This window comes from Mesorhizobium sp. B283B1A (assembly GCF_020165735.1).
Classification (GTDB): domain Bacteria; phylum Pseudomonadota; class Alphaproteobacteria; order Rhizobiales; family Rhizobiaceae; genus Mesorhizobium; species Mesorhizobium opportunistum.
In genome coordinates, this window is sequence record NZ_JAIUIQ010000016.1 from 1 (window position 1) to 53228 (window position 53228).

Here is a 53228-nt window from a genome sequence, read left to right on the forward strand (position 1 = left end):
CCCCCCCCCCCCCCCCCCCCCCCCCCCCCACGGGGAGGAACCGTCAGGCGGTTGAAAGCGGACGGTTGCCGAAGAACCAGAGGCTTCCGGCAGCCAAGGCCGCCACGATAATACCCACGATCACATGCGCCCACATGGCCGTCGCCAACCCCGAAAAGCCGAGGGCCCAAGGCGAGACCAGTGTCCACAGCCCAACCGCCAGATTTGCCCATTCCTCATAGGCATGGAAGGCGACCAGCGCACCCACGGCTATCAGGGCAATCACCGCACCGGCGATCCAGGCGTTCCAAGCTGCATAGGTTTCAGCCGCAAAGCCGAGATACCAGGGCGACAGTACTAGTGCTATGCCGGCGATCAGATTGACCACATCGATCACCGGACGATTTTCAGTTTTCAGCCATTTCTCCATTGTTCATCCTCCTTTCCTTACTGCTCAGTGCACCGCCCCTTGAGCGAGGGCTGGTTCGGCGGCCAGGGATTGTCCTTCGCCGCCGCTTAGCTTTCTTCGTCGGCCGGGCCGAACACGGTCATCGCGCGGAACCCGGCCAGAACGAACGGCTTGACCTCGTCAGGCTGGAAGTGGTTGCCGGCGATCTCGCGCAGGGCGAGTTCGACGGGCACCGTCACGTCGCCGGTCAGGCGAGGCTCAGCACCCCGGCTGAGCGCACGGGCCCGCCCAGCCGCCGCAACGGCCAGCGCGAAACGGTTCGGCACGGTATTTTCACAATCGAGCACGATCATCGGATCCATGATGCCACCTCACGCTGCCTTCTGCTTCTGTTCAGGAACGGAAACGGCCAGTTTCGTTGTCGTAAGCTGCTCCAGTGCGAGCAGTGCCGATTCCACTTCGTCGAGCCGTGTCGGACGCGCATTTTCAGGCATCCCCTCGGCCGTCGCGAGATCCACGAGATACTCGTTCCACGCCCAGTTGCGCAGGATGGCGCGTTTCTCGTCGACTGTCAGAAGAGGATCGACAACGAGGTCCATCGGCGATGCATAAAGCGCCTCGGGATCGGCCAATGCCGGTCCATAATGCGAGGCCTGTGAAACGGCACCGTAGCTGCTCGTGAGCAACGCCAGTTGCAGGCGGTTCCAGACAACGTCCCTGCCGGCCTGCAGCCGCTTTTCGGCACTGGAAGATTCCGCGGATTTTTCCGCCGCGGGATTTACCTGAACCGAATAAGCGAGGCCCTGACGTTCGGCATAGTCGATGGCCGCCTGAACCGTCGGAAAATCGAGTTCTACCTGAGTCAGCGTGTCACCACTTCCGGTGTAGCCCATCAGCGGTTCGATGACCGGCGCCATACGCCGCTCGAACACCAGACGCCAGCCTTTCGGCCGCGCACGGCCCGAGGTCGTGACTGAACGGGAAGGCTTGTAGATCCGCGCGACCGCATCACGCGGGAACTCGGATCTGCCGAATGACAGCGCGCGCTTGCGATTGTCGTTTGCCGGTGCGAGATTTTCTGCGGCTTGTGTGACTTCTCTTTCTTCTTGCTTCTGCATCATTCCATCCTCCCATTTTGCGAAGGATGCGTCGGAGGCGGCTGCCTGCCGCCCCCGACTTGCTCCATGCGTCAGTGGGTAATCGGGATGCGCTTCACCTTCGATTGCGCGTTCGGGTTCTTCGGCAGCGTCAAGGTCAGGACGCCATTGGCAAAGGACGCCTTGACCTTGTCGTCCTCGACCTCGTAGCCGAGAGGTATGCGCCGCTCGAAGCGACCGTAGAAGCGCTCGGAGTAGCCCTTCTCTTCGGTTTCCGACCGCTTTTCGCCACGCAGGGTCAGCACGTCCTCGTCGAGCAGGACTTCGATGTCCTTCTCTTCCATACCGGGGACCTCGGCGGTGACGCGAAGCTCATTGTCCGACTCCGAAATCTCCACCTTCGGCCAGCCATTGTCGAAAGACAAGAGCTGCCCCATAGAAGGCAGACGCGTCTCGAAGCTCCTCAACACATCGTCAAAGAGCCTGTTTACCTCACGGTGAAGCGAAACAAAGGGATCGCCACCGCCATAGATGTTGGGGGCCTGGTTGTTGTTGCGGCCCCACGGGATAAGGTCACGCATGTTCATCTTCATTCACCTCCATGTTCAAGAGCGCGGCACCGGACGAGCGCCGGTGCCTGTCGCTTCTGGTTCACTCTGACTTCAGGCGGCGTTCTTCTCGGCTTCGATCTGCCGTGGCTTCGCCTGGGCCGTGCTGCCGGCGATGGCGATTCGGCGCGGTCTCATCTCTTCGGGAAGCTCGCGCTTGAGATCGATGTTCAGCAGCCCGTTATCCAGGCTGGCGCCGACGACCTTCACGTGGTCTGCCAGTTCGAACTGCCGCTCGAACGCGCGCCCGGGAAGACCGCGATAAAGATACTGGCCGTTGTCCTCACCCGATTGCGAGCCGCTCACAAACAGCAAGTTCGGTTGATGAGTGATGGTCAGTTGATCCTGCGAAAAACCGGCGACCGCCATTGTGATGCGGTAGTCGTCCTCACCAGTCTTGACGATGTCGTAGGGCGGCCAATTGTCTATCGCGGTGACACGGCTCGCATTTTCAAGCAGGTTGAAAATGCGGTCGAAGCCGACGCTGGATCGGAACAGCGGGGTAAAATCGAGGTTTGTCTTCATAGCCACATCCTCCTTTGAGCAACATGGATACAAGAAGACGCCAAGAGAGCCTTGACGCCTCCTGACTTGGCGCCGGCCCCATCAGGCGACCGGCGATTGTCGATTTAGAACAGCGAGTTCCGCGTTCAAGAGGGCGATAGGAAAATTTTCAGGCAAGATCCGACGTAGGGGGGATGGGCAGGAGGAACGCACTCGGTTTTCCGCTGGCGAATTCCTCGTCAGCGGAAGACCCCTGGGATTCCTGAAAGGCGGCATTCGCTCAAAGTCGATCTACCAATGCTGTGAATCCGGCGGCAGCGATGTCGAGGTCATGACTGCGACTGGCGGGAAGCGTCTCGCATTGATCCAATTGGCGCAACGCATCCATGATGGCATCGAAGCCAACGGGTTCGGTGACCCCGGGCGGCATGCGCAGCGCCGGCATCGATTCCACTGCACAGGCATCCGATGCCCATGATGACAGGATTGCACGCTTCTCCTGGACGTCCAGCGTCTCGTCGATCAGCACGTCCTGAGGTCGCTCGAAATGCCGTGCCGGATGCAGCAACCGGTCAAGAAAAACATCAGGGCCCTCGGGCCCCACTTGGGGAAAACTCGTCGAAATGGCTCTTTCCATCGATGGTCCTCCGCTTCCAAAAGGCTCCTCTGTTGACGTCATCTTGGTGGCTCTCGCGATTTCCACCGGCTGAAATTTTGGAGAGTTTCGACCAAATTTCAATATTCCCGCAAGGGCACCACCTTCGTGGTTCAACACCATAAAGGTTCGAGACGGGGCGAAGCAGAAAGAAACAGGATTTTATTAACATTTTCGGGCGCGGCTCAGAATGGCGGCAGGCCAAAGGCGGAAGGCTACCAAACACCGATGTCGGGTGACTAGGCCCGCGACCCGCCCCACGTCTCGCGGCATCCGAGGGCAATCCCAGGAAAAGTGTGACATGGTTTTCCCGGAAAGCGCGTAGCGCTTTCCCTTGGGAATTGCGTGAAAGCAACGGGATAGAGCGGTCCGTCGTTTCCGTGAAACGGTGAAACGGCTTTAGAATCGATCGTTCACCGCTGTGAACCGGGCATGTGCGAATAGGAGCGATGGGTTGCGCTCCAGCCGCACGACAGTGGGAGGCTTTGCGTGAATCCTCTGGCCTTCGGCGAAGGCCAGGGCGAAAGATTTCAACGTGAAAGAGTAGGTGCGCTCCTCGTCGTGTTCAACAATTCGCACTAACCACTCACCGTCGGCCTCAATCACTTCAATACGCGTTGCCAGAGGGCCTCCATAGCTGGCCAGATAACCATCAACGTTGCGCTGGGGAACAGGCACTGTTTTCCTCCCGATGTGGCGAAACATGCAACTATGCCAATCAAGATATCGGGTGGCCTGAAATAAACTATGACATAGCTCACACGGAGTCGGCGGGCACAAGCATGGCATGCCAACGAGCCCCGAAAGTGAAAGCGCCGGTCGGCGCGGCATTGCCTGAAAGCCCGCGCCGACCTTGGCGGTGGGTTGGGCACCGCCGCAATCCAAAATTAGGAGATTCTAATTGACCGCAATATTACGTGGACGCGGAAGGCTTAAGTGGCGACACGTCACCTAACGGAAACTGCTCCGACACAGTGCTGCAACGCGCATTGGCCATGATCGGTACGTCAACTTTCAAAGAGCAGCTGACGAGGGTCGATCAAATGCGGAATGATACAGAACTGCTTGCGAGGGCGTGCGCATTGGGCATCAAGATCTATCGACGTTCAAAAACAGTGTGGGTGGCCAGGGGAAGCTACCGGGTGGTAATTTCGAGGTGAAGGGACGCACCCCGGGGCCGACGATCGCTTTATGAAAGGAAGCCACCCGCTACAGAGGCTCGGCACTGTAGTCTTTTCTGCGACCCACCATGGCGGATCAGCCGATACAGGCTGCCAACGCCCTGACAGTTTAGCCCTTGCTGGACAGAAATGTGGAAACTGGCGGAGAGAGCGGGATTCGAACCCGCGTTACGGTCTCCCGTAAACACACTTTCCAGGCGTGCGCCTTCAACCACTCGGCCACCTCTCCGTCCTTGCATGTCGCGCCGGCCGGTTTCGCCGCGCGGGTTGGGGAGATGCATCTCCCTTGGGGCTGCGATGCGGAACTTCCGCGCCATGGACGCCGCCCAACCAGCGGACGTCCTTCCCCTGCACCTGAGCCATCGAAGCAACAGGCGCGGGGCTCATCTAGTCGATCCCGCGCCGAATGCCAAGCCATAACGGCAGTCTATTCGCTTTGCCGGCGACATGGGGTTTCGCCGGGCCGCCGGCACATCCGCTTTTGAAGCGCCGCCCCCCGAATGATGTGCACAGCCAGGGCCGCGGGGCCGGCCGTGCTTGACTTCGCCTCGAACGAACTGTCGAGTGACCGGAGGCTTTGCGGGGGCACCGGCCGGACATGACGTCAAACAGCGGAATTCCGGGCAACTCGCCGGACAATGACAAGGCGCCGTCCGGGCGCCCAGGCAATAGTCCGCACAACGGCCCGGATAGCGGATTGTCCTTCGTCCCGGTAGCATGGCTCATCTTCGTCATGGCGTGGTCGGTCTATGGCCTGGCGTCATCCTGGTGGCTGTTCGGGAATTCCGGCCTGCCGGACGACATCTTCTATTTCCTCATGGGCGGGCTCATCGTCGACATCGTCACGATCTTGTGGGGGCTTTACCTGCTCGGCCTCGCCTTTAGCCGCTCGGCGCGCTTCCCGCGCCACTTCATCATCTGGCAGGCCGTCATCATCATCTGGTCGCTGGCGAGGCAAGCCTATGTGCTTGCCTCGCCAAGCTTCGTTTTCTCCGCCGAGAACCTGGCCATCACCGGCGCCGAGATCGCCATCGGCCTGCTTTGCATCTACCTGCTGCGCCGTGGCTCCGGCGCCGAAACCGTCTATGCCAAGCCGGAGACCGAAGCGCCGTCGGTCTTCGTTTCGATTGTCGCGGCCGTGCTCGGCATCATCCTGGGCGCCGTTATCGGCGCCCTCGGCGGTTTTTTCGCCGGCTCGGTGATTGCCGATGTCGCCGAAGTAAGCTGCTTCGAGGGCGGCTGCGGATATTTCGCCGTGTTCATCGGTCTGGCCGGACTGGTGGTCGGCGCCATTGTCGGCGGCATTCTCGCTGTCTGGCTCGTTCACCGGCGCAGGCGCAAGCCAGCCGTTCAGGGAACCGCCACATAGGGCCAGCCGCATCGCATGGGGAGAGAATGCGCGAGCCTTCAAATTCGCGTATCGTGATTGCGGACCAGCCATACCCACTCTATTTCTCGTTTTCGGGACACGTGCCGGCGATCGGTTGGAAAGCGTCCAGGATCGGCCGGGGGAGAGCTTGATGTTTCGTTTCGTCTTTCGGCTAGCGGCCATGGTCGCGCTGTCGGTTTCCGTCATCATGGCGGTGCTCGACGCGACACGCACGGTGGCGGCCTCGGCGCTTGTGCTGACCCCGCTCAACACAAGCTGGCTGGCCGTCTCGCCGGATACGCGGGCGGCCTTCGAAACCTTCGTCCGCGCCAAGGCCGGTCCGCTGCTGTGGGACGGCGCCATCGCCTGGGTGCTCAACCAGCCGGGATTTGCGGTGTTCGCGGTGCTGGCCTTCCTGCTTTACGCCATCGGCTACAGGCGGCAGCGCCGCACGGGGCAGTTCGCCGCCAACTGATCGGTTTCCTGCTCCCTGCCCGGCGACGGGCCACCTTCCGACGGCTTGCGCGCAAGGATCGGACTGCGGCGCGGCTTGACCGGGGCATGCTTTTCCAAAAGGTCAAAATTCCACGTGAATTTTGTTTCGGGCCGTGCCAGATTGCCCGGGAGCGGGAGGGGAATACACTCCTGGCTGACGTCGCGTGCCTGCCGGTGAACCGGGCAGGCAAGCGGTGCGTAACGGAAAAAATAACCGACAGGGTGTGGATCACATGAAACGTATCGTTCTCGGCCTCCTGGCCGCAACCGCAATGGTTCTTCCGGCTTTCGCCGCGGATGTGCAGCCGGCCATCCTTTATGACCTCGGCGGCAAGTTCGACAAATCCTTCAACGAGGCTGCCTATCACGGCGCCGAGAAATTCAAGACCGAGACCGGAACCGCCTATGTCGAGTTCGAGGTCTCCAACGCTTCGCAGCGCGAGCAGGCGCTGCGCCGCTTCGCCGAGGACGGCCGCAACCCGATCGTCATGGCCGGCTTTGCCTGGGAGGATGCGCTCAAGGTGGTCGCCAAGGAATATCCTGACCTCAACTTCGCCATCATCGACGATGCCGTCGATCTGCCCAATGTCCGCTCGCTTGTCTTCAAGGAGAATGAAGGCTCCTATCTCGTCGGCATCCTGGCGGCTATGGCCTCGAAGACCAAGAAGGTCAGCTTTATCGGCGGCATGGACATCCCGCTGATCCGCAAGTTCGAATGCGGCTATGTCGGCGGCGCCAAGTCGGCTGGAGCGACCGACGTCATCCAGAACATGACCGGTGACACGCCGGCGGCCTGGAACGACCCGGCCAAGGGCGGCGAGATCGCCAAGACGCAGATCGACCAGGGCTCCGACGTGGTCTACGCCGCGGCCGGCGGTACCGGCGTCGGCGTACTGCAGGCGGCGGCGGATGCCGGCAAGCTTGGCATCGGCGTCGATTCCAACCAGAACGGCCTGCAGCCAGGCAAAGTGCTGACCTCGATGATGAAGCGCGTCGACGTTGCCGTCTACACTGCCTTCATGGACGGCAAGAACGGCACCTTCAAGGGCGGCTTGCAAAATCTCGGCCTCAAGGAAGGCGGCGTCGACTACGCCCTAGACGACAACAACAAGGCGCTGGTGACCGACGAGATGAAGGCGGCGGTCGAAAAGGCCAAGGCCGACATCATCGCCGGCAAGCTCGAAGTGCACGACTACACCGCCGACAACGCCTGCCCCTATTGATCGGTAAACACCAATTTGCGAACCGCCGGGCCTTGTCCCGGCGGTTTCGTTTTTGAAGGCCGGAGGCCGAGGCAGGCCGGTCGCATGGGACAGCCCCGCGAGCGCCCTATGCGATTGCTCTCGATCTCAGGGCAGAAGCGCGCTACCCGTCGACCAAAGCCCAGCGAGATAGCCAAGCGCGAAAACCGCAATCAGCACGATGGCGATGATGGCCCCGCGCCGGCCGCCAAGCGAATGCACGCCGACGCCATGGGGACGGTGCTCCAGCTTGCTGATCACCGGCGTCGGCTTCGCCCCGTCCTGGCCGACCACACGCATCTGCGGCAGTTCGGCGATGCGTTTCGTCACCAGCGCCCAGTGATTGGCGCCACCTGGCTTTTCGGCGCGGTCGAACATATGCATGCGTTCGGCGAGCTGCACCACCGCGTCGCGGAAGGCGGGGTCGATTTCCAGATCGCGCTCGGCCCGTTCGCGCTCCGCGTCGTTCATGAGGCCAAGCACATAGTCACCGGCCCTTGCGATGCGGTCGCTCATGATTGCGCCCTCCCCTTTTTCCTCACCAATGCGGCGGCTTGGTCACCGGCACGTCGGGTGCGGACTGCTCCTCCAGCGCCAGGAAACGGTCGGTCAGCGCGTCGAGCTTGCGCTGCATGCGCTCGATCACCTTCCACTGCTCGGCAATCTGGCCTGACAGTTCCTCGATGGTCTTCTCCTGCTCGGCGGCGCGAATTTCCAGCGTCGTCAGCCGGTCGGCGGGCATGGTCATTGGCAATTCCTGGCTTTCATCAAGATGCTGATTTCGGCTCGTCATATTAGCGAATATGAAGGCCACGGACACGTTGGAAATTGACAAGCGCACCGGGATTTGCCGAGAGTGGACGCCGCTCCGGCCGATTGGCATGGGCCGAGCGTCATGCTAGGCATTTTGACCAAGCGATAAAAAAATAAGAGTGGGACTGGCTGCATGGCGCAAGCCGCGATCGAACTGATTGGCATCAACAAGAGCTTTGGCGCTGTGCGCGCCAACCGCGACATCAACCTGGAGATCGCGCGCGGCACCATCCACGGCATCGTCGGCGAAAACGGCGCCGGCAAATCGACGCTGATGTCGATCCTCTATGGCTTCTACCAGGCCGACAGCGGCGAGATCCACGTTGGCGGCAAGCCGGCATCGATCAAGACGCCCAACGACGCCATCGCGCTCGGCATCGGCATGGTGCACCAGCATTTCATGCTGGTCGACAATTTCTCGGTGCTGGAAAACATCATCCTCGGCGCCGAAACCAACGCCTTGCTGAAGAGCAGCATCGCCAAGGCGCGTTCCGAGCTGGAGCGGCTCGAGCGCGAATACGGGCTCGAAGTCGATCCCGACGCCATCATCGAGGAATTGCCAGTCGGCCTGCAGCAGCGGGTCGAAATCCTCAAGGCGCTTTATCGCGGCGCCGATATCCTGATCCTCGACGAGCCGACGGGCGTGCTCACGCCGGCCGAGGCCGACCATCTCTTCCGTATCCTCAAGCAGTTGAAGGAACAGGGCAAGACGGTGGTGCTGATCACCCACAAGCTGCGCGAGATCATGGCCATCACCGACACGGTGTCGGTGATGCGCCAGGGCACGATGGTCGCGACCCGCGAGACCAAGAAAACCACCGTCGGGGAACTGGCCGAACTGATGGTCGGGCGGCGCGTGCTGCTCCGGGTCGAGAAGGGCGAGGCGGAAGCCGGCGGCGTCAAGCTCGCGGTCAAGAACCTGACGGTCAAGGATTCCCGCGGCGTCACCATGGTCGACGACATCTCCTTCGATGTGCGCGCCGGCGAGATCGTCGGCATCGCCGGCGTCGCCGGCAACGGACAATCCGAACTGCTTGAGGCGATTTCCGGCATCAGGCGCGCCGTTTCAGGCTCTGTCATGCTCGACGGCACGCCGATCGATCTCACCGGCAAGGCCGACCCTGGCGAATTGCGCGACCGCGGCCTCGCCCATGTGCCGGAGGACCGCCACCATGTCGGGCTGGTGCTGGCCTTCGAGGAGAACGAGAATTCAATCCTCGGCTATCACGACGATCCACGCTATCTCAAAGGGCCGTTCCTCAACGTCGAGGCCATCATGGCCGACGCCAAGGACAAGATCGAGAAATATGACATCCGCCCCGGCAATCCGCGGCTGAAGACCGCCAACTTCTCCGGCGGCAACCAGCAGAAGATCGTGCTCGCGCGGGAGATGGAACAGGACCCCGGTGTGCTGATCGTCGGCCAGCCGACGCGCGGCGTCGACGTCGGCGCCATCGAATTCATCCACAAGCGCCTGATCGCCATGCGCGACCAGGGCAAGGCCGTGCTGGTGGTTTCGGTCGAGCTCGACGAGATCCGTTCGCTCTCCGACCGTATCCTGGTGATGTTTGCCGGCCGCATCGTCGGCGAGCGCGGCCCCGAGGCGACCGAAGGCGAGCTTGGCCTGCTGATGGCGGGCGTCGAGCGCCAGGAGGCTGCGGAATGAGCACGCCTTATGCCAAGCTGCCGGCCTGGGCCGACTACGGGCTGATCCCGCTGATCAACCTTGCGGTGGCTTTCATCGTCGCCGGCTTCGTCGTGCTTTTGGTCGGCGAAAATCCGTTCCGCGCCGCAATCATCCTGGTCGAGGGCGCCTTCGGCAAGGGAACGGGCATCGCCTTCACCCTCTTCTATGCCACCACATTCATCTTTACCGGGCTGTCGGTTGCGGTGGCGGCGCATTGTGGCCTGTTCAACATCGGCACCGAGGGGCAGGCCTATATCGCCGGCCTCGGCATCGCCATTGTCTGCCTGCCCTTGGACAGCGTGTTCCCGTGGTGGCTGACATTTCCGTTGGCGATCGTCGCTTCGGCGCTTGTGGGCGCGTTGTGGGCGCTGATTCCCGCCTATCTGCAGGCCAGGCGCGGGTCGCACATCGTCATCACCACCATCATGTTCAACTTCATCGCCGCCTCCGTCATGGTCTACCTGCTGGTCGGCCCCTTGAAGCCGGCGGCCTCTCAGGCCCCTCAGACGCGCAACTTCCTGCCCGGCGCCGAATTGCCGAAGCTCAATTGGATCATCGAATTGTTCGGCACCAAGATCCGCTCGGCGCCGCTTAACGTCACCTTCCTGCTGGCGCTGGTCATGGCCTTCCTGGTCTGGCTGCTGATCTGGCGTACCAAGCTCGGCTACGAAATGCGCACCTACGGCCACAGCCCGAAGGCGGCGCGCTATGCCGGCATTTCGGAGACCCGCATCATCATCACCGCCATGATGATCTCGGGCGCGCTCGCCGGCATGATGGCGCTCAATCCGGTGATGGGCGACCAGCACAACGTCGCGATCGACTTCGTTTCCGGCGCCGGCTTCGTCGGCATCGCCGTGGCGCTGATGGGGCGCCTGCATCCGGTCGGCATCGTGTTGGCGGCAATCCTGTTCGGCATGCTCTACCAGGGCGGCGCCGAACTCGCCTTCGAGATGCCTGCGATCAGCCGCGACATGATCGTCATCATCCAAGGGTTGGTGATCCTGTTCGCCGGCGCGCTGGAGCACATGTTCAGGCCATACATCCAGGCGTTGTTCGCCTCGTTCAGTCCGGGATCTGTCGGGATGGAAGCGGTCAAGGGAAAGGGTGCCTGAGATGGATGTCTTTATCGCCATCGTGCAGATACTCGACTCGACCATCCGCCTGTCGGTGCCGCTGCTGCTGGCCTGCCTCGCCGGCCTTTATTCCGAGCGTGCCGGCATCTTCGACATCGGGCTCGAGGGCAAGATGCTGGTCGGCGCTTTCGCCGGCGCCGCCGCCGCTTCCGTGTTCCATTCGGCCCTTCTCGGCCTCGGCATGGCCATCCTGATCTCGGTCGCCTTCGCGCTGGTGCACGGCTTCGCCTCGATTACACACCGCGGCAACCAGATCGTCTCCGGCGTGGCTATCAATTTCATCGCCGCCGGATCGACCATCATCCTCGGCCAGGCCTGGTTCCAGCAAGGCGGGCGCACGCCGGCACTTGGACCTGGCGAGCGGTTCGACGCGATCATCTGGCCCGGCGCCGAGGCGGTTCGCGGTGTGCCGATCATCGGCCCAATCTACGCGGAACTGATCTCCGGCCATTCGATTCTTGTCTATCTTGCTTTCCTGATGGTGCCGTTCACCTGGTGGGTGCTGTTTCGCACCCGGTTTGGCCTCAGGCTGCGCGCGGTCGGCGAAAACCCGGCCGCCGTCGACACCGCCGGCATCTCGGTCGCCTGGCTGCGTTACCGCGCGCTGATCTGCACCGGCATCCTCACCGGCGTTGCCGGCGCCTACCTGTCGATGGTGCAGAATGGCGGCTTCGTGAAGGACATGACCGCCGGCAAGGGCTACATCGCGCTGGCCGCGCTGATCTTCGCCAAATGGAAGCCGGTCAACGCCATGTTCGCTTGCCTTCTGTTTGGCTTCCTCGACGCGGCGGCAATCCGCCTGCAGGGATCACCGCTGCCCTTGATCGGCAAGGTGCCGGTGCAGTTCATGCAGGCGCTGCCCTATATCCTCACCGTCATCCTGCTTGCCGGCTTCATCGGCAAGGCGATCCCGCCGCGCGCCGGCGGCGTGCCCTATGTCAAGGAACGCTGAGACCGCACCAGCGGGAAATCGCAGCGGTCGAAATCGGCACCGGCTTTTTGAACAAGATCATGGGAGAGAAGTACTGAAATGTCGCATGATCTGTTCGAGGCGGCCAGGGCCGCCATGGCCAAGGCCTATGCTCCCTACTCGAAGTTTCCGGTGGGTGCGGCCTTGCGCACCGAGAACGGGCGTGTCTTCACCGGCGCCAACATCGAGGTCGCCTCCTATCCCGAAGGCTGGTGCGCCGAGACCACCGCGCTGGGCCATTACATCATGGGCGGCGGCGGCAAGATCGTCGAAATCGCCGTCCTTGCCGAGCGCATGGCCAAATGCTCGCCTTGCGGCGGCTGCCGCCAGCGGCTAGCCGAATTCTGCCGACCGGAAACCAAACTCTATCTCTGCGACAATACCGGCGTCGCCGAGACCGTGACCATGGGCGACATGCTGCCCTACGGTTTTCGCGGCGATATTCTCAAGTGAAAGATCGGCTCCAATGAAGGGCAGGCAGGAATGATCGAAAAGGCCGTGGATCGTCTTATCGAAAGGCTGGACGGCTTGGCACCGACCACGGCGCTGGTGCTGGGGTCGGGCCTCGGCGGCTTGGTCGACCGGATCGAGAACCCGATCCGTGTCTCCTATGCCGACCTGCCCGGCTTCCCCAGAAGCGGCGTCAGCGGCCATGCCGGCGAAGTGGTGGCCGGGCTGTTTGCCGGCACGCCGGTGCTGATGCTGTCCGGCCGTGCTCACTATTACGAGCACGGCAATGCTGCGGCGATGCGACCGGTGCTGGAAGTGCTTGCCGGCATCGGCATCACCAAACTGATCCTCACCAACGCCGCCGGCTCGGTCGATCCCGAGATGCTGCCGGGCTCGGTCATGCTGATATCGGACCACATCAACTTCTCCGGCACCAATCCGCTGATCGGCGAGCCGAGCGACCGCCGCTTCGTCGGTCTCACCGAAGCCTACGATGCCGGCATCCGCAAAGCGATTGAACAGGCCGCGAAGGCAACCGGCACGGCGCTGCACAAGGGCGTCTATATGTGGTTTTCCGGCCCATGCTTCGAAACACCGGCCGAGATCCGCATGGCGCGCATCATGGGCGCCAACGCTGTCGGCATGTCGACCGTGCCGGAGGTCATTCTCGCCCGTTTTCTTGGCCTGCGCGTCGCCGCCTGCTCGGTCATCACCAATCTGGCGGCCGGAATGACCGGAGCCGAGATTTCGCACCAGGAGACCAAGGACATGGCGCCGGTCGGCGGGTCGCGGCTGGCGACGGTCCTGCAGCGTGTGTTCCGCGACGGACTGCTGGAGAACTGATGCTTCCGCAGGAAATCATCCGCCACAAGCGCGACGGCCAGAGGCTGCCGGCCCGTGAAATTGCTGCTTTCATCGACGGCGTCACGTCGGGCACCGTCACCGATGGCCAGGTCGCGGCTTTCGCCATGGCGGTGTTCTTCAACGGCATGAACCGCGACGAGGCCGTGGCGTTGACGCTGGCCATGCGCGATTCCGGCGACGTGCTCGATTGGTCGGATCTGCCGGGGCCCGTCACCGACAAGCATTCGACGGGCGGCGTCGGCGACAATGTCTCGCTGATGCTGGCGCCGATCGTTGCCGCCTGCGGCGCCTATGTACCGATGATATCGGGTCGTGGCCTCGGCCATACCGGCGGCACGCTGGACAAGATGGATGCCATCCCCGGCTATGCCAGCCAGCCCGACATCGCGCTGTTTCGCAAGGCGGTGCTGGAAACGGGTTGCGCCATCATCGGCCAGACCGCCGATCTCGCGCCGGCGGACCGCCGGCTTTACGCCATCCGCGACGTCACCGGAACCGTGGAATCGGTGCCGCTGATCACCGCCTCGATCCTGTCGAAAAAGCTGGCCGCGGGCCTCGGCTCGCTGGTGCTCGACGTCAAGGTCGGCAACGGCGCCTTCATGGAGAAGTCGCGCGATGCGACGGCACTCGCCAACAGCCTGGTCGAGGTCGCCAGCGGCGCGGGGTTGAAGGTTTCGGCGCTGATCACCGGCATGAACGAGCCGTTGGCGTCCGCCGCCGGCAACGCCGTCGAGGTGCGCAACGCCGTCGATTTCCTGACCGGCCGTTTTCGCGACCGGCGGCTGGAGGATGTGACGCTGGCGCTGGCGGCCGAAATGCTGCAGTCGGCGGGACTGGTATCGTCCAACCAGGACGGCATGCGGCGCGCCACGGAGACGCTTGTCAGTGGCCGTGCCGCCGCCACCTTCGCGCGCATGGTGTCGGTGCTCGGCGGCCCCGCAGATTTCATCGAGAGGCCGGAAAAATACCTGGCCGGGGCGGCAACCGAATTTGCGGTCAAGGCAACGACCGGCGGCTTCATCACCGGCATCGCCACCCGCGACATCGGCCTCGCGGTGGTTGGCCTGGGCGGCGGGCGCACGCGGCCGGACGACAAGGTCGACCCGGCGGTTGGCATCACCAGGCTGCTGCCCATCGGCGCCGAGGTCGGGGCTGGCGAGCCGCTGGCGCTGGTGCATGCCCGCTCGCCGTCCGATGCCGAGGCCGCGGCCGCGGCCGTGCTTTCCGCCTACACGATCGGGGCTTCGAAACCACCGGCGGATAAACCCGTCATGCGGCGGATTCTGGCGCGCGGTTGACCGGCCAAACCCTTCCTATTGAGCGAGCAGTAAGGTGCCGTTTTCGGCCTGGAATTTGCCAAGCCTGTTGAGGAAGCTCATGCCGATCAGGTTGGTGCGCAGCGCCTTGTCGTCGAGCACGATAGCCTGCACGTCATTGACGGTGATGCTGCCGATCTGCAGCCGATCGATCATCACCACGGCCGCCTTGATGGTGCCGTTGGCGGTGCTGACCTCACGGCTGAAATCGGATGGATTGAGCGACAGCCCGATCCTGCGCGCCGTCGACGTATTGACCGCGACCAGTGTCGCGCCGGTGTCGATCATGCCATCGACCTGACGGCCGTTGAGCTTGAAGGTCGATGAAAAGTGTCCGCGCTCGTCCGCCGCGACGACGACCTTGCGGCCGGCCGGCTGCGGCGCCACCGGCTTGTCGGGGACCGATGCCAGGTTGATGTCCGGCTGGGCCTGAGCCTCGGCGTCGGGCTTGGCCGTCACCGCCGATCTCAGAAGGTTTTCGAAGACCTGCGGATTTGACTGGTAGACAACCGGGATCGACGCCGATGTGCCGGCAAAGACGCTGAAGATGAGAAGTTTGCGCAGCATGGATCGGCCTTTGTGAGTACCGATCCTTTAGCGCCGGATGGTGTTTGCCGCTTTAACGGGCGCTAAAACCGCGCCGTTGCGTAAACATTTGGTAAATTATTTGGTCCCGTACATGCGGTCGCCGGCGTCGCCGAGGCCGGGCATGATGTAGCCCTTCTCGTTGAGCTGGCGGTCGATGGACGCGGTGAAGACCGGAACGTCGGGATGCGCGGTGGTGAAGCGCTCGATGCCTTCGGGCGCCGCCAGCAGGCACAGGAAGCGGATGTTGGTGGCGCCGCGCTCTTTCAATTTGTCGATCGCCGCGATCGCCGAATTGGCTGTCGCCAGCATCGGATCGACGACGATCACAAGCCGGTCGGCCAGATCGCTCGGCGCCTTGAAGAAATACTCGACTGCCTCCAGCGTCTCGTGATCGCGGTAGAGGCCGACATGGGCGACGCGGGCTGCCGGCACCAGGTCGAGCAGGCCTTCCAGCAAGCCATTGCCGGCACGCAGCACCGAGGCGAAGACCAGCTTCTTGCCCTCGAGCGTCGGCGCTTCCATGGTCTCCATCGGCGTTTCGATCGTCGTCGTCGTCAGTTCGAGATTGCGGGTGACCTCGTAGCCGAGCAGCAGCGATATTTCGCGCAGCAACCGCCGGAAGCCGGCTGTCGAGGTCTCCTTCTTGCGCATGATGGTCAGCTTGTGCTGGACAAGCGGATGGTCGACGACGGTGACGCCCTTCATGATGTTCTCCTGATGCGTGTCGCCCTATGCGCACAGGCGCGGCAGGCAGCTCGGACGACCCTAGCGGCTATGCGCCGGCCAAGGAACCGCCTGGGCTCGGTGGACCACAGATTTCGCAGAAATCAGCGCGCCACCGCGTTCAACCGGGCAAGAAGCGCGGACTTGGTCTTGCGATCGGCGAAAGCGGCCTCGATCGCCGTTCGGGTGACGGCGGCCAGCGCTTTCTCGCTCATCGCGAAATGTTCGGCGGCGATGTCGTATTCGCGCTTCAGCGAGGTCCAGAAATAGGGCGGGTCGTCGGAGTTGAGCGTCACCTTGCAGCCGGCGGCCTTGAGCGCCGGAAACGGATGATCGGCAAAACTGTCGAACACTTTGAGCGCGATGTTGGAACCCGGGCAGCACTCCAAGACGACGCCTTCATCCGCGATGCGCCGGACAAGATCCGGGTTTTCGATGGCGCGCACGCCATGGCCGATGCGCGAGGGACGGATATGGTCCAGCGCGGCCTGGACGGTCTCCCAGCCGGTCAGTTCGCCGGCATGGACGGTGATGCCGAGCCCGGCCTCGCGGGCGATCTCGAAAGCCCTGACATAGTCCTCCATGTCGCCCATGCGTTCATCGCCGGCGACACCGAAGCCGGTGACCAGCGGATGCCCGCAGCGCGCCGCGAAGCGCGCCGCCCGCTCGATCGATTCCACGCCGACATGACGCACGCCGGTGACGATCATGCGGCCCTCGATGCCTGTCTTGGCCTTGGCGCGCAGCATGCCTTCGCCGAGCGCGTCGGTATAGGCCTTGGGGGACAGCCCGGCTTTCTCCGCATGGTCCGGCGAGGTGAAGACCTCGGAATAGATGGCGCCGTCACGGGCCAGGCTGGTCAGATAATGGTCGGCCAGCCGCGCATAATCCTCCTCGGTCCGAAACAGGTCGGAGGAGAAGTCATACGCCGCGAGAAAGGACGTGAAATCATGCCAGACGAAGGACCCATTCTGGATATAGGGCGAGGTATCCTTGCCGTATTTCTGCGCCTGGCGGATGACGAGTTCGGGCGCCGCTGCCCCTTCGATGTGGCAGTGCAGTTCCGCTTTCAAAGGCATTCAAACATCCCGTCGGTCAGTCCAGGTCTTGAAAACCAGCACCTGGAAGCGCGGCTGAACACCGCGCCTTAAACAATAGCGCCCGCACCATCGATCGGCTATGGTCCCGCCGGTTTTATGACGGATCAAAAAAATGTCAGTTGAGAGAACCACGGCCGCGGGGGGCATGGAAACCTCCTATGGTTTCAAGCGTGTAGGGGAAGGCGAAAAGCAGTCCCTGGTCAACGATGTTTTCCACAAGGTCGCCAACCGCTACGACCTGATGAACGATCTGATGTCGGGCGGCCTGCACCGGCTGTGGAAGGATGCCATGGTGACATGGCTGAACCCTCCGAAAAGAGTGGGCTGGAAGGTGCTCGACGTGGCCGGCGGCACCGGCGACATCGCGTTTCGCATCGTCGACGCAAGCCATGGCAACGCACATGCCACCGTACTCGACATCAATGGCTCGATGCTCGCTGTCGGCCGCGACAGGGCGCAGAAGAAAGGCTTGTCCGGCAACACCGACTTCGTCGAGGCCAATGCCGAGGACCTGCCTTTCGCCGACGCCACATTCGACGCCTACACCATCGCTTTCGGCATTCGCAACGTGCCGCATATCGACGTCGCTCTGGGTGAAGCGTTCCGCGTGCTGAAGCCGGGCGGCCGTTTCCTGTGCCTGGAATTTTCCGAGGTCGAGATGCCGCTGCTCGACCAGGTCTACGAAGCCTGGTCCTTCAACGCCATTCCCAAGATCGGCAAGATGGTCACCGGCGACGGCGAGCCTTATTCCTATCTGGTCGAATCGATCGCGAAATTCCCCAACCAGGCAAACTTTGCTTCCATGATCACCCACGCGGGCTTCGACCGCGTTTCCTTCCGCAATTATTCCGGCGGCATCGCGGCACTGCATTCGGGCTGGAAGCTTTGAGGTTCGACCGCATTTCCCATCCTCGATATGGCTCCTGTCGGTTTTTTGAACCGACCGGATGGATGCAGCCATGAGCAGCGTCGGCGCCGGTTTCAGGCTCGTGCGGGCCGGCTGGGTGCTGGTGCGCGAGGGCGTCGTCGCCGCCTTGCCGGGCGAGGAACTCTCAGGCCTGCCGAAACTCGGCTGGCGACTGGCGCGGCTGTTCACCCGCCGCCGCGCGCTGGCATATGAGCGCAGCGACCGGTTGGCCAAGGCGGTGGTCCGGCTCGGACCATCCTATGTCAAGCTCGGCCAGTTCCTCGCGACACGGCCCGATGTCGTCGGCAACGACATGGCGCTCGATCTCGCCATGCTGCAGGACAAGATGCACACCTTCCCGAAGATCGAGGCGGTCGCGGCCATCGAGGCTTCGCTCGGGCGCAAGATAGGCGATCTCTACACGCAATTCGGCGATCCGGTCGCCGCCGCCTCGATCGCCCAGGTCCATGCCGCCGAAACCGTCCAGGCTGGCGTCGCGACCAAGGTGGCGGTCAAGGTGATCCGGCCGGGCGTGCGCCGCCGCTTCTTCCAGGACCTCGAAAGCTATTTTCTAGCCGCGCGCCTGCAGGAGAAATACATCCCGTCGTCACGCCGGCTGCGGCCGGTGGAGGTGACCGAGACGCTGGCGCAGACAACCAGGATCGAGATGGATCTGCGCCTCGAGGCGGCGGCACTCTCGGAACTCGGCGAAAGCACCAGGAATGATCCTGGTTTTCGCGTGCCATCCGTCGACTGGGAGCGCACCGGCCGCGACGTGCTGACTATGGAGTGGGTCGACGGCGTCAAGATGAACGATATCGCAGGCCTTCATGCGGCGGGCCACGATCTCAAGGCGATCGCCACCAATCTCATCCAGTCCTTCCTGCGCCATACGTTGCGCGACGGCTTCTTCCATGCCGATATGCATCCGGGCAATTTGTTCGTCGAGGCAAACGGCACTATCGTCGCCGTCGATCTCGGCATCGCCGGCCGGCTCGGCAAGAAGGAGCGCCGCTTTCTCGCGGAAATCCTCTACGGCTTCATCACGCGCGACTATCTGCGCGTTGCCGAAGTCCATTTCGAGGCTGGCTACGTTCCGCGCCAGCACAATGTCTCGGCCTTCGCGCAGGCGATCCGCGCTATCGGAGAGCCGATCCATGGCCAGCCGGCCGAAACGATTTCGATGGCCAAGCTTCTGACGCTGCTGTTCGAGGTGACCGAGCTCTTCGACATGGCGACACGGCCTGAACTGATCCTGCTGCAGAAGACCATGGTGGTGGTCGAGGGCGTGGCGCGTACGCTCGATCCGGGCTTCAACATGTGGAAGACGTCCGAACCGGTCGTCGGCGGCTGGATATCAGGCAATCTCGGCCCGCGTGGCCTGATGGCCGATGCGCGCGACGGCGGCAAGGCGATGCTGGCGCTGCTTCGCCAGGTGCCTGAGCTTGCAGTGCGCACCGAGCGGCTGTCGCGCGAGATCGACCTGATGGCCGAGCACGGCCTGCGCTTCGACGAGAACACCGCCCGCGCCATCGGCAAGGCTGAAGCGCGCTACAGCCGCTCCGGCCGTATCGCGCTGTGGGTGATCGCGCTGACGCTGGTCTATATCGCCTGGAAGATCTTTTAGGCTCGGCTATCGGCATGGCGCCATACCTTGCGAGCATTTGATTGCATTGATATCATTGCAATCGATCGATCTCGGCAAAGTGCAATCATATGGCTAGCATCACGATCCGCAATCTCGACGATGAAGTCAAGGAACTGCTGCGCCGACTGGCGGCGGAAAATAGCCGTTCCATGGAAGAACAGGCGCGGGTGATGATCCGGGCCGCTGTCGACCGCCAGATCGTGCCTGAAGAGACCCTGCGCGAGCTGACGAGCGTGCACGGCACGGCGATCCCGGCTGCTGCCCCGGCAGGCAAGATGTCGCCGCGCGGCGCCCTTTCCGGCAAACGCATCCTGCTCATCATCGGCGGTGGCATCGCCGCCTATAAATCGCTCGATCTCATCCGCCGGCTGCGCGAACGCGGTGCCGCGGTGCGCGTGGTCGTGACATCGGCGGCGCAGGAATTCGTCACCACATTGTCGGTCGGCGCGCTCTCGGCCGATCATGTCTTCACCGAACTGTTCGACCGCAATGACGAGCACGATGTCGGCCACATCAGGCTGTCGCGCGAAGCCGACCTTTTGGTGGTCGCTCCCGCCACCGCCGACCTGATGGCAAAGCTCGCCAATGGCCATGCCAACGATCTTGCCTCGACAGTGCTCATCGCCACCGACAAGCCGGTGCTGATGGCGCCCGCCATGAACCCCAGGATGTGGTCACACCCCGCTACCCGCCGCAATCGCGCGACGCTGGGCAAGGATGGCGTCGGCTTCGTCGGCCCGGCCAAAGGCGAGATGGCCGAGAGCAACGAGGCCGGCGAAGGCCGCATGGCCGAACCGCTGGAGATCGTGGCCGCCGTCGAGGCGCTGCTCGATGTCGGCCCGAAGCCGCTGGCGGGGCGCAAGATCATCGTCACCTCCGGCCCGACGCACGAGCCGATCGACCCGGTGCGCTATATCGCCAACCGTTCGTCCGGCAAGCAGGGCCATGCGATCGCCGCCGCATTGGCAAGGCTTGGCGCCGACGTGCGCCTCGTCTCCGGTCCTGTCGGCATCGCCGACCCCGCCGGCGTGACGACTATCCATGTCGAACGTGCACAGGAAATGCGTGAGGCGGTGGAACAACTCCTGCCCGCCGACGCGGCGGTGTTCGTAGCCGCCGTCGCCGACTGGCGCACGGAAAATTCGGCAGATGAAAAGATCAAGAAAGTGGCTGGCGAGGGGCCACCGGTACTGCGCATGGTCGAAAACCCCGACATCCTTGCAGGGGTCGGCCACCACAAGCAGCGGCCCCGCCTTGTCGTCGGCTTCGCGGCCGAGACCCAGGATCTCCTGCGCAACGCCGAAGCCAAGCTTTCGAAGAAGGGCGCCGATTTCATCGTCGCCAACGATGTGTCGCAGGAAAGCGGCATCGGCGCTTCGGGCGTGATGGGCGGTGATCGCAACCGGGTGCGGATCGTGTCCGAGGCCGGCGTCGAGGAATGGCCCGAGATGACCAAGGACGAGGTGGCGGCACGGCTCGCCGCCCTCATCGCCGAGCGGTTGAAAACGATCGTCGTGTAGGCGTTTCCAGGAAAAGTGTGAAACGTTTTCCCCGGGAAAAGCGCATAGCGCTTTCCCTTGGGAATTGGGTCAAAACAAAGAGTTAGAGCAGTTCACCGGTTCCGTTCACAGTGAACTGCTCCGTCAATTGGACAGGAGTTCCGCGGTTCGAGCCAGCTGCTGGGTTGCCGGGCAGATTCTCCGCCGCCGCGAAGGCAATCCAGGGCGATCCATGTGCCGGCCATGGCATCGCCGGACAAACGCCCTATATGCAAGGGATGAACAGGATTTTTTGCAGGAACGAGCGAATGTCAGCGCGTCGAACACCGGCGGCCGTTGCCGCGGCGCTACTGGCCGCTGTGGTCCTGGCGGGCTTTGGTCAATCTGCTTCCGCGCAGATCGTCATTCCCTCGGCCAACGGCAATGCCCAGATCCAGCAGAACGACCTGCAGGCCTTGCAGAACCGGGTTCAGCGCCAGCAATTCCAGCAGCAGCAGCAACAGTATCGTGCCCAGGACCGCGTGGTCGTCCAGCCGCCGCAGCCGGTCGTGCCGCGGGTCAAGCCGAGCTGTCAGACGCAGATAATTGGCAACACCGCCGTGAGCACCTGCCGCTGACAGGCGGCTACCTTCTTTTATTTAGCCGACTTACATGGTAGGGGCCTTCAAGTGCCCCTGCGGCAGTTTGGGTTTTGCAAAGTTGCCGCATCACGCTATGGGGCACTGCACCGACTGGATTTTTACGAATGGCAGCCACCAAGAAAAAGGCCGTGCGCAAAGCCAAGAAGGGCGAGAGGATCCGCCAGGTGGCGGCTATCCCCTTTCGGCTGAACGCGCACGGCGACATCGAGGTGATGCTGGTCACGTCGAGAACGACGAGACGCTTCATCGTGCCCAAGGGCTGGCCTATGAAAGGCAAGAGCGGGCGCAAGGCGGCCACCATCGAGGCGCAAGAGGAAGCCGGCGTGCTCGGCAGGACGCTGAAGCAACCGGCGGGCCTCTATTCCTACTGGAAGCGGCTGGCCAACCGTTTTGTCCGCGTCGACGTCATCGTCTATCTGCTTGAAGTGACGGAAGAGCTTGCCGACTGGCAGGAAGCCAAGCGGCGGCAGCGGGCCTGGCTGGCGCCGGCCGACGCCGCGATGCTCATCGATGAACCTGATCTCTCGACGCTGGTGAAGACCTTGAAACTTCCCGAGCCCGCGCCGGTCGACGCAGCCTGAGGCAAGGCCATGGGCAAGCGCACCATCGCCGAGGTCGTCGAAAGCGACGGCATCGCAGCCGCTCTGCCGGCGATCGGCGTCGACTATGCCCAGGGCTATGGGATCGCCATGCCGCAGCCCTTCGATGCCTCGGCGGTGCTGCTCGGCCCGAGAAGCACTCCAGCCACAGCCGACACCGCCGATCCTTGGGCCGATCAGGCGCGCAAGCTGCGCCGCAAGGCGGGCCAAGGTCCCCAATCCCGGTTTTAAGGCTGCCGCTCCAGCAGGACGGTCGGGGCGTCGTGATAGGTGGTCCGAACCACTTCCCGGTAGCCGCACTTCGTCGCGACGTTCAATGAGGCGGTATTCTCCGGATCGATGATGCAGACGGTTTTCGTGCGCCCGAATGTCTCTTCGCCCCATGAAAGCACGCGGCCGACGACCTCGGTGGCAAGGCCAGCGCCATGCACCGTCGGCGCCAGCGCCCAGCCGGCCTCCGGGATACCCTCTATCGATGGCTGGATATCGCGCTTCAGGTCGTGAAAACCGGCCTCGCCGACGAAGCGGCCCGTCGCCTTCTCCTCGATGGCCCAGAAGCCGTAGCCCAGCAGCGACCACAGGCCGGCGTGGCGCAGGAAGCGCATCCAGCTTTCCTCGCGCGTGCGTGGCTTGCCGCCGATGAAGCGGGTGACGACCGGATCGGCCCACATGTCGACATAGGCATCGAAATCGCCGAGCCGGTGCGCCCGCAGGATGGTTCGCTGCGTCTCGATGAACGGAACGCCGTGCGGATTGGTCATGATGATCTGCCTCGCTGGTCGTCAGCGCTTACCAAATCGCCGCTGCGGCGCAAGGGCCAGGGCGACACGCGCCATCATCCAGGCCGCCGTGGCGCTACACAAGCTCGCTCTGGGAATTTTGTCCGGGAGTGTTATTTTCCCGGCAGGCAGATTCGAGCATCCTTCAGGGCAATCTTTTCAGACGTGGACTGGGCCGTCGTCAAACCCAGGGGAATGAGAATGGACACCACCGACCTTGTGCTTGCCATCGTCCATCATCTGCTGGTGTTTTCCCTAGCGGGCATCATTGGCGCCGAGTTCGTGCTGATCCGCGGCGACCTCGCCGCCGCCACGCTCAAGCGGCTCGCTGGCATCGACCGCCACTATGGCATCATCGCCGCGCTTATCATCATCGTCGGCATCGGCCGTGTCTTCTGGGGCCTCAAGGGTTGGGAATTCTACGTCTACAACTGGGTGTTCTGGGCCAAGATGGCGGCGTTTGGTGTTGTCGGCCTGCTGTCGATCATCCCGACCGTCCGTTTCATCTCCTGGAACAGGCAGGCCAGCGCCAATCCAGCCTTCGCCGTGCCAGCAAGCGAACTGGCTTCGGTCAAGACCTATATCTGCGCCGAAGCCTTCGTCTTCCTGCTGATCCCGGTCTTCGCGGCGGCAATGGCGCGCGGCTACGGCTACTAACCAGCGGCAACCGTTTCGAGCGGAGCGATCGGCACCAGGGGGGCCGGAATGCCGGTCGTCTTCACCTCCGCCTTGCAGATGTCGGCGATGACGCAGGCCGGGCAATCCGGCTTGCGCGCCTTGCAGACATAGCGGCCATGCAGGATCAGCCAGTGATGTGCATGGCGCATGTATTCGTCCGGGATTATCCTTAGCAGCCCCTGCTCGACCTGCTCCGGCGTCTTGCCGGGCGCCAGCCCGAGCCGGTTACCGATCCGGAAAATATGCGTATCGACCGCCATCGTATGCTGGCCGAAGGCCATGTTGAGCACGACATTGGCGGTCTTGCGCCCGACCCCGGGCAGCTTGACCAGCTCGTCGCGGTCGTCAGGCACCGCGCCGCCATGGTCGCGGATCAGCGCTTCGGACAGCGCGATGACGTTCTTGGCCTTGTTGCGCCACAGACCGATGGTTCTGATGTGGTCGCCGACCTTGGCCTCACCCAGCGCCAGCATCTTCTGCGGCGTATCGGCGGCCTTGAACAGGGCCCGTGTCGCCTTGTTGACGCCGGCATCTGTCGCCTGCGCCGACAGCACCACCGCCACCAGCAGCGTGAAGGCGTTGATATGTTCGAGTTCGCCCTTCGGCTCCGGCCGCTGGACGGAAAAGCGCCGGAAAATCTCGTGCACTTCGGCCGGGCTGTAGCGCGACGAACCCCGTGCCGGACGTGGGCGCGGCTTGGCGTTTGAGCCGTCACGCCGGCCGGGCGCGAGTTCTTTTTTGGGCATGGAAGACTCTTTGGACTTGGGGCTCGCCATTCCCTTCCTATAATATCCAGTCATGAGCGACACAAACGCCTCATTCCAGGCCGACGAACCATTCTTCCAGGCGCTGCTGACCCCACACCGGTCGCTGGGCAGGACGGGTTTCTTCGTGCTGATGGGAGCGCTGCTGTTCGGCTGGCTGGTGACGGGCGCGTTTTTCCTGTCGCACGGCGCCTGGCCGGTGTTCGGCTTCTTCGGCCTCGACGTGGTCGCAGTCTACATCGCCTTCCGCGTCAACTATCGGGCTGCCCTCGCCCGCGAGGAGGTGTCGGTCTCACGCACCAGCCTCGACATCCGCAAGACCGCACCCTCCGGAAAATCGGAAGCGCATCGCTTCAATCCGTTCTGGGCAAGGTTTTCGGTCGCCCGACATGCCGAGATCGGGATCACCAGGATGACGGTCGAAGGACAAGGCCAGAACGTACCAATCGGCAGCTTTCTCGATCCCGATTCGCGCGAGACTTTTGCGACGGCCTTTTCGCGGGCGCTGGCGACCGCCAAGGCGCGCTAGAAGCAATTCCCCGAAAAGTTATGCAGCGCTTTCCTTGGGAAATTGCGGCAAACAAAGTGCTTCAGAACCTGTAGCGCAAAAGCCTGCCGATCTTGCGCAACGCGGGAATGTGCTTCCAGAGGCGAACGAACAGCTTGGCGGGCCAGCCCATGCGAGCAGCGTGTTCGGGCTTGTAGGCCGGGATATCCTCGACGAACCGCAGCTTCGGAACCGCCAGTTCCAGCTCGTGCGGATCCTCGATCGCCCAATGGACCTCGGCGCCTGTCGCCCTGACCGCCGGATTGAGGCGAAGCAGCTTCAGGCCGAAACGGCTATAGGCGTCGAATATCAACTCGCCGCCGGCAAGATGGGAGACAAGCCTCGAAAGCAGGCGCGGCCCTTCTTCGGCCGGGAGATAGGGCGTCAGCCCCTCCGCCACGACGATGGCTGCGCGGTTGCGCGGCATTTCAGCCAGCCAATCGGGATGGGTCAGCGACGAACCGACCAAATGGTAGCGATCGCGTGGCGGGTAAAGTTTGCGCCTGAGTTCGATGGCCTCGGGATAATCGACGTCGAACCAGTCCACGCCTGATGGTGGATCGACCCGAAAGACACGCGTATCGAGCCCGCAACCCAGATGCAGCACGATGGCGCCGGGATTTCTGGCCAGAAAATCCTGCACGTGGACGTCCAGCGTCTTGGCCCGGATCGCCAGGCCAATGCCGAGATTGACGTCGACCTTGAGCCTGGCAAAATCATAGTCGATCTTGCCAACCGCCTCGTCGGCGAAATGGTCCTCCAGCAGCGAATTGGGCAGCCGGCTCTCCAGCGCCTTGCCGTAGAGCGTCATCAGCAAGGTTTCCCTTTCCCCGGTCAGATGCACTTTCTCGCCAGCCATCGGTGCCTCGTGGTTCGAAATTGCGTGTCTATCTGGGTACGCGCCGCAAGAAGGCAAGTTTCGGGTGGCGATCGGCGCCCCAAGGGGCGATATTCCGGCTCAAGGAGATGCTTCCATGAGCACACACACAGCAGTCCTCGAAAAGGACATCACGCCGCAAGGCAGCGACTACGAGATCGTGCGCCGCGCCATCGAGAAGATCAGCCTCGACTACCGTGACCAGCCATCGCTGGAAGAACTGGCCGAGGAGGTCGGCGAGACACCGACCGGCCTGCAAAAACTCTTCACCCGCTGGGCCGGCCTGTCGCCCAAGGCGTTCCTCCAGGCAGTGACGCTGGACCATGCGCGCAGATTGCTCGATTCCGGCATGCCGCTGCTCGAAACCTCGTTCGAACTGGGCATGTCCGGCCCCGGCCGGCTGCATGACCTGTTCGTCACCCATGAGGCGATGTCGCCGGGCGACTACAAGACGCGCGGCGCGGGCCTCACCATTCGCTATGGCTACCACCCCTCGCCGTTCGGCACCGCCTTGATCATGGCCACCGACCGCGGGCTTGCCGGCCTTGCCTTCAGCGATCCGGGCGAGGAGCGCGCCGCCTTCGCCGACATGTCGAGCCGCTGGCCGAACGCCAACTATGTCGAGGACATGGCCGCGACCGGCCCCTATGCCGCGCGCATCTTCGAGCCGACGCTGTGGCGTCCCGATCAGCCGCTGCATGTCGTCATGATCGGTACCGACTTCCAGGTTCGTGTCTGGGAGGCGCTGCTCAAGATCCCGATGGGCAAGGCTCGCACCTATTCCTCGATCGCCGCCAGCATAGGCGCGCCAAGCGCCAGCCGGGCGGTCGGCGCCGCCAACGGCGCCAATCCGCTCTCCTTCGTGGTTCCCTGCCACCGCGCCATCGGCAAGTCCGGCGACCTCACCGGCTATCACTGGGGCCTGACCCGCAAACGCGCCATCCTTGGATGGGAGGCCGGGCAAGTGTCGTCGTGAATATCGATTTTCCAGTTTCCGCCGTATAAATCTACATATCCTTATAAACTGGAAGTATCGACAATAATTCTGCGGCGTTTTTCTTCCTTACAACCTACGACAACCCAGGGTTTGCGCAACAGGTACTTCAACTAACTATTTTAGTTTACTCTAAATTAACCACGATAAAGCGATGATGACCTATATTAATTCGGGCAATCCGGCTTAGTAGGAGGTCTCGATGAAGTTGTTTCGCGCTGCCTTCGGTGCAGCCATGTTGGTCGTCTGTATGGACCAGGCGGCGTTGGCCACGACGCAGAATGTCATTTTCAACGGCACGATCACAGCGACCTGTACGCTGGTGGTCGCCACCAATGGCACGATGACGGTGAGCCCCGATCTCCAGTCGCTGAGCTCGCATAACAGCGGTGGCTCGGCGGGGACGGTCACGCTCACCACCACCGGAGGTGTGTCGCTGAGCGTCGACCCGGTCACCATCACCACAGTGCCGGCCGCCGACACCACGGCCATCACCTGGACGCCAACCTATTCGGCGAGCGGTGCCCATACGATAGCGGAGACGGGCTCGGCCACCAGCCTGACCGCCCCCGGTGCCGATCTCGTCACGGTCCACCTCGCCGGCACCAAGGGCGGCAGCAACCGCTTCGCCTCTGGAAGCTATCAGGCAACGGTGACGGTGCGCTGCGAATAGCCCTCGGGAAGGAGGCATCCTTGACCTTTTCTGGAAGCTTGGCGACGGCGCTGGCCGTCGGCCTGATCCCTGTTGCCGCGGCGGCTCAGTCGATGTCGCCGATGCGCGGGGAGGTCAACAGTTTCACTGACGTCTTCGCGGTCCGCGTCTTCCCGGCCAATCCCTACGACCAGAAGATCAAGATCGAAGTCCACGTCTACGATCAGGATTTTCAGCCGGTGGAGGCCAAAATCTCTCCCAGTGTCTTCCAACTGGCTTCGCAGGCTTTCCGTCCCGTCCTTGTGGTCGTCCCCTTCGACGGCGCCCCCGACCGTAAAGTGCGTATCTGTACCGAAAGCATTCCCTTTCCCAATCAGCAGACCCAGATAAAGGCACAGATATGCGGAAAGTTCTTTGGACATCGGAAGTCCTGACGCTGGCACTCGCGGTTGCCTCGGCAAGCGCCGCGCCTGCTCTGGCCGAGGATGTCTACAACCTCAACCAGAACGAGAGCGGCTTCAACCTGCCCGGCGTCACCTTGCCCCAGGGCCAGGACGAGGTTCATGCCGCTGACGGCACCACTTGCCGCTCGGCGGTTTCGGGAAGCGGCGCCTATCTCGATCTCGGCGTCATCAGAGGCAACAGCCGGTCGAACAATGATGTCGCCACCTATGGCCGGGTCGTGATCCCGATCGGCCGGACGCCGAAGCGTCTCGACTGCAGCCGGCTCTATGAACTTGAAGTGCAGCGCCTGCAAATGGAACTGAAGCTGTTGAAGATGGGCGTCAATGTCGACCGCGGCACGACGGCAAGCGTTGCCACCACTGCGCCCACGGCCGCATCCCCCGGATGGGCCAATGAAGGCTGGAGCATCAGGACCGGAAATGGCGATGGCAGGAAAAAGAAGAAGAAATAACCGCGCGCTGCTGGCGATGGCCGCACTTGCCGGCCTTTGCCTTCCGGCGCAGGCCGCTGTCATCGGCACTTGCACCATCATGGTCGGGGCATCGGGAACGATGACCGCCAATCCGGCCATCGGCATACTGGGCTCCAGACAGGCAGGCGGATCGAGCGCCAGCGCCACCGTGGTGGCAAACTCCCTGCTGTGCTCAATACTCAACTTGCTGGACTGCTATTCCGTTTCGGCCCCGGCGCCTGCCGCATTCTCGTCCGCGCCGAGCGGTGGCGGCACCAACGTGACCTTCGCCTCGGTCTTCCGCCTGGATGGTGCTGGGGTCGACAACCCCGGCAGCGTGCCGCAGAGGGTCGCCAACGGAACGCACGGCTTGCAAGTCGACCTTACCGCCACCAAGTCGAGTGGAATCTTTCCTGCCGGCAGCTATCAGGGTACGGTCACCGTGCGCTGCGAATAGGCTCCGGCAGGACAAATCCGGCTGGACCACTCGCGTGGTCTGGCAAGCCGCGGCCTTACAGGCTAGCTTCCCGCGCGATTGGGGCGACGTGCGTCGGCAGCATGCGCAGACGACGCTCCGGCATCTTGAATTTGTACCGGCAGGAGGCCTTGCTTGATTATCGTTGTCGGCTCGATCAACCTCGATCTTATCGCCAATGTCGACCGATTGCCGAGCCCTGGCGAGACGGTGAGCGGCTCGAGTTTCGCCACCGCGCCCGGCGGCAAGGGCGCCAACCAGGCGCTGGCCGCCGCGCGCGCCGGTGGACAAGTGCGCATGGTGGGCGCCGTTGGCAAGGACAGCTTCGCCGCGGAGGCGCTGGCACTATTGCGCGACGGCAAGGTCGACCTGTCCGGCGTCGCCGAAACCTTTGCCTCGACGGGAACCGCGCTGATCATGGTCGGCGATGACGGCGAGAACATCATCGCCGTGGTGCCGGGCGCCAACGCTTCGGTCCTGCCCGGCGACCTCTCCAAGGCCTTTCTGAAAAAGGGCGACGTCGTGCTTTTGCAGCACGAGATCCCGCTGGCGACCGTCGATGCAGCACTCGACCAGGCCAGGGCGGCCGGCGCCATCACCGTGCTCAACACGGCGCCCTTCCAGGGCGAAGCAGCGGCTTTCCTCGGCAAGGCCGACTATGTGATCGCCAACGAGACGGAGTTCGACCTCTATGGCGAAGCGTTGAAGCTGAGCGGCCGCGACCGGGCGGCACGCATGCGCGACTTCGCGGCGGAAACCGGCCGCACCATCGTCGTCACGCTTGGCGGCGACGGCGTCATGGCGGCGACGCCAACCGATTTCCTGACCGTTCCGGCCATGAAGATCACGCCTGTCGATACGGTCGGCGCCGGCGACACCTTCTGCGGTTACTTCGCCGCTGGCCTGTCGTCCGGTCTCGCGCTCGAGGAGGCACTGGCACGCGCCGGTGCGGCCGGCTCGCTGGCCTGCTTGAAGCCCGGCGCCCAGCCGTCAATCCCTCGGGCTGGGGATGTCGATCAGGCTTTGCAGGAAAAGCGCTGAGATGCTGCGCCCCAAAACGAAACATGCCGTGCCGCCGGCCGGCGATATCTGCCGCCTGTCGGCGATCGACTTGGCAGCCGCGATCCGGCACAAGAAACTGTCCGTGCGCGAGGTGGCGGCGGCCTTCCTCGACCGCATCGAAGCGGTCAATCCGCTGGTCAACGCCATCGTCTCCTTGCGCGACCGTGGCGACATCCTGCGCGAGGCCGATGCGGCCGATAGTCGCCGGGAGGACGATACAGGCCCGCTCTTCGGCCTGCCGATCGCCATCAAGGACCTCGCCTCGACCACCGGCCTCAGAACCTCCTTCGGCTCGCCGATCTTCGCCGATTTCGTGCCGCAGGAAGACGATTTCTTCGTCGAGCGCATCCGCGACGCCGGAGCCATCATCATCGGCAAGACCAATGTCCCCGAATTCGGGCTCGGCTCGAACACCTACAACCCCGTATTCGGGCCGACGCTGAACGCTTTCGATCCGGCGCTCACCGCCGGCGGATCGAGCGGCGGCGCGGCGGTGGCGCTGGCGCTCGACATGGTGCCCGTCGCCGACGGCAGCGATTTCGGCGGCTCGCTGCGCAATCCGGCGGCCTGGAACAACGTCTACGGCTTCCGCCCGTCGCAGGGGCTTGTCCCCGGCGGGCCGGACCTCGAGGTCTTCCACGCACAGATGGGCGTTGACGGGCCGATGGGCCGCAATGTCGCCGACATGGCGCTGCTGCTCGACGTGCAGGCGGGCTACCATCCGCACGCGCCCTTGTCCTACGAGAAGCAAGGCTCGTTCCTCGACGGGCTTGCAACGCCGGCGAAAGGCGGCCGCGTCGCCTGGTTCGGCGATCTCGGCGGCCATCTGCCGGTCGAACCAGGCATCCTCGACCTCTGCGAGGCGGCACTGGGCCGGTTGGCGGAAGCATCCTTCCTGGCCGACCCCTTCAAGCCGGATTTCGATTTGGAGGGGCTGTGGCAGGCCTTCGTGATGCTGCGCCAGGCCAGCAGCGGCTGTGGGCTCAAAATACACTATGACGACCCTTCCAGGCGCGGCCTGCTGAAGCCGGAAGCCGTCTGGGAGGTGGAAAACGCAATGCGGCTGACGGCACCGCAGATCCGCGCGGCATCGGTCATCCGCACGTCCTGGCATCGGATGCTGCTGTCGATATTCGACCGCTTCGACCTCATCGCGCTGCCGACCGCGCAGGTCTTTCCCTTCGACGTCGGCACGCACTGGCCGCGCGAGGTCGCCGGCCGGGCGATGGACAGCTATCATCGCTGGATGCAGGTTTCGGCCTTCGCCACGCTGGGCGGCTGCCCGGCGGTCAACGTGCCCATTGGCTTCGACGACAAGGGCCGACCAATGGGCATGCAGCTGATCGGCCGGCCGCGCGGCGACCTCGCCGTGCTCCAGGCGGCGGCGGCCTATGAGGCGATACTGCCCTGGCAGGCCGGCGCCTGACCCGGGCGCATCGGCGTCTAGCGACGCCTCGCGCGCCGGCTTGCATCGCTATCGCCGCCATGCATTGATTGCCACCAGCCGCACCGCATCGGCGGCATTCCAAGGGAAAAAATCCATGTCGCTGGAACTCTACGCCGCCTATGTCCTCGCCTGCATCGTCATCATCCTTGTGCCCGGTCCGACCGTCACGTTGATCATCGCAAACAGCATCCGCCACGGCTCCCGCGCGGGCCTTGCCAATGTCGCCGGCACGCAGGCCGGGCTTGCGATCATGATCGCCATCGTCGGCATCGGCCTCAACACGCTGATCGCGGGCATGGGCCACTGGTTCGAATGGATCAGGCTGATCGGCGCCGCCTACCTGATCTGGATGGGCGTGCAGATGCTCTGCTCCAAGGGCACGCTGAATGCCGATGGAACCGCCAGGAAACCGCGCGGCGGCTTCTTCCTGCAGGGCCTGCTGGTGGCGCTGAGCAATCCCAAGACGCTGGTGTTCTTCGGCGCTTTCTTCCCGCAATTCATCGCGCCGCAAGGCAATTATTCGCTGCAGATCGTCGTCATGGGCCTCACCGCCATGATCTTCGCCGCCTTTTCGGATTCATCCTATGCGCTCGCCGCCGGCCGCGCCGGGCGCCTGCTGTCGGCCAGCCGTATCAAGCTCATGTCCAGGATCAGCGGCAGCTTCCTGGTCGGCGGCGGCCTGTGGCTGGCATTTTCACGGTCGAAGTGAAGCGGAACCTTGCCTCCTTCTCCCCTTGCGGGAGAAGGCAAAAGGGCCCTAAAGCCGCCCCAGCCTCTCCACCAGCAGCGCGAAAAATCCGTCATGGTCGATGTCGCGCATCACCATGGCGTTCTTTTCCCGATTGGTGACGCCCCACCAGTCGATGACGGTCATGCCCATGGTCAGCTCCGAAGCGGTTTCCACGCTGACGTTGCAGTTGCGGCCCTTGAACAGGTCCGGCTTCAACAAATAGGCGATGACGCAGGGATCGTGCAGCGGGCCGCCGTCGGTGCCGTATTTTTCCTCGTCGAAGCGCTCGAAGAATTCCAGCATCTCGGCGGCGGCGATGCCGACCTTGGTGCCGAGTTTGCGGAAGGCCTGCGTGCGCTTGGCTGTGGTCAGCGCCTTGTGGGTGACGTCGAGCGGCATCATCACGATCGGAATGCCGGACTTGAACACCAGGTCGGCCGCCTGCGGATCGACGTAGATGTTGAATTCGGCCGTCGGGGTGACGTTGCCGCCTTCGAAAAAGCCGCCGCCCATCAGCACGATTTCCTTGATGCGCGGCGCGATCCGCGGTTCGCGGATCAGCGCCAGCGCGATGTTGGTGAGCGGTCCGAGCGCGCAGAGCGTGATGGTGCCACTGTCTTCCTTCATCAGCGTCTCGACGATGAAGTCGACGGCATACTGCTCCTGCAGCTTCATCGTCGGTTCGGGCAATTGCGGCCCATTGAGGCCGGTCTTGCCGTGCACTGCCTCGGCGGTGACCAGTTCGCGCGCCAGCGGACGGATGGCGCCGGCATAGACATTGATGTCAGGCCGGCCGGCCAATTCGCAGACCTTGCGGGCATTCTTTTCGGTAAGCTTCAGCGGCACGTTGCCGGCGACGGCGGATATGCCGACGATCTCCAATTCGGGGCTGCCAAGCGCCAGCAGAATGGCGACGGCATCGTCCTGGCCGGGGTCGGTGTCGATGATGATCTTGCGTGGTTGCGGCATTTCAATTCCTTGTTTGGCTGGCCGTGAGCTCACCGGGTCGATCATGCGCCCGAAGGACGCCGAAACGTCTGCAAACTGCCGAACCGCTCGACCGGGAACGATCCCGACCCCAGCGCTTCTCCTTGCATCCGCGCGTCGTTTCAAGCGCCATGTCGATTATTCCTGTGAGTCCAGGGCCTGGTCTTTTTGGGCGGGTCTTTTGACGGCTTGAACTTGGTCGTGGGGCGGACCATATCAAGGGCAACGGGAAAAATGCCATCTGGGTTTTTCCACTTTATGTCGCTCTTCAGAGGACAGTGTAACATGAGCCGAATGACGCCTTTCTCCAGCCCGCTTCTCCTGGGTTTCGACGCCATGGAAAAGACGCTGGAACGTCTGGCGAAATCCGGCGACAGCTACCCTCCCTACAACATCGAACGGCTCAGCGGTGCCGACGGCAAGGCCGAAAGGCTGCGCATCACGCTCGCCGTCGCCGGTTTCGCCGAAAGCGATCTCGATGTGACAACGGAGGAAAACCAGTTGGTCGTGCGCGGCCGTCAGACCGACGACACCGAGCGCGAATTCCTCCACCGCGGCATTGCCGCGCGCCAGTTCCAGCGTTGCTTCGTGCTGGCCGACGGTATGCGGGTTATCGCGGCGGAACTGAAGAACGGCCTTTTGTCGATCGATCTCGATCGGCCGGAGTCCGAACGGCTGGTACGGAAAATAAACATATCGGTGAAAGACTGATCTTTACCGATGGCTCTCATGCGGGATGGCCTATGCCCCTGAAAAGGGCGGCGTCTTCGCGCCAAGGAGGCTTGAAATGACCAGAACTGAAAATATCACCATGACCAATGGCGAATTCGCCCATCTCGGCGAGGGCTCCGTCGCTTATTTGCGCAAGGTCTCGAGCGATGAACTGCTCGGCCGCTTCCCTAATATTGGTGAAATCGCGCCCGGCATGGAATTGTGGGCCCTGTTTGCCGCCAATGGCCAGCCGATCCTGCTTTCCGACGCGCGTGACCGCGCGCTGGCCGGCGCCATGGAAAACGACCTGACCACCGTCGCCATTCATTAAGGCAATTCCAGGAAAAGTGTTTGGCGGTTTTCCCGGGAAAACGCATGGCGTTTTCCCTTGGGAATTGCGTCAAGACAAAAAACCGCCGGACTGGCCGGCTGAAACGAAAAGGGCCGCTCACCGCGGCCCTTGCATATCCGTTCAAAAAAGACATCAGGCGGCGTGCGAGGCCTGCGTATCCGACAAAAGCGCATGGATCGCCGTGGCATCGCGCGTACCCCTGACCTTGGCCACGGTGTCGGCGTCGCGCAGCACCCGGGCAATGCGCGACAGCGCCTTCAGGTGATCGGCGCCCGCCCCTTCCGGCGCCAGCAGCAGAAACACCAGATCGACAGGCTGGTCGTCCAGCGATTCGAAATCGACGGGCGTCTCCAGCCGGGCAAAAACACCGGCAATACGCTTCACGCCGGCCAGCTTGCCGTGCGGAATGGCGATGCCATTGCCGACGCCGGTCGAGCCCAGCCGCTCACGCTGCAGGATGGTGTCGAACACCTCCCGTTCCGGAATGCCCGAAATCGCCGCGGCACGCTCGGACAGCAACTGCAGAAGCTGCTTCTTGGAGTTCGCCTTCAACGCCGGCAAAATCGCCGGAACGCTGATAAGATCGCTCAGACCCATGCTTGAAAATCCCTTGTTCGCCTGCCGTCACCAGTCCCCACCCCTCGTGCGGCCGGCTTTTATCCCAGTGCGACCCTTGTCGTCACGCCTGTGAGACCTTGGTCGTGGACGGGTCGATCCAGCCGATATTTCCATCGGGCCGGCGATAGACGATGTTGAGATGGTCGGTTCCAGCGTTACGGAAGACGAAGACCGGGCTGTCCTTGGTGTCGAGTTCGATGACCGCAGACGCCACCGACATGGTCTTCAGCGTCATGGTCGATTCGGCGATGATGGCGGGCGCAAAATCCTCCGACATCTCCTCTTCGTCATCGGCAAGCGGCGCCATTACCGTATAGGCGATGTCGGTCAACTCACCGTTGCCGCCGCCTGAATTGTGCGATTTCAGCCGACGCTTGTAGCGCCGAAGCCGGGTCTCCAGCCGGTCCGCCGCCGTCTCGAATGCAAGCGTCGGATCCTGGGCATCACCTGTGGCCTGCAGCGAAGCGCCCGAATCCAGCCGGATCATGCAATCCGCCGAATAGCGCGAGCCCGATTTGATGACCGTGACATGTCCGGCGAAGCCGCGATCGAAATATTTGCCGATTGCTTCGCCGACACGATCGTTGATGCGTGTACGGAACGCATCGCCGATATCCATGTGTTTTCCCGATATGCGCAGATTCATCTGAAAACTGACCTTCCTTGCTCAGGCTTCAAACTGGCCGGAGTTTATACTCGTGGTCCGTGCGCACAAGCTTTGCGGCGTCACTCGCGCCGATTTAAATCCAAACTTTCCGGTTGATCACAAGCCGCCTTCTTGACCATCCCGAGGTCATTGTCGTGACGGACCATCCGCTAGCGGGCATCGAGCCCGTCTCATGCGGGCGGGCTTCTAGCCACTTCAATGCGGCTTGTCAATGAAGCTCGAAGGCTGTGGAAAATCGGGAGCGCCTGGAGCAGTTCGTCGTTTCGCGGAAACGCCGAACCGCTTCATCTCTTTGCCTTCACGCAATTCCCTCGGGAATTGCCTCTAGCGCCCGGCGCTGGCCAATGCCCGTTTCTCGCGCCGGCGCTGCACGGAGGATGGAATATTCATGCCTTCCCGGTATTTGGCGACCGTTCGCCGGGCAATATCGACGCCGCTTTCCCTGAGCATGTCGACGATCGCATCGTCCGACAGCACATCGACGGGTTTCTCCTCGTCGATCAGCTGCTTGATGCGGTCACGCACGGCTTCCGAGGAATGCGCGTCGCCGCCGCCCGATGCCGCGATCGAAGCGGTGAAGAAATAGCGCAGCTCGAACACACCGCGCGGGGTCAGCATGTATTTGTTCGCGGTGACCCGGCTCACGGTCGATTCGTGCATGCCGATGGCATCGGCCACCGTGCGCAGGTTGAGCGGCTTCAGGTGGCGCACGCCATGGACCAGGAAGGCATCCTGCTGGCGGACGATCTCCGAGGCCACTTTGAGGATCGTCTTTGCCCGCTGGTCCAGGCTGCGCGTCAGCCAGTTGGCGTTTTGCAGGCACTCGGCCAGGAAATCCTTTTCCGCCTGGTTCTTGGCGTGCGGAGAGACTTGGGCGAAATAGATATGGTCGACCAGCACGCGCGGCAGCGTTTCGGCATTGAGTTCGACGGTCCAGCTGCCGTCATTGGCCGCGCGCACCTCGACATCGGCGACGATGGCGTCGCTGGCGCCGCCGGAAAACGCCATGCCCGGCCGCGGATCGAGAGCCCGGATCTCGGCCAGCATGTCGAGCAGGTCTTCTTCGTCGACACCGCAGATCCGTTTCAGCGCGTGGAAATCGCGCCGCGCCAGCAGTTCGAGATTGGCGACCAGGGCCTTCATCGCCGGATCGAGCCGGTTACGCACGGCAAGCTGCAGCGACAGGCATTCTGCAAGATCGCGCGCGAACAGCCCCACCGGCTCGAAGGTCTGGCACACGGCCAGCACCTTGCCCACGGCCGCGGCGTCAGTACCCAGCCGCGTGGCGATCTCGGCGAGATCGACCCTGACATAGCCGGTTTCGTCGAGACCATCGGCGAGTTCCCTGGCGATCAGCCGCGCAGCGGGATCGACGAAGGCGAGCGCGATCTGCTCGCCGACATGGTCGCGCAGCGTGATGGCGCTCGCCGCCATGTCGCCGGCATCGAGCCCCTCGGACGAGGAGCCGCCGCCATTGCCCGAAGCTGATTTCCATTGCGCCGTCAGGTCAGGCCCGAGCCGCTCGCTGGTGCCCGGATCGTCGGGAAACAGGTTTTCCAGGGACGTATCGAGCTTGTCCGAGATCGCCTCGGCGCTCCAGCCCGCCTCGTTCTCGAACCAGTCGCCTTCGGCGGCCGCTTGCGGCTCCGCCTCGGCTTTCTGCGCCAGGTCGCCCACGGCATCGTCCTGCGGCTCGGCGCGCTCCAGGAGAGGGTTGCGCTCGATCTCCTCGTCGATGAAATGTTCGAGTTCGACATGGGTGAACTGCAGCAGCCGAATCGACTGCATCAGCTGCGGGGTCATCACCAGCGACTGCGATTGTCGGAGCTGTAGTTTGGCCGCCAACGCCATGGTTCGGTTTCAAACGCCTCGTCTACGCATCCGGACATCCGGAAAAGAATTTTCGCGGCCGGCCATAGAAACTGGCCCGGCTTTTGCTTGTCAAGGCAAAGGCTAGCAAAACCCGCTTACCGGAGCGTTATCCCGGAGCAAAATCGCGGAAAAACGGGCCGCAACGAGCAAAAAATCGTGTCAGGAAACAAATTTCACGCTGAGAGCGATTCCAGGAAAAGTTTGAGGGCCTTCCCGCGGCGCTTTCCCTAGGGAATTGCGTCACGACAAAAGGCTGAGCGGTTTGGCGTTTCCGTGAAACGGTGAACGGCCTACAGCGTAAAACCCTCACCGAGATAAAGCCGCCGCACGTCGGGGTTTGCCACCACTTCGTCGGCCCGGCCATGGGTCAGCACCTGGCCGGCGTGGATGATGTAGGCGCGGTCGATCAGGCCGAGCGTCTCACGCACATTGTGGTCGGTGATCAGCACGCCGATGCCGCGCGCCGTCAGGTGGCGCACCAGCTGCTGGATGTCGGCGACGGCGATCGGATCGATACCGGCAAAGGGCTCGTCGAGCAGCATGTAGGCCGGGCGCGTCGCCAGAGCGCGCGCGATTTCCAGGCGCCGCCGCTCGCCGCCCGACAGCGACATGGATGGCGCCTTGCGCAGGTGGCTGATGTGGAATTCCTCGAGCAGTTCGTCCAGGTTGCGCTCGCGCACCTTGCGGTCCTTCTCGACCACTTCCAGCACGGCGCGGATATTCTGCTCGACGTTGAGGCCACGGAAAATCGACGCTTCCTGGGGCAGATAACCGATGCCGAGGCGGGCGCGGCGGTACATCGGCATCGAGGTGACGTCGAAGCCGTCGATCTCGATCGTGCCTTCATCGACCGGCACCAAGCCGGTGACCATGTAGAAGCAGGTGGTCTTGCCGGCGCCGTTGGGGCCGAGCAGCCCCACAGCCTCGCCGGCACGCACGCCAAGCGTGACGCCACTGACGACCTTGCGGCCCTTGTAGCTCTTGGTCAGACCCTTGGCGATCAAGGTCCCCTTGAACTTCGCCTTGTCGACATTGATCGTGGCCGGAGCCGAAAGCTTAGCTGCGGCTCGTCCCGGAAGACGTGCCGTCAGCGACGACAGGCTGGCCATCAGGGGTTCGTCGCTCCCGATTTCGGCGGCGGCGTGATCGACATCACGACGCGCTTCCCGGCGCATGGATCGACCTGGGCAAGCCCGGTTTTCATCTGCACGACCAGTTTGCAGCCGACCAGGACGTTGTCGTTTTGCGAGAGCACCACCTTCTGACCCGAAAGCACCAGAACCTGGCTCTTCATGTCGAAGCTGCCTTGATCGGCGGTCGCGACCTGCGCATCCGACTTGATGTAAACCTTGTCGGAAATCTCCAGGTGATCGATGTTGGCCGAGCCGGTCATCGCCGCGCCCGCGGCTTCCGTGCCCTTGGCGGCGGCGTTGGCATCCTTGACGTAATAGACCGTCATCTTGCCGGCCTTCATCAGCGTCGGCCCCTGGACGACGCTGACATTGCCCGTGAAGATGGCGACACTGTCGGCCTGGCGGACTTCCAGCTTGTCGCTTTCGATCTGGATCGGCTTGTCGCCGGACAGTTTCAGGCCTGATTGGGTGGTCGACTGCGCCAACGACGGTGCCAAGCCCAGCAGGAGCAGCGCTGACGTTGCGGCCACCAGCCGTGTCGAACTATTGAGCCACATTCGCTTCTTCGCCCTTTGCCTCAGCCGCCTTCAGAGCGGCGGGATCGATGTTGACGCGCACTTTGTTCTCGAACACCAGGATCTTGCCATTGTCCTGGACCGACATCGAATCCGCCGTGATCTGCGACCCGCCACGGCTGACATCGACGGGATCGTCCGTCTTCATAGTGCCTTTGCCCATGTCGAGGAAGACCGATTTGAACTTGGCTTGCAAGCCGTCTGTCGTGGTGATCGTGACATCGCTGTTCAGTTTCATCGTATTGCCATCGCGATCGTAGGTGCCGTGCGAGGCTTTGACCGCCGCGACATTGTCGGACGCGATCGGCACCTTGGCGTCTATGCCCTCAAGCTCGATGATGCCTTGCGTGCTGACGTCCTGTATCGCCCGCAGGGCCGTCATCGAATAAGGTTGCTTCAGCTTGGTGAACCCGTTGAGCTTGGGATTGGCCATCACCAGCTTGCCATTCGAAAAGGCGGTACCTTCCGCCTGTACGGCGACGGAAACGGGTGCGGCGAGATAGGAATAGACCGGGAAGGCGACGGCGATCAGCGCCGCGGCCAAGGGCAGGGCGAATTTGAGCACCCGCACGCGGCGCGAATGACGCTGGGCACGGTCGAACGCATCGCCCCGCGTCTGGTCATCCGCCGGGGGCGCCAACTCCGCCTCGGGACTGGTCGGCTCAATCGGTCGCGCTAACATGACTGCTTTCTTCTAAAACCCTGCCCCCACGGAGCACCGCCTATAGGTGGTACGCCAGCGCTCTCAAGCAAGCACAAGCCCACGAAAACCGCAAAAATGTGACAGCTGTCGTTGTACAAACGAAAACGAGGTCAGCACAACAGCCGCTGCTTCATAGCAGAAATAGACGCCCTTGCGTCGTTTTTTCATGACTGGCGCCCCTCGGCTCATCTTGCGTGCGTTGCCCGGGCCGTCCACAAAACCGACCGCATGGGAAACGCCGTGCGCGGATTGCCGCGCCGTAAGAGGACGGAACTGCTTCCCGATAGAGACATCATGGTCTAAAAGCGTCTCTTCCCGCCGACTGTGAGGCTGACCATGGCACTAAGAGCCGACGACCTGATCGACCGCCGCCGTTTGCGGCGCAAGCTGACATTCTGGCGTGTCGCGGCCATCGGCATCGTGGCCCTCGGGGTGATTGCGCTGTCGTCCTGGCTTTATGGCGACGATTTCGGCGGCGCGACGGTCGACCATATCGCCAAGGTCAGGATCGAGGGCACCATCACCGAGGACGACGAACTGATCAAGCGGCTGGAAACCATCCGCCAGTCGTCGAAGGTGAAGGGCGTGATCCTCGCGATCGATTCGCCCGGCGGCACCACCGTCGGCGGTGAATCGATCTACGAGGAGGTGCGCAAGCTGGCCGCCGACAAGCCTGTCGTGGCCGAGGTCGGCACGCTCGCCGCTTCGGCGGGCTACATGATCGCCAGTGCCGCCGATCACATCGTCGCCCGCAAGACCTCGATCGTCGGCTCGATCGGCGTGCTGATCCAGTATCCTGACGTCAGCGGCATGATGGACAAGCTCGGCGTCAAGCTGGAAGAGGTGAAATCCTCGCCGCTGAAGGCCTCGCCCTCGCCCTTCAAGCCGACCAATGACGATGAGCGCGCCATGGTCCGCAAGCTTATCCTCGATAGCTACGACTGGTTCGTCGGCATCGTTGCCGAGCGCCGCAAGATGACCCATGAGCAAGCGCTGGCGCTGGCCGACGGTTCGATCTTCACCGGCCGCCAGGGCGTCGCCAACGGACTGATCGACGCTGTCGGCGGCGAGACCGTGGCGATCGACTGGCTGGCGACCAAGGGGGTCGATGCCAAACTCAAGGTGGTCGAGTGGAAGGAGACAGAACGGCGCGGCGGCTTCCTGTGGTCAAAAGCCATGGTGAAAACGGTCGGCAGCGCGCTCGGCCTGCCCGATTCCGGCGGCGACATCATCCATGAACTTGGCGCCGACCGCTTGTTTCTTGACGGTCTCGTTTCCGTCTGGCACCCTTGAGCGCCGTTTGGGACAGCCGAAAAAGCAAATAAAATCATCCTCATAATTTTGACCGCAGTACTTTCACGGGGACCCGTCTGATGATCAAGTCCGAACTTGTGCAGATTATTGCCACGCGCAATCCGCATCTTTTCCTGCGCGACGTCGAAAACATCGTCGGCGCGATCTTCGATGAGATCACCGACGCGCTTGCCGAAGGCAACCGGGTCGAGCTGCGGGGCTTCGGTGCGTTTTCGGTGAAAAACCGCCCTGCCCGCACCGGCCGCAATCCGCGCACCGGCGAATCCGTCGAGGTCGAGGAGAAGTGGGTGCCGTTCTTCAAGACCGGCAAGGAACTGCGGGAAAGGCTGAACGGCGGCAAGTAGGCGCCGCGTCAGCGCCAGCTTCCGACGGAAAACACAATGCTCAATCGTTTCATGTTCATCGTGGTCTTCGTGCCTCTCGCGATCATCCTGATCGCGCTCGCCGTCGCCAACCGCGAACTCGTCGCCTTCACGCTGGACCCGTTCAACCCAGGCAATCCAAAGCTGACGCTGAGCTTGCCTCTGTTCATTTTCCTGTTTGCGGCTCTCGCCATCGGCATGATCGTCGGCAGCCTCGCGACCTGGGTCAAGCAGGGCCGCTACCGCAAGCTGGCGCGCCAGCGCGGCGTCGAGGCCGAAAACCTGCGCCAGGCGGTCAGCCGCGCGCCGGCGGCACCACAGGGGCCTGTGCTGCCCAAGCCGACGGCTTGAACCGCTGCTCGCCGTCTTTCGTTCAACGGAGCCTTTCATGCTGACCATTTCGGCCGCCGAGGTCGACCGTGCGCTGACCTTTCCTGGATTGGTCGAGACATTGCGCACGGCGTTTCGCGAGGGCGCGGTGCAGCCGGTCAGGCATCATCACGCGGTCGAGCGGCCGGACGGCGCGGCCTCGACCTTGCTGCTGATGCCGGCATGGACCGATTTCAACGCCGCCGGCACCTCGGCCGGCGGTCACATCGGCGTCAAGATCGTCACCGTCTCGCCCGACAACAATGCCGTCGGCAAGCCCGCTGTGATGGGGCTCTATCTCTTGCTCGAAGGCGCCACCGGCGAACCGGAAGCCTTGATCGACGGCCAGCGGCTGACCCAGTGGCGCACGGCCTGTGCTTCGGCGTTGGCGGCGTCCTACCTCGCCCGCGACGATGCCGCGCGGCTGCTCGTGGTCGGCGCCGGAGCGCTGTCGCCCTTCCTCGCCAAGGCCCATTCGGCGGTACGGCCGATAAAAACCATCCGCATCTGGAACCGCACGCCGGCCAACGCCGAGAAAGTCGCGGCCGGTCTGCGCGCCGAGGGCTTCGCGGCCAGCGCCGCGACTGATCTCGATGCCGAACTCGGGCAGGCCGACATTATCTCCTCGGCGACAATCACCACCACGCCGCTCATCAAAGGCGCATTGCTGCGGCCAGGAACCCATGTCGACCTGGTCGGCGGCTTCACGCCGACCATGCGCGAGAGCGACGACGACGCCATCGTGCGCGCTCGCGTCTATGTCGACACCCGCGCCGGCGCCACCAAGGAGGCCGGCGACATCGTCCAGCCACTGGCCTCGGGCGTGCTGAAGCCGGAAGCCATCGTCGCCGATTTGCACGAACTGGCGCGCGGCCAGGGGAAAGGCCGCGAAAGCGCCGGCGAAATCACGCTGTTCAAATCGGTCGGCGCCGCGCTCGAGGATCTTGCCGCCGGCATTGCCGTCTACGAGGCGCTGAAGGGCTAGCTTGACGCTGGCACCGCCAGTTTGGCGCCCATCGCCCCGGCGATCAGCGCGAAGTCGGCCGCGCTGATCGGGAACAGGCCAAAGCGCAGCTGATACCCCCAATTCGATTTGCCGACGGTGAAGTCCAGCCTGTCGAGCAACGGCTTGATCGGCGTTTCCTCGGCCCTTGCCCAGTCGACATCGCGGCGGAACGGCGTGAAGCCGCCGCCCATCTCGCCTTGATAGGGTTCGCCTTCCCGCACCGTGCCGATCGCCGTGAATGATTGCAGGCCGTCTTTCTCGCCCAGAACGGTGGTCGGCGAATAATAGACGATGCCGTCGCCGGGCCTGACGCGGCGCAGGGGTGCCGCCTTGCCGTGGTTGACCTGCATGAAGCCGCCCTGGCGACCGCGCCGGACATGTTGCGCCGAAGCCACCGCAATCCAATGCGCGCTCATTTTTGTTCCCCGTCGGACAGCCAGTAGACACGTAGGCGATGATTGTCGGGATCGAGCGCGACGAATGTGCGGCCAAAATCCATGTCCGTCGGCGCCTGCAGGATATTCAGGCCGCGTCCGGACCAATCGGCATGGGCGGCGTCGACCGCCTCAGGCGTATCGAGCGCAAAGACGATCTCGGCGCCGCCACCGGCCGCGTCCGCCGCCGGCTCCACCGTATGCCGCGACCAGAGGCCGAGCTTGAAGCCGTTGTCGAGCACGAACAGCACGAAGGTGGGCGCGCTCTCCACCGGCTCGCGCCCTAGCAGCGTACTGTAGAAGGCGCCGCTCCGCAGCGGCTGGTCGACATAGAGGATAACGAAATTGGGGGTCGCCATATCTGTTCTCCAGGGCTGAGCGTTTTATGTGCCCTGTATAGGATGACATACTGTCAGATTCTGGCAGCAGCGTTCATGGACCACGCGGTTGGTCGAGCGTGGCCCGCCATTCCTTCAGCAGCGCCTGCCGGCGGCGCGGGTAGCGCATGTCGATTGCCTTCAGCTCGGCAATACGGTCGGCGCGAAAATGGCGGAAATCCTGCCGCATCTCGCACCACGCCACCACCACCCGCACCTTGTCGAAGAAGCCGAGCGCAAACGGCCAGACCACGCGCTCGGAAGCGGCGCCACCGGCGTCGCGATAGAGGAAGCCGAGCTTGCGTTCGTTGCGGATGGCCTGCCGCACGATGCCGAGATCGATGCCCTCGATGATTGCTGCGGGTGGCCCGACAAGCAGCGTCGAGGCATCGAGGCCCTGGCGCAGATCGTCCGGCAGCACCGCGGCGATCTTGGCCAGCGCATTGCCGGCCGCGGCCGAGAGACGCCGGTCCGGTTGCTTTGCGACCCAGCGCGAGCCGAGCACGATGGCCTCGATCTCCTCGTCGCTGAACATCAGCGGCGGCAGCATGAAACCGGGCTTGAGCACATAACCGACACCTGCCTCGCCCTCGATCGGCGCCCCCTGCCCCTGCAGCGTGGCGATGTCGCGGTAGAGCGTGCGGATCGAAAATCCCGAGTTCGGCGGCCAGCACATGTCCGCTCACCGGCCGGCGATGCCGGCGCAGGCACTGGATGAGGTCGAGGAGACGTTCGGAGCGGGACATGATGCTGCAATCCGGTGCTGCCGGACGATAGGGCTACCGCGCTTTCGACGGCAAGCGATTTGACCTGGAACACCTTCGGCATCCCTCCGTTATCCGGCAATGACGGAGATCCGCGGCTTCCTGTTGTTCTGGTGTGCCCTGACCGCCACCATCGCGGCGCTCAGCCTTGGACCGTCCTTCGCCCATGTCCTGGAATCGGTCCCTCGACTGACCAAATGGTCGCCATCCCTCTGGCGCGAAACCACCGTTTTCAACGGCCAATTCCTGCTGTTCGCGGTCATCGGCGCTCCCCTGGACGTGGCTGCGATTGCCTGTCCGGGGCTTCTGGCATGGCTGCTGCGTGCCGATCGTCCGGCCTTCTGGTTCGTGCTGGCCGCCGCCGTGCTTTATGCCGTCTCCCTGGCGATGTGGTCCATTCTGGTCAAACCGGCGAATGATGTTCTGGCCACATGGGTGCCCGGACCAATCCCTGACGACTTCGACGCCATCCGGCTGCGTTGGGAAACGGGTCATATGGTCGTCACCGGCATCAAGGCCGCCGGCTTCGTATCGCTGGTTGTCGGCCTGCTTTCGATCAGGCACGGCTGACCGGTTGGAGCCGTCGGCGATCGCCGTTTGTTGCGCACAGGGGTGAAGCTGTGGCAGAAGCGGGCCGAACCGCCGGAGATGCTGCTTCTTGAAGTCTTTTCGCGACAAACGCCGCGACGGCCGCCCGCACCAGCCGACGAAAAGTGGGGGCGCACAGCCGCGCCCGCCGGAGAACCGGCCGGCGGTCAAGGCAGACGCCAGGCCGCGCGACCAACACATCGTGAAACCGGACAACCAGCCCGAGCCGAAATCCGCGCCGCGCATCCTGGCCCGCCGCGACGGCGCCCTGCCCGCCGAGCAGCTTCCCGTGATCCTCGAAGTGGCGCCGAATGCCGATTATGCGCTGCTCGACAGCGGTACAGGCCAAAAACTCGAGCAGTACGGCCCCTACCGGATCGTGCGGCCGGAGGGCCAGGCCATCTGGCAAAAGGCCTTGCCCGCGAAGGACTGGGAGCGTGCCGACGCCGTCTTCACCGGCGACACCGACGAGGAAGGCATTGGCCGCTGGCGTTTTCCGAAGACGCCGCTCGGCGAAATCTGGCCGATGAAGCATGATGGTATCGACTATCTCGGCCGTTTCACCTCGTTTCGCCATGTCGGCGTCTTTCCCGAACAGGCCTCGCACTGGGACCATATGGCCGGGCTGATCGCGGCGTCCAAGCGTCCGGTCAAGGTGCTGAACCTGTTCGGCTACACGGGTCTTGCCTCACTGGTGGCGGCCCGCGCCGGCGCCGAGGTCACCCATGTCGACGCCTCGAAGAAAGCCATCGGCTGGGCGCGCGAAAACCAGGAGATGGCCGGGCTTGGCGGCAAGCCGATCCGCTGGATCGTCGACGACGCGGTGAAGTTCGCCGAGCGCGAGGAACGCCGCGGCAGCCGCTACGACATCGTGCTCTTCGATCCGCCAGCCTATGGTCGCGGCCCCAGGGGCGAGGTCTGGCAATTGTTCGAGGATTTACCGGCGCTCACCGATCTCTGCCGCTCGATCCTGACCCCAAAGCCGCTTGCCGTTGTGCTGACCGCCTATTCGATCCGAGCTTCCTTCTTCGCCATCCATGCCTTGATGCGCGATACGTTTGCCGGCATGGGCGGCAAGGTCGAGTCGGGCGAGTTGATCATCCGCGAAAAGTCCGCCGGCCGGGCACTTTCGACCTCACTGTTTTCGCGCTGGGTAGCCTGAATGCCCCGGAGTCCTGAATGAACGAACGGCATGCCGGCGCACCCGGGCAGGTTAAGGAAGTCACCAGCCTCGCCAATCCGCTGGTCAAGGACATCAAGGCGCTCGCCTTGAAGAAGTTCCGCGACCAGCAGAACGCCTTCATGGCCGAAGGACTGAAGCTAGTCATCGATGCACTCGACTTGGGCTGGCAGATCCGGACGCTTGTGTTCGCCAAGGCCGGACGCGGCAACCCCGCGGTGGAAAAGGTCGCTGCGCGCACGGTTGCCGCCGGCGGCACGGTGCTCGAAGTGTCGGAAAAGGTGCTTGTCGCCATCACCCGCCGCGACAATCCGCAAATGGTGGTCGGCGTCTTCTCGCAGAAATTCCTGGCCCTGAAAGATGTCCACGCCGACAATGGCGACGTCTGGGTGGCGCTCGACCGGGTGCGCGATCCCGGCAATCTCGGTACCGTCATCCGCACCGTCGACGCCGTCGGCGCCAAGGGTGTCATCCTGGTCGGCGACACCACCGATCCGTTTTCCGTGGAGACGGTGCGCGCCACCATGGGTTCGATCTTCGCCGTACCCGTCGCCAAGGCGACGACCGAGGCTTTCCTCTCCTGGCGCGGCGGCTTTTCAGGCCTCGTCGCCGGCACCCATCTCAAAGGCGCCGTCGACTACCGCTCGGTCGACTTTTCCCGCGGGCCGGTGCTCCTGATGATGGGCAACGAGCAGCAGGGCCTGCCCGAAAGCCTGGCGGCGAGTTGCGACAGGCTGCTCAGGATTCCCCAGGCTGGCCGCGCCGATTCGCTCAATCTCGCCGTCGCCACCGGCATCATGCTGTTCGAGATCCGGCGCGGCGCGCTGAAGCTCGAACCTGTCACCGACCAGCAGTGAAGGTTGCCTGCCCATGAGATCATGGTCCCCCTATGCACTGCTCGCCGTCATCGCTATAGCGCTCGACCAGTGGGTAAAACACCTGGTCGAGACCGGCCTGCCGTTTCAGGAAAAGCTCGATCTCTTGCCGTTCCTGGCGCTGTTTCGCACCTACAACACCGGTATCGCCTTCTCGATGTTCTCCTCCCTCGGCGATACCGGCCTCGTGGTCATCGCCGTGTTGGTCGTCGCTTTCGTGCTCTATCTCGCCACGCACACGCCATCGGGCCATGTCATCGCCCGCACCGGCTTTGCCCTGATCATCGGCGGAGCGCTGGGCAATCTGATCGATCGCGCCGTCTACGGCCACGTCATCGATTACATCCTGTTTCACACCCCGGTCTGGTCCTTCGCCGTCTTCAACCTCGCCGACGCCTTCATTTCCGTGGGCGCGGCATTGGTCGTCTTCGATGAGCTCATCGGCTGGCGACGCGAGCCCAAGCCTTCTGACGCCAAGCCTTCTGACGCCAAGCCTTCGAACGCCAAGCCTTCCAAGGATTGACCGCGCGCGGCCATCGCCGCACAGTCCACACCGCCAAGCAAGCTCGCGGAGAAGAAGATGCCCGAAACCTTCAAAGCCATCCTCGTTTCGCGCGACGCCGACAAGAAGCAGTCGGTAGCCGTGACAAATCTCACCGACGCCGACCTGATGGACGGCGACGTCACCGTCGCGGTGGAAGCAACGACGGTGAATTACAAGGACGGACTGGCCATTACGGGCAAGGCGCCGGTGATCCGCCGCTGGCCGCTGGTGCCGGGCATCGATCTCTCCGGCACCGTCGTCTCGTCTTCCCATTCCGGCTGGCGCAAGGGAGACAAGGTGATCTTGAACGGCTGGGGCGTCGGCGAAACGCATTTCGGCGCCTATGCGGGACGCGCCCGCGTCAACGGCGACTGGCTGGTGCCGCTGCCGGAAGGCATGAGCCCGCATGATGCGATGGCGGTCGGCACCGCCGGCTACACCGCCATGCTCTGCGTCATCGCGCTGGAGCGGCACGGCATCCTGCCCGATCGTGGCCCGGTGGTGGTCACGGGTGCCGCCGGTGGCGTGGGTTCCGTCGCGGTCTCCATCCTGTCCAGCCTCGGCTACCATGTCATTGCCTCGACCGGCCGCAATGCCGAAAGCCCCTATTTGATCAACCTTGGCGCGGCCGAGGTGATCTCGCGCGACGAGCTCAACCAGCCCGCCAAGCCGCTGGCCAAGGAACGCTGGGCCGGCGGCATCGATGCGGTCGGCAGCCACACGCTGGCCAATGTGCTGTCGATGACCTCCTATGGAGGCGCGGTCGCCGCCTGCGGCCTGGCCGGCGGCATGGATCTGCCGTCGAGCGTGGCCCCCTTCATCCTGCGCGGCGTTTCCCTGCTCGGCATCGATTCGGTGATGGCGCCGAAGGCGGTGCGTCTCGAGGCCTGGCGGCGCATCGGCGCCGATCTCGATCTGCAGAAACTCGCCAGCCTGTCCACGACCATCGGCTTCGACGGCATCATCGATGCCGCGCGCGACATCGTCGACGGCAAGATCCGCGGGCGCGTCGTCGTCGACATGTGACCTGCCTGACAGGCCTGCGGGCGGCCCGAATCGGCCAAATCCGGTGGCAAATCCGCCGCTGTCGCGACAAAAACGCCTAACCGCTAAAATTCGAACGATCCGCCGCAATTTTCCATAATCTCTGTCTGGCAAGGGTTTCGCATGATCGCGGAATCCGGCAGCCAACAGGCGGATATTGGCGACGACGTCGACGCGCTTGCCGCGCCGGCGCCGGGGGGGGGGGGGGGGGGCGGTTCATCGCCGCGCCACCGCTGGTGCCCGAGCAGCAATTGGCCGGGGGGGAAGGCCTGCCGCTCGTGACCTTCTTTGCCATCGTCGTGCTGGCGGGCCTCGCGCATCTGACTGGGGCTCCGATCTTCATCAGCCTCGCTCTGCTGGCAACCGGCCTCGCCGGCCTTGCCATGCACCTGCAAGCCAGGCGCAGCGTTCACCGCACCGCGGTGATGCTCGACGAGACCAGCGCCCGCAGCCGCGCCGAGATCGAGACGCTGGCCGACCGCATGTGGGAAATGCAGGAAAGCGAAGAGCGCTTTCGCGGTCTCATCGACGCACTTGGCGACCTCGTCATCCATCGCGACCGCGATGGCTACATCGTCTATGCCAACAAGGTGTTCGCCGACCTCGTCGAAACCGATCAGCGCGACCTTGCCGGCAAGACGCTGGCCGAACTCGGCATCGAGGTCGGCATCGTTCCCGATGCCGCCTTTTCCGACCATGAATGCCTGAGTTCCACCGATGTCGCCATCCGCACGCCGAGCGGCCCGCGCTGGTTCTCGTGGATCGAACTGTCGGTGCGCGACAAGGACAGCGGAGCGGCTTCGCATCGCGCGATCGCCCGCGACATCACCGCCCGCAAGCGCGCTGAATCCTCGCTGATCACCGCGCGCGAGCGGGCCGAATACGCAAGCCAGGCCAAATCGCGCTTCCTCGCCACCGTCAGCCATGAAATCCGCACGCCGATGAACGGCATCATGGGCATGGCCAGGCTGCTCGCCGACACCAGCCTGTCGCCGGAGCAGCAGACTTATGTCGGCGCAATCTCGACATCGGCCAGCGCCTTGCTCGCCCTGATCGAGGACCTGCTCGATTATTCCAAGATCGAGGCCGGGCGCTTCGATCCCGAGCCACAGCCGATGTCGGTGCGTGAGATTGCCGACAACATCATCGAACTCCTCGCTGCGCGCGCCTTCGCCAAGGATATCGGCCTGGGCTGCCACGTCGAACCGGATGTGCCGCAGATGATCACCGCCGATCCGGGCAGGGTCAGGCAGGTGCTGCTCAACCTCATCGGCAACGCCATCAAGTTCACCGACGGCGGCGGCGTGCTGGTCAGCGTCGCGCGCGCCCGCACCGAGACCACAGATCGCATCTGCTTCACCATCGCCGATACCGGCCCCGGCCTGCGCGACGAGGATATGGAGCGCATCTTCGAGGAGTTCGAGCAGGCCGACGGCACCTCGACGCGCACGCATGGCGGGGCCGGCCTGGGACTTGCCATCTCCAAGCGTCTGGTGGCTGCCATGGGCGGCACGATCTCGGTCTCCAGCCGGCTTGGTCAGGGATCGGAATTCGTCTTCGAAATTCCCGCCACAGCGGCCACCGAGGCGCCGCAGGGCCGGCTCGACGCGCTTGCCGGCAGGCGCGCTGTGATCCTGTCCAGGAACGCCGTCGAGGCCGATGCCATCGCCCGCACCATCCGCGCCAGTGGCGGCACGGCCAGCATCGCCACCACTGTCGCGCAGGCCGCGCCCTTCGCTCACGGCTGCGACGTGCTTCTGGTCGACGCGGCCATGGAAGAGAGCGACGGAAGGCTGCTCAAGCGGTTGCGCCAAAGCGGCTTCTCCGATTGCGAGGCCATCACGCTGATCGCACCGACCGACCGCGGCATGCTGGGCGAATTCCGCGCCAGCGGCTACACGACCTTCCTTGCCCGGCCGGTGCGCGGGGGAACACTTTTGCGTGTCCTCTTGAGCAGCCATGCGCCGGCACTTGCCCACCCGCAGCCGGAAAAGCGTCGCACACCCGCGCTGCGTGCCTCGAGTGACCGCCAGCAGGGCCTGTCGGTGCTGATCGCCGAGGACAACGACATCAATGCCATGCTGGCCCGTGCCACGCTGTTGAAGGCTGGGCATCGCGTCCAGGTGGTCGGCAATGGCAAGGCAGCGGTCGAGGCCGTCACCAGCGCCGGGCACAAGCACCGCTTCGACGTGGTACTGATGGATCTGCATATGCCGGTCATGGATGGGCTGGACGCCATTGCCGCGATCCGCCGCCATGAGGAGGAGACATCCGCGCCGCCCGTGCCGATCATGGTGCTGTCGGCCGATAGCCAGGAAAAGACCCGCCATGCCGTGCTTGCCCACGGCGCCAGCGGTTTCGTCACCAAGCCGCTCGATCCCGACGCCCTGGTCAACGCCGTCGAGGGCCAGGTCGCCGCTTGAGCCGGCTTTTTCCGGCACGTGGCTGATCCATTTGCCCAAAAGTGGGCCTTGGTCTCGGAAAAACGACATGCATGAAAACAAGGCCTGGAGCGCGTTGCCCGAACCCGCGCGGGCGCGCCGCGCCTCGAGTTTCCTCACCTAACGTAGCCGGTTGACCGTTTTCGCCAGCCGACGAAGTATTGCCCGCGACGTCGTATCACGGTACTGTCACAATCCTGTTGCACCTACACCGTATCCCCGTGCCAAGAGGGATGGCTCGAAGGAGAATCACTCGTGCATACAGTTATGCCGGAATGTGACACTCGGCCGAACGCCAGCAGCGCCTTGCTTGCCGGACGTAATGTCGATTCCGTCATAAAGGGCGCAGCACTCGGTCGAATCGGCAATCTCGAAGTGCGGCTGGCTCGCAACGAGGCCGAGATCGCGGCCGCGCAGGAAGTGCGTTACCGGGTGTTTTACGACGAGCTTGGCGCCAGGAAAGATCTGTTCCAGGCGCAGGATCGCCGTGACGCCGACCGGTTCGATCCGCTCTGCGATCATCTGCTTGTCTTCGACAATTCAATTTCCGGCCCCGAGCATCGCCGCATCGTCGGCACCTATCGCCTGCTGCGGCAAGAAATCGCGGCTGCCGCCGGAGGCTTCTATTCCGAAGGCGAATTCGAACTGACCAAGCTCATCGCCCGTCACCCTGGCCAACGTTTTCTCGAGCTCGGCCGTTCCTGCGTTTTGCCCGAATACCGCTCGAAGCGCACCATCGAGGCGCTCTGGCAAGGCATCTGGGCCTACATCAATCACTACGAAATCGGCGTGATGACCGGCTGCGCTTCCTTCCAGGGCACCGTGCCGGCGGCGCATGCCGAGGCGCTCACCTATCTCTCCCATCATTGCCGTACGAACTCGGCCTGGGACGTGCGCGCGGTGACCGGGCGCTATTGTTCCATGGACCTGATGCCGATCGAGGCGGTCAATGCCAAGGCAGCGATCGCGGCGATGCCGCCTTTGGTCAAGGGCTACCTCCGCGTCGGTGCTCGCATCGGCGACGGCTGCGTCATCGACCGCGAGTTCTCGACGGTCGACGTCTTCGTAGTGATGCCGGTCAAGGAGATCGGTGCCCGCTACGTCAACTACTATGGCGGGGAAGCCCAGCGCTTTGCCGCGTGAGGCACTAGGCAGTAGGCAAGACGTCACGAGTCACGCTCCTCTCGCTACTCACTACTGACTAGTCCCTACTGCCTCTCTTACGGAATATCCTCAGGCCGCCGGCCGGGCCGGCTCTTGTAGGACGGAAATGCCCAGCCGAAACGAAGCGCACCGCCACGCACCGCGAGCGCCACGGCGAAGCCGGCCAAGCCTGAGACAAACTGCGGCAGTCCGGCGACGTCGCCCAGTGTGAAGATGGCGGCGCCCGCCAGAGCAGCCGTGACGTAGATCTCTGGCTTCAGCAGCACCGATGGCTCACCGGCCAGGAGATCGCGCAATATGCCGCCGAAGGTCGCGGTCAGCATGCCGGTGATGATGGAAACCACCGGCGAACCGGTGATAGCCAGGCCCTTTGCCGCGCCCATCACCGAAAAGGCGGCCAGCCCGATGGCATCGAGCCACAGCAGCAGTCTGTAGCGGGATTCGACGCGGTGCGCGGTGAAGAACACCAGGATCGCCACCACCGCGCAGATCAGCACATAATCGCGGTTTCCCACCCAGAACACAGGCACATTGAGGATGAGATCGCGAAACGTGCCGCCCCCGATGCCGGTGACGCTGGCCAGGAACAGGAAACCGATGACATCGAGCTGCTTGCGCGACGCAGCCAACGCCCCCGTCGCCGCAAAAACGGCAATGCCGGCATAGTCGAGAAGGGCGATGGGATGCATGGAAGGCCAGGCAGTAGGGGAGTAGGGGAGTAGGGGAGTATGTTTAGCACGAAGCCGCA

Annotated in this window: 63 protein-coding genes, 1 tRNA gene and 1 pseudogene; 38 read left to right on the forward strand and 27 right to left on the reverse strand. The window is 63.4% G+C overall.

Translation table 11 applies throughout. From position 1 onward, the window contains the following. Positions 1 to 43: 43 nt before the first annotated feature. The 8 genes from LB577_RS15545 to LB577_RS15580 form a co-directional block, all read right to left on the reverse strand. Complete coding sequence (locus LB577_RS15545; protein ID WP_224687367.1) at positions 44 to 409, reverse strand: SPW repeat protein; 366 nt, start codon at positions 407 to 409, stop codon at positions 44 to 46. 86 nt (positions 410 to 495) lie between these two features. Next, positions 496 to 750 carry a DNA-directed RNA polymerase subunit omega gene (rpoZ, locus tag LB577_RS15550; RefSeq protein ID WP_224687368.1) on the reverse strand — a complete coding sequence of 85 codons (255 nt, stop codon included), beginning with the start codon at positions 748 to 750 and terminating at the stop codon, positions 496 to 498. Between the two features lie 9 nt (positions 751 to 759). Then, positions 760 to 1506, reverse strand: a complete 747-nt coding sequence (locus LB577_RS15555; protein ID WP_224687465.1) for an NADH dehydrogenase ubiquinone Fe-S protein 4 — start codon at positions 1504 to 1506, stop codon at positions 760 to 762. A gap of 71 nt (positions 1507 to 1577) precedes the next feature. Beyond that, on the reverse strand, positions 1578 to 2072 hold the full coding sequence (locus LB577_RS15560) for an Hsp20/alpha crystallin family protein (RefSeq protein WP_224687369.1): 495 nt from the start codon (positions 2070 to 2072) through the stop codon (positions 1578 to 1580). Between the two features lie 75 nt (positions 2073 to 2147). Beyond that, complete coding sequence (locus LB577_RS15565; protein WP_224687370.1) at positions 2148 to 2618, reverse strand: Hsp20 family protein; 471 nt, start codon at positions 2616 to 2618, stop codon at positions 2148 to 2150. Positions 2619 to 2877: 259 nt separating this feature from the next. Beyond that, the gene (locus LB577_RS15570) at positions 2878 to 3234 is read right to left on the reverse strand and encodes a hypothetical protein (RefSeq protein WP_224687371.1); all 357 of its coding nucleotides are present in this window, start codon (positions 3232 to 3234) and stop codon (positions 2878 to 2880) included. A gap of 417 nt (positions 3235 to 3651) precedes the next feature. Further along, on the reverse strand, positions 3652 to 3957 hold the full coding sequence (locus tag LB577_RS15575) for a hypothetical protein (protein ID WP_224687372.1): 306 nt from the start codon (positions 3955 to 3957) through the stop codon (positions 3652 to 3654). A 615-nt stretch (positions 3958 to 4572) separates the two neighbouring features. Then, positions 4573 to 4662 (reverse strand) — tRNA-Ser (locus LB577_RS15580). A 468-nt stretch (positions 4663 to 5130) separates the two neighbouring features. Between LB577_RS15580 and LB577_RS15585 the strand changes: the two genes are divergently transcribed. From LB577_RS15585 to LB577_RS15595, 3 genes are all read left to right on the forward strand, one after another. Beyond that, positions 5131 to 5802: a DUF2569 domain-containing protein gene (locus tag LB577_RS15585; protein WP_224687373.1), complete on the forward strand. Its 672-nt coding sequence runs from the start codon at positions 5131 to 5133 to the stop codon at positions 5800 to 5802. Between the two features lie 151 nt (positions 5803 to 5953). Beyond that, a complete protein-coding gene (locus LB577_RS15590; RefSeq protein WP_224687374.1) occupies positions 5954 to 6277 on the forward strand; it encodes a hypothetical protein in 324 nt (107 codons plus the stop codon). Between the two features lie 253 nt (positions 6278 to 6530). After that, positions 6531 to 7520, forward strand: a complete 990-nt coding sequence (locus tag LB577_RS15595; RefSeq protein ID WP_013893047.1) for a BMP family protein — start codon at positions 6531 to 6533, stop codon at positions 7518 to 7520. Between the two features lie 126 nt (positions 7521 to 7646). Here LB577_RS15595 and LB577_RS15600 read toward each other — a convergent pair whose 3' ends face one another. Both LB577_RS15600 and LB577_RS15605 read right to left on the reverse strand, forming a co-directional pair. Then, positions 7647 to 8054 (reverse strand): hypothetical protein, encoded by a 408-nt coding sequence (locus tag LB577_RS15600; protein WP_224687375.1) that lies wholly within the window; start codon positions 8052 to 8054, stop codon positions 7647 to 7649. Between the two features lie 22 nt (positions 8055 to 8076). Continuing rightward, complete coding sequence (locus LB577_RS15605) at positions 8077 to 8286, reverse strand: SlyX family protein (RefSeq protein ID WP_013893045.1); 210 nt, start codon at positions 8284 to 8286, stop codon at positions 8077 to 8079. A gap of 198 nt (positions 8287 to 8484) precedes the next feature. On the opposite strand from LB577_RS15605, the gene LB577_RS15610 reads away from it, so the two are divergent. The 6 genes from LB577_RS15610 (at position 8485) to deoA (ending at position 14756) form a co-directional block, all read left to right on the forward strand. Then, positions 8485 to 10017: an ABC transporter ATP-binding protein gene (locus LB577_RS15610; protein ID WP_224687376.1), complete on the forward strand. Its 1533-nt coding sequence runs from the start codon at positions 8485 to 8487 to the stop codon at positions 10015 to 10017. After that, the gene (locus tag LB577_RS15615; RefSeq protein ID WP_224687377.1) at positions 10014 to 11153 is read left to right on the forward strand and encodes an ABC transporter permease; all 1140 of its coding nucleotides are present in this window, start codon (positions 10014 to 10016) and stop codon (positions 11151 to 11153) included. The genes LB577_RS15610 and LB577_RS15615 overlap by 4 nt, the downstream gene beginning before the upstream one ends. A gap of 1 nt (position 11154) precedes the next feature. Then, positions 11155 to 12126, forward strand: coding sequence for an ABC transporter permease (locus LB577_RS15620; RefSeq protein WP_013893042.1), 972 nt, complete (start codon positions 11155 to 11157; stop codon positions 12124 to 12126). Positions 12127 to 12204: 78 nt separating this feature from the next. Next, positions 12205 to 12597 carry a cytidine deaminase gene (cdd, locus tag LB577_RS15625; RefSeq protein ID WP_224687378.1) on the forward strand — a complete coding sequence of 131 codons (393 nt, stop codon included), beginning with the start codon at positions 12205 to 12207 and terminating at the stop codon, positions 12595 to 12597. A 30-nt stretch (positions 12598 to 12627) separates the two neighbouring features. After that, positions 12628 to 13437 carry a purine-nucleoside phosphorylase gene (locus tag LB577_RS15630; RefSeq protein ID WP_224687379.1) on the forward strand — a complete coding sequence of 270 codons (810 nt, stop codon included), beginning with the start codon at positions 12628 to 12630 and terminating at the stop codon, positions 13435 to 13437. Further along, a complete protein-coding gene (gene deoA / locus LB577_RS15635) occupies positions 13437 to 14756 on the forward strand; it encodes a thymidine phosphorylase (protein WP_224687380.1) in 1320 nt (439 codons plus the stop codon). Before LB577_RS15630 ends, deoA begins: the two co-directional genes overlap by 1 nt. Before the next feature lie 15 nt (positions 14757 to 14771). Here deoA and LB577_RS15640 read toward each other — a convergent pair whose 3' ends face one another. The 3 genes from LB577_RS15640 to LB577_RS15650 all read right to left on the reverse strand — a co-directional run bounded on the left by LB577_RS15640 (position 14772) and on the right by LB577_RS15650 (position 17164). Continuing rightward, positions 14772 to 15341 (reverse strand): TIGR02281 family clan AA aspartic protease, encoded by a 570-nt coding sequence (locus LB577_RS15640; protein WP_224687381.1) that lies wholly within the window; start codon positions 15339 to 15341, stop codon positions 14772 to 14774. Positions 15342 to 15437: 96 nt separating this feature from the next. Further along, positions 15438 to 16067, reverse strand: coding sequence for a uracil phosphoribosyltransferase (upp, locus tag LB577_RS15645; protein WP_013893037.1), 630 nt, complete (start codon positions 16065 to 16067; stop codon positions 15438 to 15440). A 122-nt stretch (positions 16068 to 16189) separates the two neighbouring features. Continuing rightward, positions 16190 to 17164 carry an adenosine deaminase gene (locus LB577_RS15650; RefSeq protein WP_224687382.1) on the reverse strand — a complete coding sequence of 325 codons (975 nt, stop codon included), beginning with the start codon at positions 17162 to 17164 and terminating at the stop codon, positions 16190 to 16192. Positions 17165 to 17297: 133 nt separating this feature from the next. Here LB577_RS15650 and ubiE point away from each other — a divergent pair, with 133 nt between their 5' ends. The 6 genes from ubiE (at position 17298) to LB577_RS15680 (ending at position 22710) form a co-directional block, all read left to right on the forward strand. Then, positions 17298 to 18074 carry a bifunctional demethylmenaquinone methyltransferase/2-methoxy-6-polyprenyl-1,4-benzoquinol methylase UbiE gene (gene ubiE, locus LB577_RS15655; protein ID WP_224687383.1) on the forward strand — a complete coding sequence of 259 codons (777 nt, stop codon included), beginning with the start codon at positions 17298 to 17300 and terminating at the stop codon, positions 18072 to 18074. A 70-nt stretch (positions 18075 to 18144) separates the two neighbouring features. After that, entirely contained in the window at positions 18145 to 19719 is a 1575-nt protein-coding gene (gene ubiB / locus LB577_RS15660) for a 2-polyprenylphenol 6-hydroxylase (RefSeq protein ID WP_224687384.1), read from the forward strand. 89 nt (positions 19720 to 19808) lie between these two features. Beyond that, the gene (coaBC, locus tag LB577_RS15665) at positions 19809 to 21260 is read left to right on the forward strand and encodes a bifunctional phosphopantothenoylcysteine decarboxylase/phosphopantothenate--cysteine ligase CoaBC (RefSeq protein WP_224687385.1); all 1452 of its coding nucleotides are present in this window, start codon (positions 19809 to 19811) and stop codon (positions 21258 to 21260) included. 287 nt (positions 21261 to 21547) lie between these two features. Further along, positions 21548 to 21856, forward strand: coding sequence for a hypothetical protein (locus tag LB577_RS15670; RefSeq protein WP_224687386.1), 309 nt, complete (start codon positions 21548 to 21550; stop codon positions 21854 to 21856). A 128-nt stretch (positions 21857 to 21984) separates the two neighbouring features. Further along, a complete protein-coding gene (locus LB577_RS15675; RefSeq protein WP_224687387.1) occupies positions 21985 to 22461 on the forward strand; it encodes an NUDIX hydrolase in 477 nt (158 codons plus the stop codon). Between the two features lie 9 nt (positions 22462 to 22470). Then, on the forward strand, positions 22471 to 22710 hold the full coding sequence (locus LB577_RS15680; protein ID WP_224687388.1) for a hypothetical protein: 240 nt from the start codon (positions 22471 to 22473) through the stop codon (positions 22708 to 22710). On the opposite strand, the gene LB577_RS15685 is transcribed toward LB577_RS15680, so the two are convergent. Then, positions 22707 to 23240: a GNAT family N-acetyltransferase gene (locus LB577_RS15685; RefSeq protein WP_224687389.1), complete on the reverse strand. Its 534-nt coding sequence runs from the start codon at positions 23238 to 23240 to the stop codon at positions 22707 to 22709. The genes LB577_RS15680 and LB577_RS15685 overlap by 4 nt on opposite strands. A 219-nt stretch (positions 23241 to 23459) precedes the next feature. Between LB577_RS15685 and LB577_RS15690 the strand changes: the two genes are divergently transcribed. Continuing rightward, complete coding sequence (locus LB577_RS15690; protein WP_224687390.1) at positions 23460 to 23915, forward strand: DUF2214 family protein; 456 nt, start codon at positions 23460 to 23462, stop codon at positions 23913 to 23915. Here the strand turns inward: LB577_RS15690 and nth are convergent. Further along, a complete protein-coding gene (nth, locus tag LB577_RS15695) occupies positions 23912 to 24712 on the reverse strand; it encodes an endonuclease III (RefSeq protein WP_224687391.1) in 801 nt (266 codons plus the stop codon). The two genes, LB577_RS15690 and nth, sit on opposite strands and share 4 nt — an antisense overlap. A gap of 22 nt (positions 24713 to 24734) precedes the next feature. Between nth and LB577_RS15700 the strand changes: the two genes are divergently transcribed. After that, the gene (locus tag LB577_RS15700) at positions 24735 to 25229 is read left to right on the forward strand and encodes a DUF2244 domain-containing protein (RefSeq protein WP_224687392.1); all 495 of its coding nucleotides are present in this window, start codon (positions 24735 to 24737) and stop codon (positions 25227 to 25229) included. A 61-nt stretch (positions 25230 to 25290) separates the two neighbouring features. Here the strand turns inward: LB577_RS15700 and LB577_RS15705 are convergent, their stop codons facing one another. Next, complete coding sequence (locus LB577_RS15705) at positions 25291 to 26106, reverse strand: class I SAM-dependent methyltransferase (RefSeq protein WP_023768784.1); 816 nt, start codon at positions 26104 to 26106, stop codon at positions 25291 to 25293. 115 nt (positions 26107 to 26221) lie between these two features. Between LB577_RS15705 and LB577_RS15710 the strand changes: the two genes are divergently transcribed. The 8 genes from LB577_RS15710 (at position 26222) to LB577_RS15745 (ending at position 32379) form a co-directional block, all read left to right on the forward strand. Next, positions 26222 to 27100: a methylated-DNA--[protein]-cysteine S-methyltransferase gene (locus LB577_RS15710; protein WP_224687393.1), complete on the forward strand. Its 879-nt coding sequence runs from the start codon at positions 26222 to 26224 to the stop codon at positions 27098 to 27100. 220 nt (positions 27101 to 27320) lie between these two features. Further along, positions 27321 to 27791 carry a hypothetical protein gene (locus LB577_RS15715; RefSeq protein WP_023779278.1) on the forward strand — a complete coding sequence of 157 codons (471 nt, stop codon included), beginning with the start codon at positions 27321 to 27323 and terminating at the stop codon, positions 27789 to 27791. 20 nt (positions 27792 to 27811) lie between these two features. Continuing rightward, entirely contained in the window at positions 27812 to 28204 is a 393-nt protein-coding gene (locus LB577_RS15720; protein WP_224687394.1) for a hypothetical protein, read from the forward strand. After that, positions 28171 to 28686 carry a hypothetical protein gene (locus LB577_RS15725; RefSeq protein WP_224687395.1) on the forward strand — a complete coding sequence of 172 codons (516 nt, stop codon included), beginning with the start codon at positions 28171 to 28173 and terminating at the stop codon, positions 28684 to 28686. The genes LB577_RS15720 and LB577_RS15725 overlap by 34 nt, the downstream gene beginning before the upstream one ends. Continuing rightward, positions 28661 to 29143 (forward strand): hypothetical protein, encoded by a 483-nt coding sequence (locus LB577_RS15730; RefSeq protein ID WP_224687396.1) that lies wholly within the window; start codon positions 28661 to 28663, stop codon positions 29141 to 29143. Before LB577_RS15725 ends, LB577_RS15730 begins: the two co-directional genes overlap by 26 nt. Positions 29144 to 29296: 153 nt before the next feature. After that, positions 29297 to 30202, forward strand: coding sequence for a ribokinase (locus LB577_RS15735; protein WP_224687397.1), 906 nt, complete (start codon positions 29297 to 29299; stop codon positions 30200 to 30202). A 1-nt stretch (position 30203) separates the two neighbouring features. Next, on the forward strand, positions 30204 to 31649 hold the full coding sequence (locus LB577_RS15740) for an amidase (RefSeq protein WP_224687398.1): 1446 nt from the start codon (positions 30204 to 30206) through the stop codon (positions 31647 to 31649). Positions 31650 to 31764: 115 nt separating this feature from the next. Continuing rightward, positions 31765 to 32379 carry a LysE family translocator gene (locus LB577_RS15745; protein ID WP_224687399.1) on the forward strand — a complete coding sequence of 205 codons (615 nt, stop codon included), beginning with the start codon at positions 31765 to 31767 and terminating at the stop codon, positions 32377 to 32379. 48 nt (positions 32380 to 32427) lie between these two features. Here LB577_RS15745 and LB577_RS15750 read toward each other — a convergent pair whose 3' ends face one another. After that, complete coding sequence (locus tag LB577_RS15750; protein ID WP_224687400.1) at positions 32428 to 33369, reverse strand: nucleoside hydrolase; 942 nt, start codon at positions 33367 to 33369, stop codon at positions 32428 to 32430. A gap of 303 nt (positions 33370 to 33672) precedes the next feature. Here LB577_RS15750 and LB577_RS15755 point away from each other — a divergent pair, with 303 nt between their 5' ends. Then, positions 33673 to 34098: an Hsp20 family protein gene (locus LB577_RS15755; protein ID WP_013893014.1), complete on the forward strand. Its 426-nt coding sequence runs from the start codon at positions 33673 to 33675 to the stop codon at positions 34096 to 34098. Positions 34099 to 34174: 76 nt separating this feature from the next. Beyond that, complete coding sequence (locus tag LB577_RS15760; RefSeq protein ID WP_013893013.1) at positions 34175 to 34429, forward strand: DUF1150 family protein; 255 nt, start codon at positions 34175 to 34177, stop codon at positions 34427 to 34429. Between the two features lie 153 nt (positions 34430 to 34582). Here the strand turns inward: LB577_RS15760 and ptsN are convergent, their stop codons facing one another. The 6 genes from ptsN to lptC form a co-directional block, all read right to left on the reverse strand. Beyond that, positions 34583 to 35047, reverse strand: a complete 465-nt coding sequence (gene ptsN, locus LB577_RS15765) for a PTS IIA-like nitrogen regulatory protein PtsN (protein WP_013893012.1) — start codon at positions 35045 to 35047, stop codon at positions 34583 to 34585. A gap of 82 nt (positions 35048 to 35129) precedes the next feature. Then, entirely contained in the window at positions 35130 to 35714 is a 585-nt protein-coding gene (gene hpf / locus LB577_RS15770) for a ribosome hibernation-promoting factor, HPF/YfiA family (RefSeq protein ID WP_023764055.1), read from the reverse strand. 345 nt (positions 35715 to 36059) lie between these two features. Continuing rightward, entirely contained in the window at positions 36060 to 37586 is a 1527-nt protein-coding gene (gene rpoN, locus LB577_RS15775; RefSeq protein ID WP_023764054.1) for an RNA polymerase factor sigma-54, read from the reverse strand. A gap of 311 nt (positions 37587 to 37897) precedes the next feature. Then, the gene (lptB, locus tag LB577_RS15780; protein WP_023764053.1) at positions 37898 to 38716 is read right to left on the reverse strand and encodes an LPS export ABC transporter ATP-binding protein; all 819 of its coding nucleotides are present in this window, start codon (positions 38714 to 38716) and stop codon (positions 37898 to 37900) included. Further along, positions 38716 to 39297, reverse strand: a complete 582-nt coding sequence (locus LB577_RS15785) for an LptA/OstA family protein (protein ID WP_023764052.1) — start codon at positions 39295 to 39297, stop codon at positions 38716 to 38718. Before LB577_RS15785 ends, lptB begins: the two co-directional genes overlap by 1 nt. Further along, entirely contained in the window at positions 39284 to 39997 is a 714-nt protein-coding gene (lptC, locus tag LB577_RS15790; protein WP_023764051.1) for an LPS export ABC transporter periplasmic protein LptC, read from the reverse strand. The genes LB577_RS15785 and lptC overlap by 14 nt, the downstream gene beginning before the upstream one ends. Positions 39998 to 40354: 357 nt before the next feature. Here lptC and sppA point away from each other — a divergent pair, with 357 nt between their 5' ends. From sppA to LB577_RS15810, 4 genes are all read left to right on the forward strand, one after another. Continuing rightward, positions 40355 to 41311: a signal peptide peptidase SppA gene (gene sppA, locus LB577_RS15795; RefSeq protein ID WP_224687401.1), complete on the forward strand. Its 957-nt coding sequence runs from the start codon at positions 40355 to 40357 to the stop codon at positions 41309 to 41311. Between the two features lie 80 nt (positions 41312 to 41391). Beyond that, complete coding sequence (locus LB577_RS15800) at positions 41392 to 41676, forward strand: integration host factor subunit beta (RefSeq protein WP_006200394.1); 285 nt, start codon at positions 41392 to 41394, stop codon at positions 41674 to 41676. Between the two features lie 36 nt (positions 41677 to 41712). Then, entirely contained in the window at positions 41713 to 42045 is a 333-nt protein-coding gene (locus LB577_RS15805; protein ID WP_224687402.1) for a DUF1049 domain-containing protein, read from the forward strand. 37 nt (positions 42046 to 42082) lie between these two features. Next, positions 42083 to 43048, forward strand: coding sequence for an ornithine cyclodeaminase family protein (locus LB577_RS15810; protein WP_224687403.1), 966 nt, complete (start codon positions 42083 to 42085; stop codon positions 43046 to 43048). Here LB577_RS15810 and LB577_RS15815 read toward each other — a convergent pair. From LB577_RS15815 to LB577_RS15825, 3 genes and pseudogenes are all read right to left on the reverse strand, one after another. Beyond that, positions 43045 to 43485 carry an EVE domain-containing protein gene (locus tag LB577_RS15815; protein ID WP_224687404.1) on the reverse strand — a complete coding sequence of 147 codons (441 nt, stop codon included), beginning with the start codon at positions 43483 to 43485 and terminating at the stop codon, positions 43045 to 43047. The genes LB577_RS15810 and LB577_RS15815 overlap by 4 nt on opposite strands. Then, positions 43482 to 43862, reverse strand: coding sequence for a VOC family protein (locus tag LB577_RS15820; RefSeq protein WP_224687405.1), 381 nt, complete (start codon positions 43860 to 43862; stop codon positions 43482 to 43484). Before LB577_RS15820 ends, LB577_RS15815 begins: the two co-directional genes overlap by 4 nt. Positions 43863 to 43935: 73 nt before the next feature. After that, positions 43936 to 44626, reverse strand: a pseudogene (locus LB577_RS15825) (helix-turn-helix transcriptional regulator). A gap of 99 nt (positions 44627 to 44725) precedes the next feature. Here LB577_RS15825 and LB577_RS15830 point away from each other — a divergent pair. From LB577_RS15830 to LB577_RS15860, 7 genes are all read left to right on the forward strand, one after another. Then, on the forward strand, positions 44726 to 45214 hold the full coding sequence (locus LB577_RS15830; RefSeq protein ID WP_224687406.1) for a DUF1772 domain-containing protein: 489 nt from the start codon (positions 44726 to 44728) through the stop codon (positions 45212 to 45214). A gap of 88 nt (positions 45215 to 45302) precedes the next feature. Further along, complete coding sequence (locus tag LB577_RS15835; protein ID WP_224687407.1) at positions 45303 to 46394, forward strand: class I SAM-dependent rRNA methyltransferase; 1092 nt, start codon at positions 45303 to 45305, stop codon at positions 46392 to 46394. 17 nt (positions 46395 to 46411) lie between these two features. After that, positions 46412 to 47269 (forward strand): TrmH family RNA methyltransferase, encoded by an 858-nt coding sequence (locus LB577_RS15840; RefSeq protein WP_224687408.1) that lies wholly within the window; start codon positions 46412 to 46414, stop codon positions 47267 to 47269. Positions 47270 to 47282: 13 nt separating this feature from the next. Further along, entirely contained in the window at positions 47283 to 47810 is a 528-nt protein-coding gene (gene lspA, locus LB577_RS15845; protein WP_224687409.1) for a signal peptidase II, read from the forward strand. A gap of 57 nt (positions 47811 to 47867) precedes the next feature. Then, positions 47868 to 48857 carry an MDR family oxidoreductase gene (locus tag LB577_RS15850; RefSeq protein ID WP_224687410.1) on the forward strand — a complete coding sequence of 330 codons (990 nt, stop codon included), beginning with the start codon at positions 47868 to 47870 and terminating at the stop codon, positions 48855 to 48857. A 269-nt stretch (positions 48858 to 49126) separates the two neighbouring features. Beyond that, positions 49127 to 51298, forward strand: coding sequence for a response regulator (locus tag LB577_RS15855; RefSeq protein ID WP_411969280.1), 2172 nt, complete (start codon positions 49127 to 49129; stop codon positions 51296 to 51298). A 285-nt stretch (positions 51299 to 51583) separates the two neighbouring features. Next, on the forward strand, positions 51584 to 52459 hold the full coding sequence (locus LB577_RS15860) for a GNAT family N-acetyltransferase (RefSeq protein WP_023764038.1): 876 nt from the start codon (positions 51584 to 51586) through the stop codon (positions 52457 to 52459). A 77-nt stretch (positions 52460 to 52536) separates the two neighbouring features. Here LB577_RS15860 and LB577_RS15865 read toward each other — a convergent pair whose 3' ends face one another. After that, entirely contained in the window at positions 52537 to 53169 is a 633-nt protein-coding gene (locus LB577_RS15865) for a trimeric intracellular cation channel family protein (RefSeq protein ID WP_023764037.1), read from the reverse strand. Positions 53170 to 53228: the final 59 nt, after the last annotated feature.

Excerpts from the sequence above, each read along its gene's own strand:
- LB577_RS15600 (WP_224687375.1), bottom strand. The coding sequence starts at position 8,054 with ATGAGCGACCGCATCGCAAGGGCCGGTGACTATGTGCTTGGCCTCATG.
- LB577_RS15650 (WP_224687382.1), bottom strand. The coding sequence starts at position 17,164 with ATGCCTTTGAAAGCGGAACTGCACTGCCACATCGAAGGGGCAGCGGCG.
- hpf (WP_023764055.1), bottom strand. The coding sequence starts at position 35,714 with ATGAATCTGCGCATATCGGGAAAACACATGGATATCGGCGATGCGTTC.
- LB577_RS15555 (WP_224687465.1), bottom strand. The coding sequence starts at position 1,506 with ATGCAGAAGCAAGAAGAAAGAGAAGTCACACAAGCCGCAGAAAATCTC.
- LB577_RS15710 (WP_224687393.1), top strand. The coding sequence starts at position 26,222 with ATGAGCACACACACAGCAGTCCTCGAAAAGGACATCACGCCGCAAGGC.
- LB577_RS15760 (WP_013893013.1), top strand. The coding sequence starts at position 34,175 with ATGACCAGAACTGAAAATATCACCATGACCAATGGCGAATTCGCCCAT.
- nth (WP_224687391.1), bottom strand. The coding sequence starts at position 24,712 with ATGGCGAGCCCCAAGTCCAAAGAGTCTTCCATGCCCAAAAAAGAACTC.
- LB577_RS15850 (WP_224687410.1), top strand. The coding sequence starts at position 47,868 with ATGCCCGAAACCTTCAAAGCCATCCTCGTTTCGCGCGACGCCGACAAG.
- LB577_RS15860 (WP_023764038.1), top strand. The coding sequence starts at position 51,584 with ATGCCGGAATGTGACACTCGGCCGAACGCCAGCAGCGCCTTGCTTGCC.
- LB577_RS15815 (WP_224687404.1), bottom strand. The coding sequence starts at position 43,485 with ATGAGCGCGCATTGGATTGCGGTGGCTTCGGCGCAACATGTCCGGCGC.
- lptC (WP_023764051.1), bottom strand. The coding sequence starts at position 39,997 with ATGTTAGCGCGACCGATTGAGCCGACCAGTCCCGAGGCGGAGTTGGCG.
- LB577_RS15750 (WP_224687400.1), bottom strand. The coding sequence starts at position 33,369 with ATGCCGCAACCACGCAAGATCATCATCGACACCGACCCCGGCCAGGAC.
- LB577_RS15615 (WP_224687377.1), top strand. The coding sequence starts at position 10,014 with ATGAGCACGCCTTATGCCAAGCTGCCGGCCTGGGCCGACTACGGGCTG.
- LB577_RS15865 (WP_023764037.1), bottom strand. The coding sequence starts at position 53,169 with ATGCATCCCATCGCCCTTCTCGACTATGCCGGCATTGCCGTTTTTGCG.
- LB577_RS15685 (WP_224687389.1), bottom strand. The coding sequence starts at position 23,240 with ATGACCAATCCGCACGGCGTTCCGTTCATCGAGACGCAGCGAACCATC.
- LB577_RS15630 (WP_224687379.1), top strand. The coding sequence starts at position 12,628 with ATGATCGAAAAGGCCGTGGATCGTCTTATCGAAAGGCTGGACGGCTTG.
- ubiB (WP_224687384.1), top strand. The coding sequence starts at position 18,145 with ATGAGCAGCGTCGGCGCCGGTTTCAGGCTCGTGCGGGCCGGCTGGGTG.
- LB577_RS15575 (WP_224687372.1), bottom strand. The coding sequence starts at position 3,957 with ATGTTTCGCCACATCGGGAGGAAAACAGTGCCTGTTCCCCAGCGCAAC.
- LB577_RS15715 (WP_023779278.1), top strand. The coding sequence starts at position 27,321 with ATGAAGTTGTTTCGCGCTGCCTTCGGTGCAGCCATGTTGGTCGTCTGT.
- LB577_RS15730 (WP_224687396.1), top strand. The coding sequence starts at position 28,661 with ATGGCAGGAAAAAGAAGAAGAAATAACCGCGCGCTGCTGGCGATGGCC.
- LB577_RS15785 (WP_023764052.1), bottom strand. The coding sequence starts at position 39,297 with ATGTGGCTCAATAGTTCGACACGGCTGGTGGCCGCAACGTCAGCGCTG.
- LB577_RS15725 (WP_224687395.1), top strand. The coding sequence starts at position 28,171 with ATGCGGAAAGTTCTTTGGACATCGGAAGTCCTGACGCTGGCACTCGCG.
- LB577_RS15675 (WP_224687387.1), top strand. The coding sequence starts at position 21,985 with ATGGCAGCCACCAAGAAAAAGGCCGTGCGCAAAGCCAAGAAGGGCGAG.
- LB577_RS15830 (WP_224687406.1), top strand. The coding sequence starts at position 44,726 with ATGACGGAGATCCGCGGCTTCCTGTTGTTCTGGTGTGCCCTGACCGCC.
- cdd (WP_224687378.1), top strand. The coding sequence starts at position 12,205 with ATGTCGCATGATCTGTTCGAGGCGGCCAGGGCCGCCATGGCCAAGGCC.
- LB577_RS15840 (WP_224687408.1), top strand. The coding sequence starts at position 46,412 with ATGAACGAACGGCATGCCGGCGCACCCGGGCAGGTTAAGGAAGTCACC.
- LB577_RS15560 (WP_224687369.1), bottom strand. The coding sequence starts at position 2,072 with ATGAACATGCGTGACCTTATCCCGTGGGGCCGCAACAACAACCAGGCC.
- LB577_RS15755 (WP_013893014.1), top strand. The coding sequence starts at position 33,673 with ATGAGCCGAATGACGCCTTTCTCCAGCCCGCTTCTCCTGGGTTTCGAC.
- LB577_RS15640 (WP_224687381.1), bottom strand. The coding sequence starts at position 15,341 with ATGCTGCGCAAACTTCTCATCTTCAGCGTCTTTGCCGGCACATCGGCG.
- LB577_RS15545 (WP_224687367.1), bottom strand. The coding sequence starts at position 409 with ATGGAGAAATGGCTGAAAACTGAAAATCGTCCGGTGATCGATGTGGTC.
- LB577_RS15740 (WP_224687398.1), top strand. The coding sequence starts at position 30,204 with ATGCTGCGCCCCAAAACGAAACATGCCGTGCCGCCGGCCGGCGATATC.
- LB577_RS15620 (WP_013893042.1), top strand. The coding sequence starts at position 11,155 with ATGGATGTCTTTATCGCCATCGTGCAGATACTCGACTCGACCATCCGC.
- LB577_RS15610 (WP_224687376.1), top strand. The coding sequence starts at position 8,485 with ATGGCGCAAGCCGCGATCGAACTGATTGGCATCAACAAGAGCTTTGGC.
- LB577_RS15590 (WP_224687374.1), top strand. The coding sequence starts at position 5,954 with ATGTTTCGTTTCGTCTTTCGGCTAGCGGCCATGGTCGCGCTGTCGGTT.
- LB577_RS15670 (WP_224687386.1), top strand. The coding sequence starts at position 21,548 with ATGTCAGCGCGTCGAACACCGGCGGCCGTTGCCGCGGCGCTACTGGCC.
- LB577_RS15800 (WP_006200394.1), top strand. The coding sequence starts at position 41,392 with ATGATCAAGTCCGAACTTGTGCAGATTATTGCCACGCGCAATCCGCAT.
- LB577_RS15680 (WP_224687388.1), top strand. The coding sequence starts at position 22,471 with ATGGGCAAGCGCACCATCGCCGAGGTCGTCGAAAGCGACGGCATCGCA.
- LB577_RS15605 (WP_013893045.1), bottom strand. The coding sequence starts at position 8,286 with ATGACCATGCCCGCCGACCGGCTGACGACGCTGGAAATTCGCGCCGCC.
- ubiE (WP_224687383.1), top strand. The coding sequence starts at position 17,298 with ATGTCAGTTGAGAGAACCACGGCCGCGGGGGGCATGGAAACCTCCTAT.
- LB577_RS15745 (WP_224687399.1), top strand. The coding sequence starts at position 31,765 with ATGTCGCTGGAACTCTACGCCGCCTATGTCCTCGCCTGCATCGTCATC.
- LB577_RS15705 (WP_023768784.1), bottom strand. The coding sequence starts at position 26,106 with ATGGCTGGCGAGAAAGTGCATCTGACCGGGGAAAGGGAAACCTTGCTG.
- LB577_RS15570 (WP_224687371.1), bottom strand. The coding sequence starts at position 3,234 with ATGGAAAGAGCCATTTCGACGAGTTTTCCCCAAGTGGGGCCCGAGGGC.
- LB577_RS15810 (WP_224687403.1), top strand. The coding sequence starts at position 42,083 with ATGCTGACCATTTCGGCCGCCGAGGTCGACCGTGCGCTGACCTTTCCT.
- LB577_RS15700 (WP_224687392.1), top strand. The coding sequence starts at position 24,735 with ATGAGCGACACAAACGCCTCATTCCAGGCCGACGAACCATTCTTCCAG.
- ptsN (WP_013893012.1), bottom strand. The coding sequence starts at position 35,047 with ATGGGTCTGAGCGATCTTATCAGCGTTCCGGCGATTTTGCCGGCGTTG.
- rpoN (WP_023764054.1), bottom strand. The coding sequence starts at position 37,586 with ATGGCGTTGGCGGCCAAACTACAGCTCCGACAATCGCAGTCGCTGGTG.
- upp (WP_013893037.1), bottom strand. The coding sequence starts at position 16,067 with ATGAAGGGCGTCACCGTCGTCGACCATCCGCTTGTCCAGCACAAGCTG.
- LB577_RS15565 (WP_224687370.1), bottom strand. The coding sequence starts at position 2,618 with ATGAAGACAAACCTCGATTTTACCCCGCTGTTCCGATCCAGCGTCGGC.
- sppA (WP_224687401.1), top strand. The coding sequence starts at position 40,355 with ATGGCACTAAGAGCCGACGACCTGATCGACCGCCGCCGTTTGCGGCGC.
- rpoZ (WP_224687368.1), bottom strand. The coding sequence starts at position 750 with ATGGATCCGATGATCGTGCTCGATTGTGAAAATACCGTGCCGAACCGT.
- LB577_RS15690 (WP_224687390.1), top strand. The coding sequence starts at position 23,460 with ATGGACACCACCGACCTTGTGCTTGCCATCGTCCATCATCTGCTGGTG.
- lspA (WP_224687409.1), top strand. The coding sequence starts at position 47,283 with ATGAGATCATGGTCCCCCTATGCACTGCTCGCCGTCATCGCTATAGCG.
- deoA (WP_224687380.1), top strand. The coding sequence starts at position 13,437 with ATGCTTCCGCAGGAAATCATCCGCCACAAGCGCGACGGCCAGAGGCTG.
- coaBC (WP_224687385.1), top strand. The coding sequence starts at position 19,809 with ATGGCTAGCATCACGATCCGCAATCTCGACGATGAAGTCAAGGAACTG.
- LB577_RS15820 (WP_224687405.1), bottom strand. The coding sequence starts at position 43,862 with ATGGCGACCCCCAATTTCGTTATCCTCTATGTCGACCAGCCGCTGCGG.
- lptB (WP_023764053.1), bottom strand. The coding sequence starts at position 38,716 with ATGGCCAGCCTGTCGTCGCTGACGGCACGTCTTCCGGGACGAGCCGCA.
- LB577_RS15805 (WP_224687402.1), top strand. The coding sequence starts at position 41,713 with ATGCTCAATCGTTTCATGTTCATCGTGGTCTTCGTGCCTCTCGCGATC.
- LB577_RS15595 (WP_013893047.1), top strand. The coding sequence starts at position 6,531 with ATGAAACGTATCGTTCTCGGCCTCCTGGCCGCAACCGCAATGGTTCTT.